This is a genomic window from Moraxella sp. I5G, assembly GCF_055193055.1.
Genome location: NZ_JBUXLH010000008.1, coordinates 1 through 57,671, shown reverse-complemented (window position 1 = coordinate 57,671; position 57,671 = coordinate 1). Strand labels below are relative to the sequence as shown.

43 protein-coding genes and 1 tRNA gene (1 of these 44 running past the window's edge) are annotated in these 57,671 nt (G+C 38.5%); 22 read left to right on the top strand and 22 right to left on the bottom strand.

Annotated elements, in window-relative coordinates; genetic code table 11:
- Nucleotides 1–865 carry the 5' end (the start) of an endopeptidase La gene (gene lon / locus ACZBKJ_RS05805; RefSeq protein ID WP_463200005.1) on the bottom strand. It extends 1,574 nt beyond the left edge of the window, so the window shows 865 of its 2,439 coding nt (coding positions 1–865); it begins with the start codon at nt 863–865; its stop codon lies off the left edge, out of view.
- A gap of 78 nt (nt 866–943) precedes the next feature.
- A complete protein-coding gene (locus tag ACZBKJ_RS05800; RefSeq protein ID WP_463200004.1) occupies nt 944–1,771 on the bottom strand; it encodes a methyltransferase domain-containing protein in 828 nt (275 codons plus the stop codon).
- A gap of 191 nt (nt 1,772–1,962) precedes the next feature.
- On the opposite strand from ACZBKJ_RS05800, the gene ACZBKJ_RS05795 reads away from it, so the two are divergent.
- The 3 genes from ACZBKJ_RS05795 (at nt 1,963) to ACZBKJ_RS05785 (ending at nt 4,507) form a co-directional block, all read left to right on the top strand.
- A complete protein-coding gene (locus tag ACZBKJ_RS05795) occupies nt 1,963–2,904 on the top strand; it encodes a hypothetical protein (protein ID WP_463200002.1) in 942 nt (313 codons plus the stop codon).
- 53 nt (nt 2,905–2,957) lie between these two features.
- The gene (cysS, locus tag ACZBKJ_RS05790; RefSeq protein WP_463200001.1) at nt 2,958–4,373 is read left to right on the top strand and encodes a cysteine--tRNA ligase; all 1,416 of its coding nucleotides are present in this window, start codon (nt 2,958–2,960) and stop codon (nt 4,371–4,373) included.
- Between the two features lie 58 nt (nt 4,374–4,431).
- A tRNA-Gln gene (locus ACZBKJ_RS05785) sits at nt 4,432–4,507 on the top strand.
- 81 nt (nt 4,508–4,588) lie between these two features.
- Here the strand turns inward: ACZBKJ_RS05785 and ACZBKJ_RS05780 are convergent.
- Nucleotides 4,589–5,692 carry a WG repeat-containing protein gene (locus tag ACZBKJ_RS05780; RefSeq protein ID WP_463200000.1) on the bottom strand — a complete coding sequence of 368 codons (1,104 nt, stop codon included), beginning with the start codon at nt 5,690–5,692 and terminating at the stop codon, nt 4,589–4,591.
- A 587-nt stretch (nt 5,693–6,279) separates the two neighbouring features.
- On the opposite strand from ACZBKJ_RS05780, the gene guaB reads away from it, so the two are divergent.
- A complete protein-coding gene (gene guaB / locus ACZBKJ_RS05775; protein ID WP_463199999.1) occupies nt 6,280–7,749 on the top strand; it encodes an IMP dehydrogenase in 1,470 nt (489 codons plus the stop codon).
- Nucleotides 7,750–7,802: 53 nt separating this feature from the next.
- On the opposite strand, the gene ACZBKJ_RS05770 is transcribed toward guaB, so the two are convergent.
- From ACZBKJ_RS05770 to nagZ, 9 genes are all read right to left on the bottom strand, one after another.
- Complete coding sequence (locus ACZBKJ_RS05770; protein ID WP_463199998.1) at nt 7,803–8,591, bottom strand: YdcF family protein; 789 nt, start codon at nt 8,589–8,591, stop codon at nt 7,803–7,805.
- Nucleotides 8,592–8,593: 2 nt separating this feature from the next.
- Entirely contained in the window at nt 8,594–8,884 is a 291-nt protein-coding gene (locus ACZBKJ_RS05765; RefSeq protein WP_463200056.1) for a DUF3144 domain-containing protein, read from the bottom strand.
- A gap of 95 nt (nt 8,885–8,979) precedes the next feature.
- Nucleotides 8,980–10,152 (bottom strand): methionine adenosyltransferase, encoded by a 1,173-nt coding sequence (metK, locus tag ACZBKJ_RS05760; protein ID WP_463199997.1) that lies wholly within the window; start codon nt 10,150–10,152, stop codon nt 8,980–8,982.
- A gap of 252 nt (nt 10,153–10,404) precedes the next feature.
- Nucleotides 10,405–10,752 (bottom strand): AzlD domain-containing protein, encoded by a 348-nt coding sequence (locus tag ACZBKJ_RS05755; RefSeq protein WP_463199996.1) that lies wholly within the window; start codon nt 10,750–10,752, stop codon nt 10,405–10,407.
- 3 nt (nt 10,753–10,755) lie between these two features.
- On the bottom strand, nt 10,756–11,439 hold the full coding sequence (locus ACZBKJ_RS05750; protein ID WP_463199995.1) for an AzlC family ABC transporter permease: 684 nt from the start codon (nt 11,437–11,439) through the stop codon (nt 10,756–10,758).
- 34 nt (nt 11,440–11,473) lie between these two features.
- Nucleotides 11,474–12,514: a type I glyceraldehyde-3-phosphate dehydrogenase gene (locus tag ACZBKJ_RS05745; protein ID WP_463199994.1), complete on the bottom strand. Its 1,041-nt coding sequence runs from the start codon at nt 12,512–12,514 to the stop codon at nt 11,474–11,476.
- An 85-nt stretch (nt 12,515–12,599) separates the two neighbouring features.
- A complete protein-coding gene (locus ACZBKJ_RS05740) occupies nt 12,600–14,408 on the bottom strand; it encodes an AAA family ATPase (protein ID WP_463199993.1) in 1,809 nt (602 codons plus the stop codon).
- Between the two features lie 45 nt (nt 14,409–14,453).
- On the bottom strand, nt 14,454–16,658 hold the full coding sequence (locus ACZBKJ_RS05735) for a site-specific recombinase (RefSeq protein ID WP_463199992.1): 2,205 nt from the start codon (nt 16,656–16,658) through the stop codon (nt 14,454–14,456).
- A gap of 139 nt (nt 16,659–16,797) precedes the next feature.
- Nucleotides 16,798–17,874: a beta-N-acetylhexosaminidase gene (gene nagZ / locus ACZBKJ_RS05730; RefSeq protein ID WP_463199991.1), complete on the bottom strand. Its 1,077-nt coding sequence runs from the start codon at nt 17,872–17,874 to the stop codon at nt 16,798–16,800.
- A 158-nt stretch (nt 17,875–18,032) separates the two neighbouring features.
- Between nagZ and ACZBKJ_RS05725 the strand changes: the two genes are divergently transcribed.
- The 10 genes from ACZBKJ_RS05725 (at nt 18,033) to der (ending at nt 30,068) form a co-directional block, all read left to right on the top strand.
- Nucleotides 18,033–20,216 (top strand): carboxy terminal-processing peptidase, encoded by a 2,184-nt coding sequence (locus ACZBKJ_RS05725; RefSeq protein WP_463199990.1) that lies wholly within the window; start codon nt 18,033–18,035, stop codon nt 20,214–20,216.
- Between the two features lie 140 nt (nt 20,217–20,356).
- Nucleotides 20,357–20,788 (top strand): nucleoside-diphosphate kinase, encoded by a 432-nt coding sequence (gene ndk / locus ACZBKJ_RS05720; RefSeq protein ID WP_463199989.1) that lies wholly within the window; start codon nt 20,357–20,359, stop codon nt 20,786–20,788.
- Nucleotides 20,789–20,909: 121 nt separating this feature from the next.
- Nucleotides 20,910–22,130: a dual-specificity RNA methyltransferase RlmN gene (gene rlmN / locus ACZBKJ_RS05715; RefSeq protein WP_463199988.1), complete on the top strand. Its 1,221-nt coding sequence runs from the start codon at nt 20,910–20,912 to the stop codon at nt 22,128–22,130.
- An 80-nt stretch (nt 22,131–22,210) separates the two neighbouring features.
- The gene (pilW, locus tag ACZBKJ_RS05710) at nt 22,211–23,050 is read left to right on the top strand and encodes a type IV pilus biogenesis/stability protein PilW (RefSeq protein ID WP_463199987.1); all 840 of its coding nucleotides are present in this window, start codon (nt 22,211–22,213) and stop codon (nt 23,048–23,050) included.
- Nucleotides 23,047–23,850, top strand: coding sequence for a RodZ domain-containing protein (locus tag ACZBKJ_RS05705; RefSeq protein ID WP_463199986.1), 804 nt, complete (start codon nt 23,047–23,049; stop codon nt 23,848–23,850). The genes pilW and ACZBKJ_RS05705 overlap by 4 nt, the downstream gene beginning before the upstream one ends.
- 58 nt (nt 23,851–23,908) lie before the next feature.
- Complete coding sequence (ispG, locus tag ACZBKJ_RS05700) at nt 23,909–25,027, top strand: flavodoxin-dependent (E)-4-hydroxy-3-methylbut-2-enyl-diphosphate synthase (RefSeq protein ID WP_463199985.1); 1,119 nt, start codon at nt 23,909–23,911, stop codon at nt 25,025–25,027.
- Nucleotides 25,028–25,213: 186 nt separating this feature from the next.
- Nucleotides 25,214–26,488, top strand: coding sequence for a histidine--tRNA ligase (gene hisS / locus ACZBKJ_RS05695; RefSeq protein WP_463199984.1), 1,275 nt, complete (start codon nt 25,214–25,216; stop codon nt 26,486–26,488).
- 16 nt (nt 26,489–26,504) lie between these two features.
- Nucleotides 26,505–27,344 carry a YfgM family protein gene (locus tag ACZBKJ_RS05690; RefSeq protein ID WP_463199983.1) on the top strand — a complete coding sequence of 280 codons (840 nt, stop codon included), beginning with the start codon at nt 26,505–26,507 and terminating at the stop codon, nt 27,342–27,344.
- Between the two features lie 12 nt (nt 27,345–27,356).
- On the top strand, nt 27,357–28,547 hold the full coding sequence (gene bamB, locus ACZBKJ_RS05685; RefSeq protein ID WP_463199982.1) for an outer membrane protein assembly factor BamB: 1,191 nt from the start codon (nt 27,357–27,359) through the stop codon (nt 28,545–28,547).
- Nucleotides 28,548–28,649: 102 nt separating this feature from the next.
- Nucleotides 28,650–30,068, top strand: coding sequence for a ribosome biogenesis GTPase Der (gene der / locus ACZBKJ_RS05680; RefSeq protein ID WP_463199981.1), 1,419 nt, complete (start codon nt 28,650–28,652; stop codon nt 30,066–30,068).
- Nucleotides 30,069–30,132: 64 nt separating this feature from the next.
- On the opposite strand, the gene ACZBKJ_RS05675 is transcribed toward der, so the two are convergent.
- The 3 genes from ACZBKJ_RS05675 to cysT all read right to left on the bottom strand — a co-directional run bounded on the left by ACZBKJ_RS05675 (nt 30,133) and on the right by cysT (nt 32,649).
- Complete coding sequence (locus ACZBKJ_RS05675; protein WP_463199980.1) at nt 30,133–30,807, bottom strand: sulfate/molybdate ABC transporter ATP-binding protein; 675 nt, start codon at nt 30,805–30,807, stop codon at nt 30,133–30,135.
- Nucleotides 30,808–30,871: 64 nt separating this feature from the next.
- Nucleotides 30,872–31,720 (bottom strand): sulfate ABC transporter permease subunit CysW, encoded by an 849-nt coding sequence (cysW, locus tag ACZBKJ_RS05670; RefSeq protein ID WP_463199979.1) that lies wholly within the window; start codon nt 31,718–31,720, stop codon nt 30,872–30,874.
- Nucleotides 31,721–31,743: 23 nt separating this feature from the next.
- Nucleotides 31,744–32,649, bottom strand: a complete 906-nt coding sequence (gene cysT / locus ACZBKJ_RS05665) for a sulfate ABC transporter permease subunit CysT (RefSeq protein ID WP_463199978.1) — start codon at nt 32,647–32,649, stop codon at nt 31,744–31,746.
- 286 nt (nt 32,650–32,935) lie between these two features.
- On the opposite strand from cysT, the gene ACZBKJ_RS05660 reads away from it, so the two are divergent.
- On the top strand, nt 32,936–34,123 hold the full coding sequence (locus ACZBKJ_RS05660) for a DUF1176 domain-containing protein (protein ID WP_463199977.1): 1,188 nt from the start codon (nt 32,936–32,938) through the stop codon (nt 34,121–34,123).
- A 69-nt stretch (nt 34,124–34,192) separates the two neighbouring features.
- On the opposite strand, the gene ACZBKJ_RS05655 is transcribed toward ACZBKJ_RS05660, so the two are convergent.
- Nucleotides 34,193–35,257, bottom strand: coding sequence for a sulfate ABC transporter substrate-binding protein (locus ACZBKJ_RS05655; protein WP_463199976.1), 1,065 nt, complete (start codon nt 35,255–35,257; stop codon nt 34,193–34,195).
- A gap of 482 nt (nt 35,258–35,739) precedes the next feature.
- On the opposite strand from ACZBKJ_RS05655, the gene ACZBKJ_RS05650 reads away from it, so the two are divergent.
- The 5 genes from ACZBKJ_RS05650 to ACZBKJ_RS05630 are packed head-to-tail and all read left to right on the top strand — an operon-like array spanning nt 35,740 to nt 43,346.
- Nucleotides 35,740–37,215, top strand: a complete 1,476-nt coding sequence (locus ACZBKJ_RS05650) for an SWIM zinc finger family protein (protein ID WP_463199975.1) — start codon at nt 35,740–35,742, stop codon at nt 37,213–37,215.
- The gene (locus tag ACZBKJ_RS05645) at nt 37,203–38,687 is read left to right on the top strand and encodes a DUF5691 domain-containing protein (RefSeq protein WP_463199974.1); all 1,485 of its coding nucleotides are present in this window, start codon (nt 37,203–37,205) and stop codon (nt 38,685–38,687) included. The genes ACZBKJ_RS05650 and ACZBKJ_RS05645 overlap by 13 nt, the downstream gene beginning before the upstream one ends.
- Before the next feature lie 22 nt (nt 38,688–38,709).
- Nucleotides 38,710–39,789, top strand: coding sequence for an ATP-binding protein (locus ACZBKJ_RS05640; protein WP_463199973.1), 1,080 nt, complete (start codon nt 38,710–38,712; stop codon nt 39,787–39,789).
- A 9-nt stretch (nt 39,790–39,798) separates the two neighbouring features.
- Nucleotides 39,799–42,135 carry a DUF5682 family protein gene (locus ACZBKJ_RS05635; RefSeq protein WP_463199972.1) on the top strand — a complete coding sequence of 779 codons (2,337 nt, stop codon included), beginning with the start codon at nt 39,799–39,801 and terminating at the stop codon, nt 42,133–42,135.
- Entirely contained in the window at nt 42,132–43,346 is a 1,215-nt protein-coding gene (locus ACZBKJ_RS05630; RefSeq protein ID WP_463199971.1) for a VWA domain-containing protein, read from the top strand. Before ACZBKJ_RS05635 ends, ACZBKJ_RS05630 begins: the two co-directional genes overlap by 4 nt.
- Nucleotides 43,347–43,596: 250 nt before the next feature.
- On the opposite strand, the gene metF is transcribed toward ACZBKJ_RS05630, so the two are convergent.
- From metF to glmM, 6 genes are all read right to left on the bottom strand, one after another.
- Nucleotides 43,597–44,538 carry a methylenetetrahydrofolate reductase [NAD(P)H] gene (gene metF, locus ACZBKJ_RS05625; protein ID WP_463199970.1) on the bottom strand — a complete coding sequence of 314 codons (942 nt, stop codon included), beginning with the start codon at nt 44,536–44,538 and terminating at the stop codon, nt 43,597–43,599.
- 222 nt (nt 44,539–44,760) lie between these two features.
- On the bottom strand, nt 44,761–45,111 hold the full coding sequence (locus ACZBKJ_RS05620) for an Imm51 family immunity protein (protein ID WP_463199969.1): 351 nt from the start codon (nt 45,109–45,111) through the stop codon (nt 44,761–44,763).
- An 88-nt stretch (nt 45,112–45,199) separates the two neighbouring features.
- Nucleotides 45,200–46,570, bottom strand: coding sequence for an adenosylhomocysteinase (gene ahcY, locus ACZBKJ_RS05615; protein ID WP_463199968.1), 1,371 nt, complete (start codon nt 46,568–46,570; stop codon nt 45,200–45,202).
- A gap of 127 nt (nt 46,571–46,697) precedes the next feature.
- Nucleotides 46,698–48,551 carry a TonB-dependent receptor plug domain-containing protein gene (locus tag ACZBKJ_RS05610; RefSeq protein ID WP_463199967.1) on the bottom strand — a complete coding sequence of 618 codons (1,854 nt, stop codon included), beginning with the start codon at nt 48,549–48,551 and terminating at the stop codon, nt 46,698–46,700.
- 195 nt (nt 48,552–48,746) lie between these two features.
- Nucleotides 48,747–49,400 carry a pyridoxamine 5'-phosphate oxidase gene (pdxH, locus tag ACZBKJ_RS05605; protein ID WP_463199966.1) on the bottom strand — a complete coding sequence of 218 codons (654 nt, stop codon included), beginning with the start codon at nt 49,398–49,400 and terminating at the stop codon, nt 48,747–48,749.
- A gap of 28 nt (nt 49,401–49,428) precedes the next feature.
- Entirely contained in the window at nt 49,429–50,781 is a 1,353-nt protein-coding gene (gene glmM / locus ACZBKJ_RS05600; RefSeq protein ID WP_463199965.1) for a phosphoglucosamine mutase, read from the bottom strand.
- 229 nt (nt 50,782–51,010) lie between these two features.
- On the opposite strand from glmM, the gene ACZBKJ_RS05595 reads away from it, so the two are divergent.
- Both ACZBKJ_RS05595 and ACZBKJ_RS05590 read left to right on the top strand, forming a co-directional pair.
- Nucleotides 51,011–53,965, top strand: coding sequence for an insulinase family protein (locus tag ACZBKJ_RS05595; protein WP_463199964.1), 2,955 nt, complete (start codon nt 51,011–51,013; stop codon nt 53,963–53,965).
- A gap of 320 nt (nt 53,966–54,285) precedes the next feature.
- A partial coding sequence (locus ACZBKJ_RS05590) for a S6 family peptidase (protein WP_463199963.1) occupies nt 54,286–57,671 on the top strand: 3,386 nt, incomplete at its 3' end.

The following is a 57,671-nucleotide window of genomic DNA, read 5'->3' as shown; positions in this document are numbered from 1 at the left end:
ATTTTTTAAATTCAGTTTCAGCTTTTTTACGTACTTCTTGGGGTAGGTCGGCCTCTTTTAATCGTGTTTCTAACTCGCCATCTTCATCATCAGCACCATTATTTAAATCAGATAATTCTGATTTAATGGCTTTCATTTTTTCATTTAAAAAATATTCTCGATGATTGTTTTCCATCTGCTTACGAACACTTTCTTGCAGCTGGTTTTCGATGGATTGTTCAGTTTGATTGTTGATAAAAAATTCTTGCAGCCGCTGACAAATTGCCAGTAAGTCATCACTGTCTAAAATCTCTTGTTTTTGAGACAATGATAAAGCAACACGCGTTGCGATAAAATAGGTGAGTTCTAAAAGATTATCAATGTTTACAGCAACTTGCAAAAGTTCTCGGATATTGCGTAGGTTGGTTTCGCCATATTTTTCAAATAGTGATAATAGCTGGCTTTTTTGCTCGTCAGTTTGCGCGGCGTCTAGGCTGTTTTCTAGGTTTTGTGGGTCAAAAATTGCTGTTAAGGCACCATCTTTATTGTTTGCTTGTTTGATGTCAATCAGTCTTGCCCGCTCAATGCCTTCTATGAGTACTTTTAGGCAATTTTCATCTGATTCATGGGGCATCGTGCTGATAACTCGACACACCGTACCATATTGATATAAATTATTAACATCAATATCTTCATTTAAAGAATCTTCTTGTGATACCACAAACAGTGTTCCGCCAAAGTCTTGTTTGGCAATGTCAATGGCTGTTAGGGATTGGGCGCGCCCAACAAACAAAGCGATTTGCATATAAGGATATACAATCACATCACGCACTGCAAGTAGTGGTAAGCTTGGTAGTTGCAAACTGTCTTTTGGTTTATCATTCATAATATGGCGTACTCAATTTTGGTTATTGTTGTAAATAATTACTGAAGTAATTGGCTTAATGGTGGTGTAAGATTAAAATTACAAGCATTGTTTATCAGATTTATCCGTAATTTTACGAGCAGCCAAATGTAAATAACGACCCATTCGCCAAAAAGGTTCAGTGCGAGCGTATTTTAATTCCATGGCGATGACGTCATCTGGATGGTTTAACCCGCCACGTTTCAGCGGAGCATAATCGGAAAATACCCGTATTCCAGAACGTATTAAGGTTTGATAATTATGGTTGTTCAGCCACTGCTGCACTTCATCAAATGCTACAGGATTATTGGGAGTAAGACTTTTTTTGGTAGCAGGTTTTGGTGTGTCTAGTTGATAAAAATTTCCCATAACCAAGTTGCGATAAATTACGCTACTAGGATTGTAAAAACACAAAGATAAAAGTCCATTTTCTGCCAAAAAGTTATCAAAAAAACCCATAATTTCATCAGGATGGGCAAGCCATTCTAATAAAGCATGACATAAGATAACATCAAATTTTTCGCAAGTTAGCTTTTTGTATAAATCTTGGTAAGGGCAACAAATAAAACGCAAATTTTGTTCAATGTTTGATTCTGGTGAGCTGCTTAAAGATAGAGCATTCTCTTTAGCTTTATTTAGCATATTTTGTGAAATGTCATTTAAAGTAACTTGATGATTTTTTGCTAAATTTAAACTAATTTGCCCCATGCCAGCGCCAACATCTAAAATTTTTAGAGGGCGATTGGGCAAGTGGGTTAGCAGCTCTGATATATCCTGATTTAAAACAGCAAGGCGAATTTGTCCCTTGAGACTGCCGTAAACTTTTTTGGCAAAGTGGTCAGCAATTGGGTCAAAATTACGGTCGTATTGATTGATGAGTTGATTCATTATAATTTAGCAATTGTTTTGGATGGATAATTTTAACGTAATGTTTTAAGTTAATATTTGTAACAAAATAGCGATTATCAGATTTGATATGCTGACTGTTGGGTTGATTATGATATAATTTACCCATTTTGTCCACCAATAAGGTTTATCGATGGGTGCTGACAAACCAATAAATGAATAAGGTAAATCACATGAAAACATCATTAAAATATTTAGCGGGGGTTTCTTTTTTGACTTTGGCTTTGATTGGCTGTGGTAAAAAAGAAAAACCAGAATCTGAACAAATCAAAACTAAAGCGCCAACAGAAGAAGTTGCCACTCCAGAAGTTACTCCAAGACCCTTGATTGATTGTGATAGTCCAAACATCAAAAATAACGTGGTATCTGCTGTTGGCGATGAAATGCTGCAAAATGCTTTATCGCAGGTTAAAGGTAAAAATTTAGAACAGCAGCTAAAATCGCGATTGGCAACAACAGGCATTGAAATTCAAAATGCAGTGTATGAAAATGGCGAATGCCATGCCGATTTGCACGTTGTTTTGTCAGAACAAGATGTTAATTTTATTAATAAGACCTTAGCAAAAGAACGCGTGGCAAGCCTAGAAGAGCAGGCAATTGAAGCAGGCGTGGCGTTGGTTGGTGCCAATCGTTTGGTGTCTAAATTTACCTTTAATGTGGACGGTGAAGCCGTTAGCATTGATACACAAAATCCAATTTTTGCCATTGCCAGTAAAGTTTTGGCAAAAGCTGCCACCGCCATTAATAGTGAAAATCGCACAACGGCACGTCGCGACAATAACAATGCTGGTCACCAAACACACATCGTGCCACCACCAAATGTGCCAATTCGCCAAGCTCCACAGCCTCAACCAATCCCACAGATTCAACAGCAAAGTCGTCCGCCACGTCCTGAAAATGCCATTTTGCAGGATGATGATGTGCCAAAAAATGAACGACAAGCTGATACGGTTCAGCAGGTAGAAAAAACACCAAGTGAAAAACCAGCTACCAAAGCTGATAAACCAGCAGAAACAGCTGCTAAAACTGAAAGTAAGCCTACTGAATCTAAAAAACAACATACACACAATGACAATACCGAGATTACCATTGTGGAAGGCGATGATACGTATTAATTGACCTTCAAAACCATTGTAAAACCCTAAAACAATCACATTAAGGCAAATTTATGACTACATTGCATCTATATGACACGCTGACTGCCCAAAAACGCCCCTTTGTCCCAATGATAGAGGGCAAAGTTGGCATTTATGTCTGTGGTATGACGGTGTATGATTATTGTCATATCGGTCATGCGCGAGTTATGGTTGGGTTTGATGTGATTGTCCGCTGGCTTGGTCAATTGGGTTATGATGTTAATTATGTGCGCAATATTACCGATATTGATGATAAAATTATCAAACGTGCCAACGAAAATGGCGAAAGTATTGGTGAGCTAACAAGTCGCTTTATTAAAGCCATGCATGAAGATGCTGATATTTTAGGCTGTTTGCGTCCTAATCAAGAACCAAAAGCTACCGAATACATCCCCCAAATGCAGACAATGATTGGTAAGCTTTTGGATAAACAGTTAGCTTACCAAGGTGAGAGTGGTGATGTCTATTATGCAGTAGATAAATTTTCTGATTATGGTAAATTATCCAAGCGTCGTCTGGAGCAAATGCAGGCGGGTGCAAGCGAGCGCGTGGATAGCGTTTTAGATAAACATAATCCTTTTGATTTTGTGTTATGGAAAACCGCCAAACCATCAGAACCACACTGGCAGTCACCATTTGGATTGGGTCGCCCAGGCTGGCATATTGAATGTTCGGCAATGAGCACTTGCTGCCTTGGTGAAACCTTTGATATTCATGGTGGTGGTCATGATTTGACTTTTCCTCATCATGAAAATGAAATTGCTCAAAGTGAAGGAGCAACTGGTAAAACCTATGCTAATCATTGGCTGCATGTTGGCTTTGTGAATGTTGATGGCGAAAAAATGAGTAAATCCTTGGGTAATTTTTTTACCATTAAAGATGTGCTCAAAGACTTTCATCCTGAGACGATTCGCTTTTTTATTTTATCCAGCCATTATAGAAATCCAATTAATTTTTCCGACGCAGCTCTTAAAGAAGCTCATAACGCCTTGTCGCGTCTATATCAGGCTTTAAAATCTGCCGAACAATTTGCTGAAATTACCGTTCAAAATACGCTTTGGCAAAATGAATATGGGCAAGCATTTTCTCAAGCTATGAATGATGATTTTAATACTGCCAAAGCCGTAAGTGTTCTGTTTGGTTTGGCTGGTGAAATCAATAAAGCAGCCCGAGATGATAACAAAGAAAAAGTACTGTATTTTGCCTGTTCATTAAAAACCTTGGCGCACTCACTAAACATTACTCAATTGCCGCCACAGAAATTTTTACAAGCCGATGTTAGCGATAATGGACTGTCTGAGCTGCAAATTCTACAAAAAATCGCTGAGCGCAAACAAGCCAAAACCGATAAAAACTTTGCATTGGCTGATAGCATTCGTCAAGAGTTAAAAGCTTTGGGTATCGAGCTAGAAGACAGTCGTACAGGTACAACTTGGCGACGAGTGTAAGTAAAAATTAAAAAATACTTGCATTGTTTTAAAATTTTGCTATAATAGCGCGCCATATAGGGGTATCGCCAAGTTGGTAAGGCATCAGGTTTTGATCCTGACATTCGTTGGTTCGAGTCCAGCTACCCCTGCCATTATATAAAACATAATGTAGCTCCTTTAGTTAGTTGAAAATAAAAAACCAATCCTAGTGATTGGTTTTTTATTTTTTTAAATTATTTTGATTTATGGTAGATTTTTTCAAGCTCATTGATAAGGTCATGGTAATTACTGCTGGACTTTATAACAATTTTGCCTGTTTCATCTATTGCCATAAGTTGATTGTCTTTTTTAAGTATTACTATGATACCTTTATCTTGGCTGTCTTCTGATAAAAATTCAGTTGGTATCAATCGAATACCATCATAGTCTAAAGCAGTAACTGCTTTATTTTTATCATCAATAATGCCATATTTGCCATCTTTTCTGACCAAAAAGTGGTTTTTGCTTAACGCCATAGCTCCGTCGTAAACAATCGGAACAATCACGTCGCCTTTTGTGTTAATAAAACCAGCCTTCGCGTTCATGACTACCATTGCCAAACCAAATTCATTAAAAGTTTCAGCATTTTGATAAACAAAAGGGATTTTGATATTACCATGTTTATCAATATAGCCATTTTTAACCTCGTTAGTTTGAGAGTCAAAAATTTCAGCATGCAATAACCCAAAACGAGAAGGGTTTAAATTGTCGTATTTTGCGGCAATAAGTTCTTTACCTTTACTATCTATTAGCCCATATTTACGACTAGCAGCCCCTGTTTGATTTTGATTGGTTTCATCATCAAGAAAAAAGGTTGCTACGCCTTCTGAAAAATACCCAACAAAACGCTTACTAAATGGCAAAATTTCTCTGCCTTTTATATCAAATAAACCATAGGTCATATCACCATTTTGGTTTTTGGTAACTAAAATAAAGCCATCACTGCGAATATCAACTCTTTCATATTCTGGTTTGATGATGGCTTTACCGCGCCAATCAATCACCCCTTGATGATAAGTGGGGAATTCTTCACCATCATAACGAATGGTTTTGTCTGCCACTTGTTCAACTTGACAGGGTTCTGTTTCTTCCCAGCAAGTGATGCTTTTATAAAACGGCGTTAACATTTCACCCGTGATACTGTCTTGGATGGCGTATTTTTTATCTTTTTGGATAATTTGACTGTGATGAACTTTTGATCTTTTAATCATTTTATCAAATTCAGTTACATTTGCAGTGGCGGGCAAACAAACCAAACATAAAGCTGCAAAAAGCGCAGATAAGCCATAAAATTTCATATTATCTCCTATTTATTGGACATTAATCAAAGACTTATAAACAAAAATATTATAACCAAAATTTATTAGATGTTGTTAAAATATTTCTTTTGATAAAAATTTTTTTCCAAAAAAATCACAAATTATAAAAATAAGTTAAAGTTATTATTTTAGGTGGCATGGCGGGTTTATAGTAAAATTTTTTTTATGACTAATTAAATGTTTGCGCCTTTGACAATCTTTTATTGTAACTGCACAAACTTACACCAAATCCGTTCCTGCTTTGATTGATAGAGTGTGTTAGTTTTGATTGATAGAGTGTGTTAGTTTTGATTGATAGAGTGTGTTAGTTAAGTTTAAAAAGAAGTTTTAAAAACACCAATAAAAAGCAAAAAAATCCATACAATCATAAAAAAGATAAGTTGATAAGATGGTTTTGCTTGCTAATTATGATTGAATAAATTATAATGACCTGCTAATTTCAAACCAATAATGGTCATGATGTTTAGCACTCATAATACCAATTATCTTATAGATTTCAAAGACTAGGCGAAAAAACGTCTGGTCTTTTTTGGTTTTTGGGCAGTGCAAGTTTTCAAGGATATTTTATGCTAAGAATTGCTTATGAAGCCTTAACTTTTGATGATGTACTACTATTACCTGCATATTCTGAAGTTTTGCCAAAAGATACCATTTTAACCACCAGACTCACCAAAGATATTAATTTGAACATTCCTGTAATTTCGTCAGCAATGGACACCGTAACTGAAGCCAAAATGGCAATTGCTATGGCTCAACTGGGCGGTATGGGAATTTTGCATAAAAATATGACCATTGAGCGTCAGGCAAGCCGAGTGCGTCATGTAAAAAAATTTGAATCTGGCACGGTTTCTGACCCTGTGACTGCAACACCTGATGTAACTGTTGGCGAGCTTTTGGCCATCACTAAAAAACACAACATCAGTGGCGTGCCTGTGATTGATGAAAATCGCCACGTAGTAGGTATTGTTACCCATAGAGATTTGCGCTTTGAGACCAATTTGGATTTGCCAGTTGCTAATATTATGACGCCAAAAGAAAAATTGGTAACTGTCAAAGAAGGTGAAAGCACCGAAAATATCAAACGTTTACTACATGAACACCGTATTGAAAAAGTTGTGGTGATTGATGATGAGTTTCGTTTAAAAGGGCTGATTACGGTAAATGACTTTACCAAAGCTGAAAATAACCCTAATTCTTGCAAAGATTCTAAAGGTCGCTTGCGTGTAGGGGCGGCTGTTGGTACGGGTGCAGAAACAGAAGCTCGTGTTGAAGCGTTGTATGATGCAGGTGTTGATGTGATTGTGGTTGATACCGCTCATGGACACAGTAAGGGCGTGATTGACCGTGTCGCATGGGTTAAGAAAAATTATCCTAGTTTGCAAGTGATTGGTGGCAATATTGCTACAGGCGAAGCGGCACTTATGCTTGCAGATGCAGGCGCTGATGCAGTTAAAGTTGGTATTGGACCTGGTTCTATTTGTACTACCCGAATTATTGCAGGAATTGGCGTACCGCAAATTTCTGCGATTGATAACGTAGCAACAGCGTTAAACGAACGCATTCCACTGATTGCCGATGGCGGTATTCGTTTTAGTGGCGATATTGCCAAAGCACTTGCTGCAGGAGCGAGCTGTATTATGGTAGGCAGTCTTTTGGCTGGCACAGAAGAAGCGCCTGGCGATATGGAACTTTATCAAGGTCGTTATTATAAAGCATATCGTGGTATGGGGTCTTTAGGAGCGATGAGTGGACAAAATGGTTCATCTGACCGTTATTTTCAAGACGCAAAAGAAGGTGTAGAAAAACTGGTTCCAGAAGGTATTGAAGGACGTGTACCTTATAAGGGTTCTGTATCAGGGATTATCAGCCAAATGGTTGGAGGACTTCGTTCTAGTATGGGTTATACAGGTTGCAAAACCATTAACGAAATGCGCAGTAAAACCCAGTTTGTTAAAGTAACCTCTGCTGGCATGAAAGAATCTCATGTTCATGACGTGCAAATTACTAAAGAAGCGCCCAATTATCGTCAAAATTGATGATATTTTGATAAAAAATCCGCCTGTTGATTGGGCGGATTTTTTTAGCTGTACTAATATTCATTTAAAATAAAACCACTGATAAACGCAAAATATTCTCTAAGCCAAGAGTGATAACGTGTCTGTAATGGAGTAGGCGCACTTGTTATCGTAAAATTATCAAACCCTTGCTTTTGAGCAATTAGTCGAGTGCGTGGCGCATGAAAATCGCTGGTTACAATAATGATTGGGCTTTGTTTGTTAAGTTGTTTGGTCTGTAAAATTGGCAAGCTGTTTTCTAGGTTTAATTGGGTGCTGGTGCTTTTATCTTCTAATAAAATTTTTTGACCATCAATTTGATAAGTGGTTTTTAAATAATTTGCCATGGCTTGTGCTTCACTGATGGTTTCACCAAAATCAACGCCACCTGTTACCAAAATCCACGCGTTTGGATGATTTTGATGAACAGTAAAAGCAGTATCTAGACGGTTTTTTAATGCCAAAGAAGGTATGCCTTGATTGGCTCTACTGCCTAAAACAATGATAACCGATGGCGTGGTTTGCTGATTTTGATGTGTGATTGTGCTGATTTTTCCAAAAAAGACAAATACGCTGATAAGCCAAAGCCAAAACAGTCCAAAAAACACCTTAATGGATGCACTTAAAAATGGTTTTTGGGCAGCAAATTGCCATAAGTTATCAGCAAATAATCCATAACCAATAAAACCCAGACCAATAAAAAACGGCAAAACAGTGCCCAAATGGATTTTTGATAATAAAAACAAATAAATTGAGTAAATCGCCATAGCAAAACCAATAAAAAGAAGCATATGGCGAAATAAACCGCTGATGTTATCTATCAAAATTAGCCTTTAATACCAGTGTATTTTTCAAAATTTTCAGCGTAATCATCGATGTTATCAGAGAGCATTTTTTGATATTGCTGTGTGCAAAATTCAATAATATCTGCTTTTTCTTTTGCAAAGTCGCTACCCTTAACAAAACCAACGCTAGCAGCCGAAGTTGCAAAACGCGCTGCCGCATAAGTCAATGATGCTGCCACTTGCCCTGAATGCGAATTTGGTGATAAGAGACTGTTGGCAAGAGTGATAAATTGATCAGCTCTTTCAAAAAATGCATGCATGTCTGCAGGCATTTGTGCAACTTGTTCTGAGGGGTCTTGGTTTTGAGTGTTTAAAGCGTCTTTGATGGCTTGATTGAGTGTCTGATTTGACATAATGATTCCTTTGATTATTGACCAAAATTAGCATCGGCTCGCAAAATTTCTGCTTTATCGGTTTTTTCCCAAGTAAATGCAGAATCACTACCATGGCGTCCAAAATGCCCATAACTTGCAGTCATTTGGTACATAGGTTGTAATAAATTTAACATGTGAGTAATGCCATAAGGTCGCAAATCAAAATGTGTGCGAATCAAGCGAATTAATTCATCATTACTGACTTTGCCGGTGTCAAACGTATTAACTGAAATGGATGTTGGTTCAGCAACCCCGATAGCATAACTAACTTGTACTTCAATGCGTTCAGCAAGCCCAGCAGCAACAATGTTTTTGGCAACATAGCGACCGGCATAAGCAGCGCTTCTATCCACTTTGGATGGGTCTTTACCGCTAAATGCGCCACCGCCATGGCGTGCCATGCCACCATAAGTATCTACAATGATTTTTCGCCCGGTCAATCCGGCATCACCAACCGGTCCGCCGATGACAAATTTACCGGTTGGGTTGATGTGATATTTGGTATGGGCATGAAGTAATTCGGTAGGAATGGTTTTTTTGATAATTTCTTCCATGACCGCTTCATGTAAATCTGCTTGCTGAATGTCTGGGTCGTGCTGGGTAGAAACGACCAGTGCATCAATGGCAATAGGGCGATGGTTTTGGTCGTAACGCAAACTAACCTGAGCTTTAGCATCAGGACGTAACCAAGGTAAAATACCTTGTTTTCTAAGACTGGCTTGACGCTCCATTAAGCGATGAGCTAGCTCAATGGGTGCTGGCATCAGCACTTCTGTTTCGGTGGTTGCATAACCAAACATCAAACCTTGGTCACCTGCTCCTTGCTCTTCAGGGTGGCTTCTATCTACGCCCTGTGCAATCTCTGGCGATTGTTTGCCTAACATGTTGATGACGGCACAGCTATTACCATCAAACCCTAAATCTGAATGATTATAACCAATTTTATTCACTGTATCGCGTACAATTGCTTCAACATCTACATTGGCGTGGGTGCTGATTTCTCCAGCTAAAATCACCGCTCCTGTTTTGGTTAAAGTCTCACAGGCAACTCGAGCATTTTTATCTTGGGCTAAAATCGCATCTAAAATCGCATCTGATATCTGGTCTGCCATCTTGTCAGGATGCCCTTCACTGACAGACTCTGAGGTAAATAATGAATAATTCATGATAACAACTTGAAAATAAAGAAAATAATAAAAAAACTTACAAATTTCTGGTCGCTTTTCGTCGTTGGATATTTTCCAATATTAGGCTGGACAGAAAAATAGGCTTTGTAAGGTGGATGCTAAATTTAAAAAACAAAATTTAGAAATATGAAGAGCATTATACGGTAAAACCAACTAAATTACTATGTTTTATCAAAGCCTTTATTTAATAAAATTTGATAAAAAATAAATAAGATGAAAATTAATTATGTTTTAACCAACTATGAGTTTTGCCAGTAAATATCCTATCATACCAATCAGTACCGCAAATCCAGTATTAATGCCTTTTATAGTGGTGATAACAGTTAACACAGCGCCGCATACAGTAGGAAAAATACGTTCACTTGTGGCGTGTTGGATAAAAGGCAAGGTTAAGACGACAGTCATAGCACTAATAATTGCCCCACCAAGTGGCGTAATGGGCGAATCAGGTCGCATAAAAAACCGCATGATTGGCAGTTTATCAGATAACAAAAATGGCAAAACTCGAGATAGTGCGGTTAAAATTACCATCGTAATCACCGCAATTACTAGCAAAATAAATTTGTCTTGGTCAATCATGATTTATCCCTTGAGTCGGTTTTGAAGCAAACTGGCTAAAAACGCACCAACCGCTGCTGCTAAAATTGCCATTTGTGCGTGCCCAAAAAATACACACATCAGTGCAATCAGTCCTGCAAATATAATAATCAGTCGATGGCTGGGGTTTTTATGATAGCTTTGAGCAGTCAAAGAAACAAATAATGCCACAAAAGCAAAATTCATCACTTCATTCATCAAAGGATAAGCTGATAAAATTTTTCCACCAAAAACGCCTGCAACAGTACTTAGCCACCATGATAACCAAGCAGTCAGCGATAATCCCCAAAACCAAGATTTTTGATGGTCAATTTTATCCAAATCCGCTAAAGCGGTCGCAAATACTTCATCAGTAATTAGGGGCGAGGCAGGTAAAATATTTTGATTGGATTTTAGATGACGTTTAATTAGTGGAGCATACAGTAGATGACGACTATCTAATAAAGCACACAGTCCAATCACCGCTCCAATGCTGGCTCCACTAGTCATGGATGCCAAAAGCAAAAATTGACTGGCGCCAGCATAAATAAATACACTCATAAAAATGGCAATCCATGCAGGCATGCCTGCAGATGCACAAGCCAGCCCAAAGGCAATGCCAACAGGAATATAACCTAAAGTGATTGGAATGGCAGACTGACAACCTTTTAAAAACGCATGTGTAGTCATGATAATCCAGTTTTATAACAAATCAAGGATGAAATTACAGGCAATTATTAAGTTTGTTACACATATCTAAAAGACGATTAGCGTAACCAACTTCATTGTCATACCACGCCATGATTTTAAAGGCTGTGCCCGCCTGCATGATGTATTCATCATCCACAACCAAAGAATGAGTATCGCCAATAAAATCACTAGAAACCAGTGGCAATTCATTATAAGCCATAATGCTTTTTAAAGACGTTTGGCTTGCAGTTTTTAATTGTGTTTTTAATTCATCAAGTTTAACATATCGGTTAAACGTTACTGTAATATCAATACAAGCCACATTGATTGTTGGGACACGTATTGAATAGCCATTTATTTTACCATCAAGGTGGGGCATGACTTGTAGGGTGGCGTTGATGCTGCTTGAGGTGGTGGGAATCATATTATGCCCTGCAGCACGAGCTCTTCGTAAATCACGGTGGGCTTGGTCTAGCACCATTTGGTCGGCGGTAGTGGCATGGATTTCGGTCATTAAAACACTATTTAAACCAAAGACATTATCTAAAGTAAATAGTAGCGGTACTAAGGCTTGGGTAGTGCAAGAAACCCCAGAGATGATTGGTAATTTTTTAGATAAAACGTTATCATTAACTCCCATTACCACACAAGCGTCCACATAATCAAATGGCGCCGCTCCAATAATTACTTGTCTTGCGCCAGCTTTAAGATGTAGATTGGCTTTTTTGTAGGAGCGAAAATGCCCCGTACATTCAAGTACGATATTTATCTTAAACGCTTTCCAAGGTAGTTTTTGCGGTTCTGGCTCATTAAGTAAAAATATTTTTGCAATTTGGTTTTTTCTACAGATTTTTAAAACAAACACCCCATCTGTGTTTTCAATATCTGCGCTCATACCTATTTTAGCAAGACTGCCATGAGTGCTATCAAAATTTAATAAATGCAGTAGTGTTTTTGGGTCGGCGACATCGTTGATAGCAACAATTGGTATTTTAGATATATCATCTAAACGCTGTAAATAAGTGCGTAAAACAGTGCGTCCGATTCGTCCAAAGCCATTAAGAGCAATTAACATATATTGTTACCATAAGTTTTAAGTAAGTTGTGATGCTTTGATGATAGGCTATACATAATAATCACATAATTATCATATATCATCATTATGCATAATGTCCTAAGTCAGTAATATTATCCAATATAATCAATGCCAACAAAACTCTTTGTTGGGAGTATCGTTTTTGAAGTTTTTGATAAATAGGATAAGCTTTTGGGGTTTCATGACGTTCAATGATTTCTTTGTAAATAGGAAACATATCTTGATATTGCTGCCCATCAATTAAATGATAATAATTATGATACCCTTCTTCTTGAATTAGCTGTCTTATATGAGAGATGATGGTGTCGAGGGTTAAAGAACGGGTTTTTGCAATGGATTCAAGTGTTAATCCTTGTCCAATTAATTCTTTGGTTTTGTTTATAGTGGAGGTTTTGGATTTTTTATGATGATTGTGATTGTCTATGATATCTGACAAGATTTTGATTTTATTTGATTTTTTACTGGAGTGCTGAAAGTCATTGATATCATCATAGCCAATAAACGATTTTTGCTGTTGCTTAATGGTTTTTGTATCCATTTCTAAAAATGCTTTTTCATGCTGCCTGCCAAGTTCAAGCAATCTTTGGTTTGCCCGAAAGACAAAATTATCCAACCATAAACTTCGTTGATTCAGTCCTAAAAGTTTTAAGCCATCAAGACTACGCAGGCGAGATAATGCCACATAGCCTTGCCCTGTCTCAAAAGTACGCGATAAATCAATCTCAGCAGCATCTAATGTCATACCTTGGGATTTGTGGACAGTGATTGCCCAAGCTAAACACAGCGGTACTTGAGAATAGTATGCTAGCACTTCACCATTATTGTTTTCAGTCACCCATTCTTCGGGTTTGGCAAGAATGGTTTTTCCAGAATTTAAACGTATCACTGGATATTTTGGAGTAGTATCATCTTTTGTATCTATATCATCATCAAAATCATAAGCCATCAGTGGTGCAAAATCTACAATGGTGCCAATAGAACCATTGTAAACGTCAAGTTCGGGGTCATTTTTGACATACATAACTCTTGCTCCCACTTTTAAAGTTAAGCACTCGGGAGCTTTGACGCCTTTTTTTAAAGCATCGGTCAGTTTTGTATCGCCTTGACAAGTCGCTTCATAAGTAAATTCGTCTGCATCAATATCATCAAGCTGGTTTTGATTGATTTTATCAACATTGGCATTGTGTGTATAAAGGCGCGTGCAGGTGTCATCGATGTGATTGTTTTTGGTATTTAACAGGGTTTCAATGGCAAACGTACTCACCTCTTGGGCGCGAATCTGGTTTAAAATTTGATTAAGAGTAATGCCATATTTTTTGATTTCATCTTGGTTGGTTTGGCGGTGCTGCTCATCTAAATAACAAATTTTAAAATCAGCACCAAGCCATGCTTTTGCCATAAACGCATATTTTTCTTTATTGTCATTACCTGTTTTATCAATGGGCGGTAACTGAAAAAAATCGCCGCAAAATATGACTTGTACGCCGCCAAATGGTTGTGAGTTTTTTCTGATGATGCATAAAATCTCATCCAATAAATCCACTTGTTTGGCGTGTAGCATCGAAATTTCATCAACAATCAACACTTGTGTATCAGTGAGTCTTTGCACGAGCAAATGATGTTTTTTTATGCGTTTAAAATCATCATCTTCAAAACGGTCTTTGATACCCATGCCAGCCCATGCGTGAATAGTCATGCCATTCATATGTGTTGCAGCAATACCAGTACTGGCGGTAATGGCAACCTTGATGGAATGTTTGCGTAGATATTTGATGTATTGATTTAAGATATAAGTTTTGCCTGCGCCTGCTTGCCCTGTTAAAAAAATATTTTTTCCTGTTTTTAACATTTCCAGTGCGGTTTTTTGTCTCATCAAAAAATTCCTTTGTTACGATTGTGCTAGCAAAACCAGCTTGTATTATTTAGGCAATTGCGGTGGTTTGTCAGGCTTGGGTAGAGATGTTTTTGCATTATTCTCATTGGTATTTGTTTGAGTGGACTCAGCTTTTTTTAAACTTAGTCTACGCACGGCAGAATGGTGGGGAATCTGAGTTTCTTTGGTAACTTCATCAAAAATAATGCGTCCTTCACTATCCAGTTTATCATATTTAACGGATTGATTTCGTGGAATAAAAAAGTTAAGCGGGCTGGTAATCAGGTGTTTTACGATAATGAAAAAAAGTTCCTGACCTTGGCTGTAACGAACCTCTTTAGAACGCAGCGCCACCATCAAAGACAAAGAAAAGCTCACCAAAAGGTTAATTAAACCAATCAATAAAACCCCAATAAAGGAATAAATTGCCAATCCCCATGTTAAATCTTGCTTGGAAATAAAATACAGTCCATGCACAAAGTTTGCTGATGCAAATGCAATATGACGAATGTCTAATGGCAATCCTAAAATATAACCAACGGTTCCTGTGCTGCCCAAAAAACATCCAAAAATAAAATTCCCCATAATTGCCCCAAGATTTGCTTCAACAAATTGGGAAAACTTGTCTAAAGAATTTTTAGGTAATAAATATGCAAGCAGTTTATGATGTTTAATGCGTTCACCAATTTTATTGTGTATGGCTAAATTGTCATAATATCCAGAGATAAGCCCTGCTAAAAATAGCAGCACGCCTGCAATGGCGGCGTGTGGTAGCGATAACGACCTTAAAGGGTCTAAATCGTGCAACAAATGACCTGCCATATGCGTATCAATCATGGGTTGTCCATAACGTACGCCATAAAAATAAGCCACCATAAAGGCAACAGGCATTGCAATGGAGATATTACCAATAATCGCAATAAACTGCGTTCGCATGATGTCCACGATAAGCTCAGCTAATTTGGTTAGCTGCTTATTTCTACCTTTTTTATCTTCATCGTCTTTAATAGTGGAAGCAATTGCAGCAGCGGTCATAGCAGGCTGTTTGGTGGCGACCGTTCCACCTACCACATGAATGCTAACAAATCCAAGACCATAAATCATGCTATTGACAAATGCTCGTCCAATTGGCGCTAATGTAAGTTCATAAGACAGTGTTTTTAAAGTTGCCATAAACCCAATAAATAACCCTCCAAGTGCCGCCTTTTGGTACATTTTTTGGTAGCCAACTTTGTCAGTACTGATATAGTGTTCACCCACTCGACTGGCGTTTTCGGTAATTTTTTGAGATAGCAGTTTGGTATTGTTTTGGATAAGCCAACCAAAACTGTAGCGTGTTTTGGCGGTACAAACGCTGTTTTGAATTAAACTAATAATGGCTTTATTGCGTATCTTGCCACCTTGCAACAAATCAAGCAATAAACGCATACGCAAAATACTTTGCTCAAGTCGCACTAACATATTAGTCATGCGAATGGAAATGCCTGTTTGATAGATGCGTTTACGAATGTTATCTACAATGGTTTGGCATTGGTCTAACATAACAAGCAGTTGGGAAGGGTCAGCATCTTGCTCAGGTTTGGTGTCAATTAATGTGTCTAAATTATGCAATTTACGGTAATTATCCACAAACTCCAAAACTTCTTGATTTTGAGCAGTAAAAATCGCCGTAATGGTCATAGCAGGGTGAGTGGCAATGATGTTGGGGTGTAGCCCAATACCATTGATGCGATAGGATAAAATTATCAGTGCGTTTAATACACCATTTTTTGCAATGGCAACATACTGCAAATCGCTGTTATCTGCTTGAATTAGCGAAATTAAACTTTCCCAATTTTCCATACTAATCAGCCCAAGCCATTCTTTATCATTGGGCTGGTCAAATAAATAATCAATCAGTTCAATTAGGGCGTCTTTTTCAGATAATAATGGTAAAAAACGATGTCCAATCAATTTACGAATGCTGTAAGCAAAGCCATCATCAGAAGCAATGCCCATATCAGCATAAAATAATATTTGCTTGTAGTTATCCAAAAGTCTGATGATAAAATTAGCAAGCGAGCTTGCCAGATTTGGGTGTTGGTGTAAAATCTCTATCAGTTGCGTGATGTTGGCGTTGATTTGAGCCTCATCATTGCCGCGTACTCTTAAAGCATCAATTAAGCGCTTTAGTGAAGCAGGTTCGGGAATTTCACGCAGCGCAGCAATGTATTGTAAGATATGAAAGAAACTTTGAGAATGATCAGACACGTTTTACCTTATAATAATGACACTTATATTATGAGCCTAACTATTGTAACACAGCCAAAACTGCGTGAAAAACCAAAAGGCTAAATCAAACCAGTTGTTTATCAGAGTTATCTATAGAACCAAACCTATTTTTATTTAGTTAATGACCGTGATAGTTTGTTGGGTCTTTTTCGCTATTTTGTGCTAATGGTAAGTCAAAAAATGCTTGTAAAATATGCTGCCGAGCCTGTGAATAATAATCAAACTGTTCACAGGTTTTTTCCAAACTGCCCAGCCATAAAGGAATGTTACCCTTCATGGTATTAAAACGGTTTTTGGGTAAATCAGGCATGGTTTTAGCGTATTCAACACACAATTGGGCATCTGTACGATTATTGCAAACCAAAGCCATATCGCAACCTGCTTGTATGGCAGCTTGAACGCGCATATCAGCTCCGCCTGCCACATGGGCCGCTTTCATGGAGAGGTCATCACTAAAAATTACCCCATCAAAACCTAGACGACCTCGTAAAATATCCTGAAGCCAAATTTTAGAAAAACCAGCAGGTTTATCATCTACTTGGCAAAAAATTACATGAGCGGGCATGATGGCATCAAGTTTGGGGAGATTTTTAATAAAAGTTATGCCATCACATGCCCAAATTTCATCAAAACTACGATGGTCTACGGCATCAGCAACATGTGAATCAGGAGCAATAGAGCCATGACCTGGAAAATGTTTGCCAGTGGATTTCATACCAGCATGTTTCATGCCATTAATAAAACAATCAGCCAATACATTAATCACATCAGGATGTTGATGAAAGGCTCTATCACCAATAACAAGACTGCAACCATCAATATCCAAAACAGGTGCAAAACTAAAATCAACACCAACTGCAAGCACTTCACATGCCATCAAATAACCAGCATCATAAGCCAACGCTTGAGCGTGTTTTGGATTTTTGTCATATAGTTTTCCTAGTTTTCCCATTGCAGGCAGTGGGGTAAAACCTTGATGAAAACGAGCGACTCGCCCACCTTCTTGGTCAACAGCAATCAATAAATTAGGGTTGATGTTTCGCATTTCATCTGTTAAAGCACGCACTTGAGCAGGCGTGTCTACATTACGAGCAAATAAAATCATGCCACCAATTTCTTTATTTGCCAGAAAAACTTTATCTTCATCGTCCAACACATGACCAGCTACGTCTGCCATGATAATGCCTGTTGCCATAAATATCAGCCTTAAGTTTTAAAAAATTTAATGCGCTATTATGCCACGATTTTTCTTAATTGTGTCTGTTGGCATAAAAATTGCTAACAAAAACAATCATCACGGTAAGATTTTTTTGTGATAATATAGCCATTTTGAAACACAAATTGAGATAAATTATGTCTAAATCCCAATATTTTTTATCGGGGCTAACTACGATTGTTGCCAGCGCAGTATTTATTCAAAGTTACACCACAGTTGCCCAAGCCGCTGACAAGGTAGGTTTTGAGCCAAATATTGAACAAAAAATAACCACTCGTCAAGTTGCACTGTTTCTGGACCGCTTACACTATTTAAAAACGCCTCTAAATAAGGAAATGGGCGCAAAAGTTTTATCATCTTATTATGATGCTCTTGACCCAAATCGTACACTATTTTTGCAATCAGATATTGATGAATTTAATAAAAAATACGCTGACACTTTTGCTGACCGCTTAAAACGGGGTGATTTGTCTGCAGGAATTGAAGTGTATGAACGTTATCGTACTCGTTCTAACGAATATTACAACTACGCCAAAAAATTCTTAGCTGGTGATGTCAATCTAAAAACCAATAAATCCATTATCTTAGACCGTGAAAAAGCTGACCGTTTCATCGATAAAAAAGAGCAATTGGATTATTGGCAAAATCAGATTACTTATGCGTTAATTGGTATTACGCTTAGTAAAGAAGAAGACAGTGCCAAAGATAAAGCGTTTTTGGAAAATCCAGATTTGACCCGTGGACACGATTTGGTCAAGGGTGATGAGCGTAACCCTAAAGAGGTGCTAATTAATCGTTTATCGCGCCAGCAAGGTCAGCTTGAGCGCATTAAAAACGATGAAATCATGGAAACGATTTTAAATACTGCCATGATGACTTATGACCCTCATAGCAATTACTTTGCGCCTGTGCAAGCCAATGAACTGCAAATCCAGTCTAATTTGCAACTAGAAGGCATTGGCGTATCAATTAGACCTGACCGTAAAAATCCTGACTATACTAAAATTGTTTCGTTGGTTGATGGTGGACCTGCCGCCAAAACAGGACAGGTGCGAGCCAACGACCTGATTATTGGAGTCGCCCAAGATGGACAACCAATGGTTGATGTGGTTGGCTGGTCAGTGCACGAAATTGTCTCGGTGATTCGTGGTGCTCGTGGCACCAGTGTTACCATTAGGGTAAAACAGCCCAATACTCCAGACAGCTCTGCACGTAATGTGTTGATTGTGCGTGATGTAATTGAACAAGAAGAATCGGGTGTTCAGCATCGAGTTATTGATGTGCCATATCAAGGCAAGACCAAAAAAGTTGGCGTGATTGAAATTCCTAGTTTTTATCTTAATTTTCAAGCACGTAAAAAAGGTGAAAGTGATTATCGTGCTGTCAGCCAAGACGTTGAGAAAGCTTTAAAAGAATTAAATACCAAAAAATTAGACGGTTTGGTGGTGGATTTACGCAATAATCCCGGCGGCTCTTTAGATGAAGTAACCAAAATGCTGGGTTTGTTTGTCAAAGAAGGTCCATTAGTACAGATTCGTGATAATCAAGGACGCATCCAAGTTTATAAAGATGAAGATGGCGGTAAGCAGTTGTACACAGGAGATATGGTGGTGTTGATTAATTTGGCATCCGCATCCGCATCTGAAATTTTTGCTGCTACTATTCAAGACTATGGACGCGGTTTGGTGGTTGGTAGTACAACCACAGGAAAAGGCTCGGCACAAGTCCAGCGTGATGATTTAGCGCTAGGCTCAGCAACCTTGACTCAGCGTAAATTCTACCGTGTAAATGGTGGTAGCACTCAAAATAAAGGCGTTGTTCCGGATATTGAATTGGTTAATATCTATGAAGGCATGGAAATTGGCGAACGCGAATATAAAAACCCTTTGGAATGGGATACCATTAATTCCACTGATTTTAAAGCAGAAGGTAAATATTCCAAATCGTTAATTGATAGTTTGATTGAAAAATCCAACACTCGTCAAAAACAAAATCCACAGTTTAAATATTTGCAAGAAGTCAATAACATACGTCTTGCCGAAGATGACAAAAAACCAGTGGATGTAAATATTGATAAGCGCCGTTTGAGAACTCAAATGGTGGAAAAGAAAATGCTAATGGCAGAAAATATGCGCCGTCAAGCTGTAGGTGAAAAACCTTATGTGGATTGGACGACTTATCAAGCCAGTATTGATGCACTTAGCGAAGAACGCAGTTTGCTAAAAGAAAATCAGCGCCCAAAACTGCCCGAAGATGAAGCATATGTAATAGAAGCAGCAACATTGATGTTTGATGCTAAAAACACCAATGGTCAAAAATAGCCAAAACTATTTATTGAATAGGGGTTTGGTGAGATATCTTAGATTAAAATTTTACTAGGTAAATCACCAAAAACTTGTTATAATCAACAAAATTTGCCACACAAATTTATTTGTATTTACTTTGTAATTTAGGAGTCTTTATGGCTATTGAGCGCACCCTTTCTATCGTAAAGCCTGACGCAGTTGGCGGCAATCACATTGGTGAAATTTTTGCCCGTTTTGAAAAAAATGGTTTAAAAATCGTTGCTACCAAAATGAAACATCTTTCTAAAGAAGAAGCTGAAGGTTTTTATGCTGAACATAAAGAGCGCGGTTTTTTTGCTGATTTAGTGGCATTTATGACTTCAGGACCTGTTGTGGTATCTGTATTGGAAGGCGAAAACGCTGTATTGGCTCACCGTGAAATTTTGGGTGCGACCAATCCAAAAGAAGCGGCAGCCGGCACAATTCGTGCTGATTTTGCAACCAGCATCGATGAAAACGCTGCACACGGTTCAGACAGTACCAATTCAGCGGCTCGCGAAATTGCTTATTTCTTTGCTGACAATGAAATTTGCCCACGTACTCGCTAATTTTTGACTCAAAAACGACCATTATATGCAACGATAATGGTCGTTTTTTTATGGGTTTTTTCTGACTTTTATAAAAATATTTAGTATAATAACGCGTTTATTTATTTCATTTATTGTATTTATGTCTGATAAAATTCCTGTTGTTTGCTCCGATATTATTGATTTTAATAGTGAACAAAATTCAATCATGGACTCTGATTGTTCCAATCGCACCAATTTATTGGGCTTATCAAAGCAGGAGCTGACAGATTTTTTTGTTGCTTTGGGCGAAAAATCATTTCGAGCAACTCAAGTAATGAAATGGATTTATCAGTTTGGGGTTACTGATTTTAATCAAATGAGTAATTTATCCAAAGCTTTGCAGAAAAAACTAGCTCAGGTAGCACACATCACCCCGCCTGTGGTGAAATTTAAAAAATTTAGTGAAGATGGTACCAGAAAGTGGGTATTTGAAGTAGCGGGCGGTTCTTTGGTGGAAACAGTATTAATTCCAGCAGAAGATGGTAAGCAATTTGGGCGTAAGACTTTATGCGTTTCATCGCAAGTAGGTTGTGCTTTAGACTGTTCATTTTGTAGTACTGGAAAACAAGGTTTTGAGCGAGATTTGACAGCCAGTGAAATTATTGGTCAACTTTGGGTTGCTAACCAGTCCTATATGACCGATGTTCCTATTTTAGAGCGTCAAAATCTGGTAACTAACGTGGTCATGATGGGCATGGGAGAGCCTTTGCTAAATTATCAACCGGTTGTTACTAGTATGTCCTTGATGCTTGATGATAATGCATTTGGTTTGTCCAAACGTCGTGTTACGCTTTCTACATCAGGCATTGTGCCAAAAATGTATGATTTAGCAAAAGATATAGATGTAGCGCTTGCCATCAGTTTGCACGCTCCCAATGATGAGCTGCGTAATGAACTGGTGCCAATTAATAAAAAATATCCTTTGTGTGAACTGATGCAAGCAGCCAAAGCTTATGTTTATGATGAAAATCCTCGCCATAAAAAGCACGTTACCATTGAATATGTGATGTTACAAGGTGTTAATGATAGTGATACACACGCACACCAGCTTGTTACACTATTACAAGACTTGCCCAGTAAAATTAATCTGATTCCTTTTAATCCATTTCCGCATGCGCCTTATTCTCGTTCTAGCAACAACCGTATTCGGGCGTTTGCAGAAATTTTAAATCAAGCAGGGTTTGTATGCACTGTACGTCAAACCCGAGGTGATGATATTGATGCGGCGTGTGGACAATTAGTTGGTCAAGTTACAGACAAAACACAACGTGCAAAAAAATGGCAAGAAAAAGTTGCTAAAAATCAACAATTAAACCCTTAAAGCACAGTGAAAAAGTTGGCAAATTTTCAGATACTTGTTAGAATGAAAGAGTCTATCCTGTAAACTTATTGGGTAATTTTATGAAACGTATAACAACAATTTTAACACTAAGTATCATTGTGGCAGGGTGTGCGGCTACGCCAACAAGCTCAACATCGGTTGGTGGTGCTTATCAAGGGGTTGACCCATCAACTCGAATCACTGATAAAGCTGAACTGGCTCGAGTACGCACAGCACTGGCGGCGCAATACATTAGTGAAAGAAAATTGGACGATGCCCAAAAACAATTAGAAGCTGCTTTTAAAGCTGAGCCACGTTATGCCCCTGCCTATGATATGATGGGCAACCTGTTAAGTGCTGAAGGTAGCCAAATTAATTTGCAAAAAGCAGATGAATATTATCGCCGTGCCATTAGTATTGACCCAGAATTTACCCAAGCACGCAATAATTATGGTGTGTACTTGTCGCGAATGAATCGCCACAAAGAAGCTATAGAACAGTTTAAAATTGCAGGTAGTAAATTAGGCTACGATGGGCGAGCATCATCACTTGAAAATTTAGGTTTGACTTATTTAAAAGTTGGTGATGAAAAATCGGCTGAAGAATCATTTAATCGGGCGCTGGATATTGATTCAGGTACGGTGGTGGCGCGCATGGAACTGATTGATATTTTGATTAATCAAAAACGCACACTACAAGCCAAAGAATACTACGATGGACTCAAGTCATTATGGCAAATGTATGATGAACCAATGCCGGCACGTCTAATGTATCAAGGTATTAGGCTAAGTGTCTTACAAAATAACCCAACTGAACGCCAACGTTTATCTACTTTGTTGTTATCACAATATCCACTCAGTGATGAAGCAAAAAAATTAAAAATTTGGTTACATAACCCTTCTGGAGCACCTTTAAAGTGAGTACAAATTCAAATAATGAATCAAAACCGCAATCAAATAATGGATTTGGTGGAAAATTGCGCAGTGCCAGAACGTCAAGAGGTTACTCTTTGGATGCTGTGGCAAAAGAATTAAATATTTTAAGACGTTACGTTCAAGCATTGGAAGAGGAAAATTTTGCTGCCTTACCACCTTTAGCATATGCTCGAGGTTTTATTGTTAATTATGCAAAATTTTTGGAATTAGACAGTGCTGAATTTGCATTAGCTTTAGAAAACTCTCACCCTGATTCTTTACATCCAAAAGTAACATCATCTCCTTTAACACCAATGGGAACATTGCATCGTGGGCGCACACCCGTTCGATTTAATCCGTGGTTGATTGGTGGTGTGGTTGGCGTACTGGCACTTGGCGTGATTTTATTAAAAATTATTACCAGTGCCACTGATAAAACAGATAGTCGCCCAGCACAAGAATTACAAACGCAAACATTGACACCTATGGAACAGGCTCAGGGTGCAGCTTTAAATGGTTCAGGTTCAGCGATTGATATCAATCAATTAAATGCCGCACCTGCAAAAGTGGGCGTTGGTGTGGTCGATATTTGGTCAAAGGGTGATGTAAGTATTAAAATTTCTGATAAAAATGATAATATTTTAATGCAGGGTGTGCAATCAAAAGGTGGCTACAAATTAGAGGGCGAGACTCCTTTGCAGGTAGAAATTGACAATCCTGCTCAAGTAGATATTAAATTTAACGGCAGCCCTGTTCGTTTGGGCGAGCACATTAAAGATGGGCAAGCTGTTTTAACGTTAGAGTAATAAAAAAAGTTAGAATAATCAATCAATTAAAACAACGAATTAGTAAGTGGAAATTTCTATGTCGCATTACACACCAATTAAACGCCGTCTAACCAAGAAAATCTATGTAGGCAATGTTGCTGTTGGTGGCGATGCGCCGATTAGTGTACAAAGTATGACCAATACCAATACCTGTGATGTTGAGGCAACTTTAGCACAAATTCAGCGATGTGTATCAGCAGGAGCCGATATCATGCGAGTTTCCACACCAACTATGGACAGTGTGGCGGCTTTTGCTAAAATCAAAAAGCGCTCAACCGTACCACTGATTGCGGACGTTCATTTTGACCATAAAATCGCCATTGCAGTTGCTGATGCAGGAGCTGACTGTTTGCGTATTAACCCTGGCAATATTGGTAACGATGCTAAGGTTCAAGAGGTTGTTGCCGCTGCACGATATCATAATGTGCCGATTCGTATCGGAGTGAATGCAGGTTCTTTAGAAAAAGATTTGCAAAAAAAATATAAAGAGCCGACAGGTGAGGCGATGCTTGAATCAGCGCTTCGTCATATTGATATTTTGGAAAAACTAAATTTTCAAAATTATAAAATTTCAGTTAAAGCCAGCAATGTATTTTTAACATTAGATGCATATCGTCTAATTTCTGCTCAGATTGACAACCCCTTACATTTGGGGGTTACTGAAGCGGGTGTGTATCGTACAGGCACGGTAAAATCAGCGATTGCTTTGGGCGGTCTTTTATTGGATGGTATTGGCGATACCATGAGAATTTCTTTAGCTGCCGAACCTGAAGAAGAAATCAAAATTGGTTTTGATATCCTAAAATCACTCAATATTCGCAGTAATGGAGTGAATTTTATTGCTTGCCCTAGCTGCTCACGTCAAGAGTTTGATGTGATTAAGGTAATGAATGACTTAGAGGCTCGTTTAGAAGACATTCGTGAACCTATTGATTTATCAGTCATTGGCTGTAAAGTTAATGGTCCTGGCGAGGCAAAAGAGGCAGATATTGGTGTGGTTGGAGCCAGCCCAAATTCTTTGGTGTATAAAGCAGGGCAAAAAAGCCATTTAATTGATACCAAAGTATTGGCGGATGAAATTGAAAAAATGGTGAGAAATCACGTAGCAGAACTGACTAAAAAACGAGAAAATGAGATTTTACGAGTTGCTCCATAGTTTTTGTTGTGTAAGTTGTTACTAGGTTGCAATGGCTAAAAAGTTTCTAATAAAAACAAGTTTCATGCATGGTTTTTAATCTATTGTTAAAATATAAATGCATTTTAGACGGTAAGTTTAAAAAATAAATTTGAAATATGAAACCATATATCATCATTTAAATGTTAAAAGAACGTAGAGTAATAAATGAATAAAATTCAAGCTGTCAAAGGATTTAACGATATTTTGCCCGAACAAAGTGCAATTTGGCGAACAGTGGAAGCCAAATTGGCAGATGTACTTGACCGTTACGGGTTTAGTCAAATTCGCCTTCCAATTGTGGAAGAAACCCAATTATTTGCTCGTGGTGTTGGTGCGGCAACAGACATTGTAGAAAAAGAAATGTTTATGGTGTCCTATCACGGCAATAAAGGCGATAAAAATGCTGAAGATACTTTGTTTTCTTTACGTCCAGAAGGCACAGCAGGGGCAGTTCGCGCAGTGATTGAACACAATCTTTTGCGTGGCGATACTCCAAAACTATGGTACACTGGTGCGATGTTTCGCTATGAGCGCCCACAAAAAGGGCGGTATCGCCAATTTCACCAACTTGGTGTGGAAAGTTTTGGCAGCGCGTTACCAGATGCTGATGCCGAACTGATAGCGATGACCTATGATATGTGGCAGGCGCTAGGCGTAGATAAAGTGCTAACATTACAATTAAATAGCCTTGGCGAAAGCGACGAAAGGCAAGCCTACAAAAAAGCTTTAGTGGCTTATTTGACTTTGCATTTTGATGGGCTTGATGATGATAGTCAGCGAAGATTGACCACCAATCCATTGCGTATTTTAGATTCTAAAGACCAGCAAACCCAAGATATTTTGCTAGGCGCTCCAAAACTGTCTGATTTTTTGGGTGAAGATTCGCGCCGCCATTTTGAACAAGTACAAAATTATTTACACGCTTTAGGCATTGATTTTGTGATTAATGAAAAACTGGTGCGTGGTTTGGATTATTATAATAAAACGGTTTTTGAATGGACTACAGATAAATTAGGTGCCCAAGCCACTGTTTGTGGGGGCGGGCGCTATGATGGATTGGTGGGCATTATCAAAGGTAAACCAGAACAATCCGAGCCTGCGGTTGGTTTTGCAATGGGCCTTGAGCGTTTACTGCTGCTTATTGAAACGGTCAATCCAATTACCAAAACATCCGATTGTGATGTGTTTGTGGTAGCGCATCCAGATGTTTATACCAATGCCTTACTGTACACCAAACAGCTTCGCACACATTCATCGCTGCGAGTAAAAATGGCAAGTGCAACCAGTTTAAAAGCCCAAATGAAAAAAGCGGACAAATCGGGTGCGGCTTATACAGTGATTATTGGGCATGATGAAGTTGCCAATCAAACTGTGAGTGTTAAACATATGCAAACAGGTGAGCAGTCAGTACGCTGCATCAATGATTTTACGTTTAAGTAATAAATAAGTGATGATAATGACAAAACAATCTTCTAATCCAAATTCTAATCAGTTAGATGGTAATATGAGCGATGCTCAGGCGATGAGCGCATTAAAACAACATGGCCCTAAGATTTTTTGGGCAATTGTTGTGGCATTGGCAAGCTATTTTGGTTGGCAGTATTACCAAAATAACCATGCTAAGATTGATACAGTAGCTGCTGATAGTTTTGCAGATATTAGTGAACGAAATGATGCATTGGTACTTGGATTAAATAACCCTGATTTGGATGAAGCCGCCCAAAACCAACTTAAAAAAGAACAAGACAATTTATTTGCTGATATTGATAAATTGGTTGCCAGTCATGGTAAATCTGCTTATGCTTGGCAAGCACTTATTATTAAGGCGCATATTGCATCAGACACAAAAGATTATAAAACAGCAATTACTGCTTTGCAACAAGCCTTGAATATTGATTTAAAAGATGATGGTTTAAAGGCGATTACCAGTCTACGTTTGGCTCAAGTTATGCTAGCCGATGGCGATAAAGAAGGTGCTTTGGCGATTGTGAATGAAAAAATGCCACCTGCTTTTGAGGCGTCCAAACAAGAATTATTGGGCGATATTTATGTTGCCAAAGATGATGTGGAAAATGCCAAAAAAGCCTATGAAACGGCTTGGAATGTTTTGGCAGAGCGTCAAGAATTGCGTTCATTGTTAAGTGTAAAAATGCAATCTTTGGGTATGAATCCCAAACCTATTACCCAAAAACCATCAGTGGTTGCAGAAGCAAAACCGCAAATAACTGATGGTGAGAATAAAAAAGCAGACGATACCGCCAATAATCAGACTTCTGATACTAGCGCAACCCAATAGAAGGATTTTTGTATGCAATCTTATATGTTAAAAACTGTTTTGGTGAGCGCACTTGCTGTGGTTACTTTGGATTTATCAGGCTGTCAACGATTTAAGACAGTCAAAGCAGAAGAGAAAAAACCAGCAAAATTAGTAAAGATTGATAACGCCATTTCTGTATTAACACCAGTTACCAGTGTGTCACTACCAAAGGGTAATGCACGCATTAAAAAGGGTGAGTACAAAAAAGCAGATACGCCTGATTTACAAATTGCAGTCTTACAAGATGGCTTTATTGCTGCAAATCGCTTTGGTGCTGTAACTGCTTATCAAAATAACGCACCAATTTGGTCGGTTAATGTTGACGGGCTAATTACTAGTGGTGTTGGTGTTGATGACGCACAAACGCTTGCTGTGGTCGGTACACGTGATGGCAAAGTATTTGCTATTGATACCAAAACTCATGAAATTCGCTGGCAAAAAACTCTACCCAGTTCATCAATTACCCCAAGTCTGATTAGTGAAAATCGCGTGATGATTTCTGCTAATGATGGCGTAATTTATGCGCTAGATACTAAGACAGGCGAACAGGTTTGGCAATTTAACACCCAGACTCCTTTAGTAAGTGTGCGTGGTACGGCTCTACCTTTATCTTTAGATAAAAACACCGTTGTTTTTGGTACTGCAGATGGTCGTATTCACGCTATTAACCCTGAACTTGGTAAACCACTTTGGACACGGCGCATTGGGTTTGCTGTGGGTGGTAGTCAGGTAAATCGCATGGGTGATGTTGATGGCAAGCCTTTGGTGGTAGGTCATCATTTATATGCCGCCAGTTACAGCGGGCAATTGCTTGCTTTTGATATGACCACAGGACAGACGATATTTACTGAAAAACTTGCCAGTACAAAGGCACTAGATGCTCTAGGAAGTTTGTTAGTTGGTTCAGATATTCAGGGCAACGTGGTAGCCTTTGACCGAATTACAGGACAACAGCAATGGGTAAATAATCAGCTAAAATATCGTAAATTAACCAATCCTGTTGCTATTGGTTCTTATATCGCCGTTGGTGATGGCATGGGAGTAGTCCATATTTTTGATGATGCAGGTAAAATTGTTGGACGTACCCAAGTAAAAGGTCAGCTTGTCAGTTTACATGCAAAAGACGGACGATTATACACCCAAACCACGGATAATAAAGTAATGATTTGGCAGTTCAAATAGCGTCAAAGTTGTAAAATAAATAAGACGCACTAATTGGTTGCGTCTTGTTTTTATTTAGTTTTTCCAATTATTATTCATTCACAAAAAACATCTGAGTAGAAAATGAGTTTAAAACCCGTTATTGCTTTGATTGGCCGTCCCAATGTTGGTAAATCCACTTTATTTAATCAATTAACCAAATCTCGTCAGGCTTTAGTTGCCGATTTTGCGGGTTTAACTCGCGATCGTCAATATGGTGATGTGGTATTTGAAAACAAATCATTTATTGCTATTGATACTGGCGGTATTGGTGAAGCTGATGATGGTTCAGGCAACATTGATGATTATATGGCAAGCCAGTCTTATACCGCTATTCATGAGGCTGATAGTGTGGTTTTTGTGGTAGATGCACGAGCAGGATTAACTCCCAGTGATGAGGGGATTGCCAAATTTTTACACACTTTAGGCAAGCCTGTTTTTTTGGTTGCCAACAAAACAGATGGCGTACATGATGCCAGTATTAGTGAGTTTTTTGCGATGGGGTTTGGCGAACCATTTGCCACAGCAGCAAGCCATGGCAAAGGCGTTACCAATTTATTGGAAGCCTTAACTGCAAATATGCAAGAAGATACTGAACCAAAAGAAATGGCAGATGGTCTAAAACTTGCTATTATTGGTCGCCCCAATGTTGGTAAATCCACTTTGGTCAATCGTCTTTTGGGTGAGGATAGAGTGGTGGTGTTTGATATGCCGGGCACAACTCGAGATAGCATTTACATCCCATTTGAACGAGAAGGTCGTCAATACACACTGATTGATACGGCAGGGGTGCGTAGACGCGGACGTATTGATGAAAAGGTGGAAAAATTTTCAGTCATTAAAACGCTGCAAGCCATCAAAGATGCTAATGTGGTTGTGGTTGTGGTCGATGCCCATGAAGGGATTGTTGACCAAGATTTACACATGTTAGGTTATGCACTGGATGCGGGGCGAGCAATTGTAATTGCCATTAATAAATGGGATGGTTTGAGTGATGACCAAAAAAGCCAATTAAAAGCGGATATTGAGCGTCGTTTTCATTTTGTGCCATGGGTCAAAATTCATCTAATTTCAGCCCTTTATGGTAATGGTGTTGGCAGTTTATACCCATCAATCCATAAGGCGTATGATGCAGCAATGTTTAAGGTTTCCACCAGCCGTTTAACTCAAATCTTGCAAGATGCGGTAGGAAATCACCAACCGCCTATGGTTGGCGGACGACGCATTAAATTGCGGTATGCTCATTTGGGTGGACATAATCCACCTGTGATTGTCATTCATGGTAATCAGACATCTGCTTTGCCAAAAAGCTATCAGCGCTACTTGGAAAATATTTATCGGGAGGTATTTGCTTTAGAAGGTACGCCATTACACGTGGAGTTTAAGCAAAACGCCAATCCTTATGAAGGTAAAAAAAATCCTGTTATTAAAAATAAAGCTAAAAAAATGCGTGAAAAGAAACGCATTGCTGAGTTTAAAAAACGCGATAAAAAACATAAATAATTAGCCAGTGTTTGCCGTGTTATAATCCTAAAATTTGCCAGCAAACTTGTCTGATGACGTTAAATTATCCTGACAAAATATCAGATGAGCCAACTTGTTCTATTGCGCCATCGTTCATCACAATGATTTTATCAGCGATGGCTGCGGCTTCCTCTTGGTCGTGTGTTACTAAAATGCCAGTAACTCCCGTTTCTTTTTGAATGTTCTTTAAAGATGTTCTAAGCTCTTTGCGAACTTTGGTATCTAGCGCTCCAAACGGTTCATCCAATAGTAAAAGTTTGGGGCGAATTGCTAAGGCTCTTGCTAGCGCTACCCTTTGTCTTTGACCGCCTGATAATTCGTGTGGATAGCGCTGTTTTACGTGCGGCAGCTGCACCATTTCAAGCAATTCATCTACTTTTTGAGTGATTTTTTCTTTGGCTGGTCGCTTTTTCAAAAGTGTGAGTCCAAAAGCAATATTATCAAAAACAGTTTTATGACGAAATAAAGCATAGTTTTGAAAAACAAATCCAATCCCTCGCTGTTGTACAGGAACATTGGTTACATTGATTTTGTCAAAAAAAATTTCACCGCTATCAGCATTTTCGAGTCCTGCAATAATTCGAAGTAATGTAGTTTTACCACAACCTGATGGACCCAAAAGTACCGCCAGTTCTCCTGTATTAATATCAAGGTTAATGTTTTTTAGAACATGAAAATTATTAAATTGTTTATAAATTTGTGAAACGGCGATACTCATGGTTATCCTTGGGTTTGTCAGTTAATTTAATCAGTTGGCTTATATTGTTATGAATTTGAACTGTTTATAGATTTTTTGTTTTATTCATTAAAGTTTGTAAAATTAGCGTAAGTAGTGCTAAAAGCGCCAAAAGACTTGACAAGGCAAATGCGGCTGTAAATGCGTAGTCGTTGTAAGCAATTTCAATCATCAAAGGCATGGTATTGGTTTCGCCGCGAATATGCCCTGACACCACACTCACCGCTCCAAATTCACCCATCGCCCGAGCGTTGGTAAGAATCATGCCATAAAGTAATGCCCATTTGATATTGGGTAGAGTGATGTGCCAAAACATTTGCCAGCCATTAGCTCCTAGTGTTAGTGCAGCTTCTTCCTCGCCACTGCCTTGAGACTGCATAAGTGGAATCAGCTCTCTGGCAATCAATGGAAATGTAACAAACAGGGTCGCCAGCACAATGCCCGTGGTTGCAAAAATAATTTGAGTGTTAAACGTGGTTGCAAAAAATTTTCCTAATACAGTATTTGCACCAAAAAGCAGTACAAACATCAAACCTGCCACCACAGGCGATATAGCAAATGGCAAATCTAAAAGCGTGGTAATTAGTGATTTTCCCCAAAATTCATGTCGTGTTATCAAATACGCCATTGCCACCCCAATAACTGTGTTGATAGGTAGGGTAATGAATGCCGTGGTAAGCGTTAGTTTGATGGCATAAAGAGCATCAGGGTCGGCTAAAGATGCTATATAAACCAATAAACCCTCTTTAAATGCTTCATAAAATACCACCAGTAGTGGCACAATCAGCATAATCGTCATAAAACAAATGGCAATACCAATCAATAACCATTTAACATAAGGCGAATCTTTGGTAGCGGAGTTTTTTTGATAAGAATAAGAAGTAAGATTTTTCATAACATCAAAATCAACCTATAAAACTAGCCTATTTTTACCCCTAGTTTTTTAGAAAATTGCCATTGCAATGTATTGATGGTAAATAACACAACCATAGATAGCAAAAGCATAAATAAAGCTACACATGATGCTCCTGATACATCAAATTGTTCAAGTTTGGATATGATAATTAATGGCAGTATTTCTGACTGCATAGGAATGTTACCTGCAATAAAAATCACTGAGCCATACTCTCCTGTTGCTCGAGCAAACATCATACCTGAGCCAATCAGTATGGATGGAACAAGCTCTGGCAAAATAATTTTATAAAAAATCGTCAGTCGTGAAGCGCCTAAAGTTGCCGCTACTTCTTCAACTTCTATTGAAATTTCACTTAAAACAGGTTGCACCGCCCGCACAATAAATGGAAAACTTACTACGACCAAAGCCAGCCAAATACCAATTGGGGTAAAGGCAATTTTTATTGGTTTGTCAAATAAATATACACCAACATCACTAAAAAATTTTCCAAAAAGACCATTGGGAGCGTATAAAGTCGCTAGAGCAATGCCCATAACTGAAGTTGGCAAAGCAAATGGCAAATCGACCAGTGCATTCATAAAGGATTTGCCAAAAAAATCATAACGTACCAAAACCCAAGCAATCAAGGTTCCAAAAATAAGATTGGTTAATGTTGCCAAGATTGCCATGCCAAGTGATAGTTTAATGGCGAAGAATACTTGTGGCTCAAAAATGGTATCAATAATATCAGTAACCTTCATATCCAAAGAGGTCAAAACCATCATTACAAATGGCAAAATTACCAAAAACGACAAAGAAAATATACTAATTCCCAAACTTAGTCCAAAAAACGGCATGATTCGCCACCGCCTTTTTTTGGGGAAAGCAGTATTTGGCAAAACAGTACTTGATGAAGTGAAATCTGACATTGGTATTAACAAACTTTGCTAAACTATGGCGATACTTTACGATATCTTTGCCAAAAAAAACTATTAGAAAAATAGAATGTTGTTTTTCAGTTTTGGAATTTATATTTAGCCACTTGTATTGAATGATTTTATTAATATAATAGAAAGAAAAAATAATATAAGTTTACAAAATAGTGATGATTTCCATCATTTTTCCACGAACTTATTGTATTAAAAGCGATAAAATAATCAAGTAACAAAAAATATGTAACAAAACATTATCTTGTTTATGAAACGGAGATTATCCATGAAACAGTTAACCAAAATCAGTTTATGCATCTTGATAGCATTTATGTCAATTACCACAGTAAACGCAAAAATACCAAGTAATCCAGAGCCTGTATGGTTTTTCCCTAATTTTAGCGAAGATGAAAAATTATCTGATTGGGATCTTACTTGTGATAATGTGGGAGCTTGCCGTGCAGTTGGTTTTTACGGAGAGGAAAGTTTTGATTATGAAGATGAAAATCAACGTGAAGCTAGTTTAATGATTAAACGTGAAGCGGGTAATCCTAAAGTTATCATCAAAGCCAATCTAAACTTTATTGAAGATCATGATTATGTTGTTGAAGAAACCATCAAACAAATGGAGCAAAAATCGGCAGAAATGTTTATCAATGGCAAATCTTATGGCAAGGTGGCTTTAAACTTTGAAAATGGCAGCAAACTTAATGATATTCAAACCAAAGCTATTTTGGATAACATCAAGCAACCATTAAAAATAGAATTTCGTTTAGATAAAATGCATTCTAACATTTCTACTTATGGACTCAAAGAAGTCTTAATAAAAATGGATGAAATTCAAGGGTTTGCTAATACTCCTTATGCTTTGTGGCAAAAAGGCAATAAATCTGCTCCAACCACGACTTATAGCTATCCTGTGTTGCAAGATAAGCCCATTATTGGCGCAAGCAGTGCAATAGATAGAAATTCTAATGATGGCAAAAAACTCATTGCGTTATTAAAAAATGATTTAAAAGTTCAAGCTGAAAAATCTGAAATTGATTACCAAGATGATTGCATGATTTTGGATGATGATTCAGAGATTGATGAATATGATAAAGAACGCATCCAAACGTTTGATGTAGTTCAACTAAGCAAAGATAAAAAATTGGTTTCAGGTTTGTGTTGGACGGCTGCCTACAATATGGGTTATGGCATGTGGGTTGTGGACAATAAATTTAATAAAGTTCACCAGAACGTTGGGCTTGACTTATCCTACCAAGAAGGCAATCAATTATTTCTTGCCATAAAAGGTCGTGGCTTGGGTGATTGTTGGAGTCTTGATGAATGGACTTGGGATGGTGAAAAATTTGTACAGTCTTTTTCTGGTAGTACAGGTATGTGCCGCGGTTTTGCAGGTGGAGCATGGCTGACTCCATCAACAGTAATTGATGTAGCAAGTGTTAAAGATGATATAAGTCGGTTTGATTAATCTTGTATAAATTAATCTTGTATAAAATAAAAACCCCCTTAAGCAAATATTGTTTAAGGGGTTTTTAAATTATGAACCATCAGATTTTAAAATGTGTTGATTATCCATAACCAATTTGTCATAGACGCCACCTTCACTAAAATAGGTTTGCATAATATCTGACCAGTCCCCAAAAACTTCGTTTGGGAAAAATGTTTGCATTTTCGGAAATTTGTCAGCATGCTTTTGTAAAATTTGCTCATTACTGGGGCGTAAAAAATATTTTACCGCCAATTCCTGTGCTTCATCGCTGTATAAATGCTCTAGATAGGCTTGAGCGATGGGGTTGGTGGCTTTTTTATGACTGACACTTTCAACAACCGCCACAGGATTTTCAGCATTGATGGTGTAACTAGGATAAATAATATCAACATTGCCAAATTTTTTTTGAATAATGTTGGCCTCGTTTTCAAAGGTAAGCAATACATCACCAAGTTCACGTTGGGCGAAGGTAGTGGTTGCTGCTCGTCCTCCATTTTCAAAAACTGTAACGTTATTTAATAGTGAGCGAACAAAAGCATCTGTTTTTTCTTTATTTTGATGAAAAGTCAGTAAACCATAGCCATATGCTCCCAAAAATGCATAGCGACCGTTTCCTGAAGTTTTTGGATTGGCAAGAATAATTTTTGTTCCCGATTTGGCAAGGTCATCCCAATCTTTGATAGCTTTGGGATTATTTTTTCTGACAATAAATACAATGGTGCTTGTAAAGGGGATGGCATGATTAGGCAGCATTTGTTGCCAGTTTTTATTGACAAGCCCGCTATCGGCTAAAATTTGCACATCAGAACCTTGGTTCATAGTAACAACATCAGCTTGTAAGCCATTTTTTACAGATAATGCTTGTTTGCTGGAACTTCCATGTGACTGTTTGATGGTGATATGGGCATTTGGATTAATAGTTTTATAATAATTGATAAATAAGGGATTATAATCTTTGTAAAAATCTCGCGCAACATCATAAGAAACATTTAAAATTTCAATATCACTTTTTGAATCGGCGGTTGAATTGTGATTGGTTTGATTGCTACAAGCGCTCAAAATCATTGTGCTGGCAAGCAGTGTATTTGCCACGATAAATTTTTTGACGGTCATAATTTTCCTAATTATTTTAATTAATCATTTTGTTGGTTGCGAAGTGTTTTAAATGTTGCTTTAATGTTTTATAAATCGTTGTTTTAGATTTGCAATAGTAGGTTTAAACTTTAATATATTCAATGGATTAGATTGACAACTAAATTGGCGCAAAAATTTATAAAAAAAACAGCAAATAAGCAAATTAAAAACTAATAAAATAAACTTATCAAAATTATACTCAATACTTACAAAAACAATCAATAAGATGCATTAGTCATTTATAGAATATTTTATAGAAGATAGGGAAAATAATAAAATTTTTATAATGGCACTAATTGTAAAGCGGTTGATTTATACAACAAATGAATTAAAAAAGCTTGTTTTGTATCAAATTATCCAATTTATATCCAATAAATTTAACAATAAATCAATTAGTTATTTGATTGTTATGGGCAGCTGCTGTATGATATAATTACCAAAAAATAAGATTGGGATTATCAATGTCCTTAACGCTGCAAATCGTAGAAAAACTAGCTCCAGACCAAGCATCTTTAACTGCCGCCAAAAAGCTATTATCAAATACTAAATGGCAAAATCAAGGGATGAATCAGGAAACAACCACCGTTTGGGGGGAGTGTTTGGGTTCAGGCTCAAAACCTTATTATGTGGTTGCTGACACAACTGACCATGGTTATAAATGCACTTGCCCATCAAGAAAATTTCCCTGTAAGCACACACTGGCTTTGATGTGGCGTTTTGCTGAAAATCTGGAGCGTTTTACAGAAGAGGCTACGCCAACTTGGGTTAGTGATTGGTTGGGTCGGCGACGTAAAACCTCAAATCAAAATACGCCTGAACCTCAAAACGATAATAAAAATGCAAAATCCATCGCTGAGGCGCAGCTTGATGATGAAGTAAAGGCGCTTGACCCAAAAAAAATAGAAGCCGCCAAAAAACGTGCTGAAAAATTAAAACAAACCACCGATTCTGCGATTAGTGCTGGGCTTTTTGAATTAAAGCAGTGGCTGATAGACCAATTAAGACAGGGAATTGGTGCATTTTTGGATGATATGAACCATCGCTGTCGACATATTGCAGCACGTCTTGTAGATTATAAGGCAACCGTGATTGCATCTCGTTTGGATGATATGCCTGCTTTGATTTTAAGCTACCCCAAAGACGTGCGCGCTAAAGCGGTAATTGCTGAATTTACTAGATTGTATTTATTGTGTCAGGCGTGGCAAAAAAATTCAAACGATGCTGATGTTAGACAGGCAATCAGCCAAGGCGACACAAAAACAAAAATCAGCGAAAACCCAGATGCATTACGCTACCAAGGTTTGTGGCGGGTTATTGGTGAATTTAGCGAAAATAAAAAAGATGGATTGATTAGTCAAGCCACCTATCTGGTGCGTATGAATAAAAAAGGTGAATCAATCAATGCGCCTAATTTTGCATTGATTTTAGATTATCATCATGCTTCTGTTGGCACGGTATCAACCCCTAGCCAGTTGGGCGACTATTTGAAAGGTCAGCTGTGTTTTTATCCAAGCAAAGCGCCTTTGCGTGCGTTTTTTGAACATTTTCAAACCAAATCAGATAATTTACAACAATTATATTTTGTACAGAATTTGGACAATAAAAATCAACCTTCCCAACCCCAAAGTTTTGATGTATCAGAATTTGAATACGCGGGACAAGATTTATCATTACCTACCTGTTATTTTGAGTTTTTAGCTCATAAACCCTATGCTTATGAAATGCCTTTTATGTTAAAAGGCGGTCTGATTGTCAAACAAAACACCCGTTTTTGGTATCAAAACAATTCCACATATTTGCCATTAGCTAATAAAGACATACCGCTTGGGGTATTGATTGATGTGATTGATTACGCGTTTATTTTGTGGCAGGCCGATAGAGCAAGGCTTTTAAGTGTAGTAAAACAAACAGGGGAAGTAATTTCGTGTCTGATATAAATAATCCAATACTATCCATCAAACAAATTGAACATATTTACGCTAAGTTGATGATGTCCAATGATTTGCAGATACTTGGCGATTTACCCAGCGAATTATCAATTTTAGTTGCAAATGCTGCAAAAGATGACCAAACTTTAATGGCCTTAACTTTGGTGAGTCAATATCATCATTTAATGTATGACGACAAACCAAATGCTGATGAAAAAATCATAAGTAAAGTTGATTTTCCAAAATCTAATTTGCCTTTTGTACCAGTTAATTATTATAAAATTTTAGAAAAAATCATTAACAAGTTAGAATCTTTTTTTTATTTTCCTGAAGCTGAACACGAAGCTTTTATTCGATGGTTTCTTTATTTTTTAGAACAAAAAGGCTATACATTACCAACGAATTTTTGGGAAAAACTTGAAATTAAAGAAAGCGAAAGTTTACTGCACATCAACCAAGGTATTTATACCAAATGGCAACTGTATTTAAAAGGAATGGCGCTAAAAAACACCCAATCAAGCCAAAATTATGATGAACTGACCGCTGAAAATTGGGATGAATGGTATCCATCAGAGCGTTTGCAAATTTTAAGACAAATGCGTCGAAAAAATCCTGAAAAAGCTCGAGCTTTGATTTTAGAGTGTGCACCAAGTATGCCAGCCGATAAACGGCTAAAAGTAATTCAAATTTTCAATATTGGGCTTTGCGATGATGACATTGATGTTTTGCAAAAACTGTCCAAAGCTCGCTCATCATCAGCAACGAAAATGGCAAAGCGGTTATTGATGAGACTTGGTGCAATAAACGAAGACTCAGTACTTGAAGAGTTCATGCAAGAATTTAAATGGGGTAAAAGAAATCGTTTATTAACATCTACAATTGGCAGAAAAAATTATACAAAACTTAATAATCTCATTCAAAATTTAGAAAATATCAGCATTCATCAATGGGCCAAAAAGCTTGAAATTACCATGAGTGAATTTTTACAAGGTTGGAATTTTGAGAAAAATTACGATTTTACTGAAAGTTTGTTCAAAAATGCAGCTGAAAGTCTAGATTCTGATGACTTAATAATCTTAGCAAAAAATTGGACTCAAGAGCTTCGTAAGAACTTTAGTGTAAATTATTGGTATATCATCAAACCTTGCCTTCCTAAAGAAGCATTAGAAGACATTGCATACGATGCATTAACGAAAATGGAAAACTTTTTTGATTTATTGCATTTTTTTGATAAAAAAATTCACATTAGCTTTGATGAATTATGTCAATTACCCGCGTTTAAAAAATTAAGTAGCTACGGTATACAACATCTGGATTATTGGGATGTTTGGAGAAATTTTTATGCCTTAGCGCTACTGGTTGATGATGATATTGCCAAACAATGTTTGCAATATCTAAATGAACAAGGCGTAAGCTACCATGAAGACGCTTTGGTGCTGCTGCATTTGAATGCATTATTACCCAATTCTGTCAAAAATTGATTTAAAAAATAAGGAAAAAATCATGACTCAAATCCTTCGTTTGCCTGCTGAAGAGACTTATCGTCACGAAATTGATGCTTTAAAAGCTGAAGATGTGGGCGAAAAACCCACAAATTGGCAGTTATCCCCGCAAGCAGTAGTAAAATATTTAATGGGCGGTAAAACCAAAGATGGTACGGTAATTAGTGAAAAATACGTTGGTAATCGTCGCCTGATTCAAACCGCCGTTGCAACCCTTGCTACTGATAGAGCGCTCTTATTGCTTGGCGTGCCAGGCACTGCTAAATCTTGGGTATCAGAACATTTGGCGGCTGCAATTTCAGGTGACAGCACCCGAGTGATTCAGTGTACAGCAGGAACCGATGAAAACCAAATTCGTTATGGTTGGAATTACGCTCAACTGCTCGCTAAAGGACCAAGTAAAGACGCACTTGTTCCAACCCCCTTATTTCGAGCGATGCAGGAGGGTACATTGTGCAGACTTGAAGAATTAACACGTATGGGTTCTGACGTTCAAGATACACTAATTACCGTTTTATCTGAAAAGATGTTGCCCATCAGTGAGTTAAATGATGCTGTTTTTGCCAAACGAGGGTTTAATGTCATTGCTACTGCCAACAACCGTGATAAAGGCGTAAATGAGCTATCATCGGCTTTAAAACGCCGTTTTAATGTTGTGGTACTGCCATTGCCGGATGATATGAAAGAAGAAATTAGCATCGTATCTAAACGCGTGGCAGAAATGGGTCAATCGCTGCATCTTCCTGTGCCTGGTAATGCCGGCGAAGAGATTGAAAAAGTAATTACTATTTTTCGTGAGCTACGCGGCGGCGAAACTTTGGATGGTAAAATTGCTTTAAAAACTCCAACGGGCAATTTATCGACGGCAGAAGCGATTTCAGTGATGGTTAATAGCTTGAGCCAATCGCATTGGTTTGATGATGGTAAATTATCAGCTGATACCATTAGTCAAAGTTTGATGGGGGCAATTATCAAAGACCCGGTGCAAGATAAAACGGTATTGGAAGAGTATTTGGAAACTGTACTCAAAAAACGCAAAGGTTATGCTGAATTTTATCATACAATGAATGACTTGTTATAAGGGGCAAGCGTGAAACACATTCATTATTTTGGCATACGTCATCACGGTCCAGGCTCCAGTCAAAGACTGGTTCAAGCATTAGATGTTTTACAGCCAAAACGTGTACTGATAGAAGGCCCTAGCGATTGCAGTGAGCTTTTGCCACTATTGGCTCATCAGCAGATGAAACCACCTGTGGCGCTGGTTTCTTATGCTTCAGATAATCCAGAATGTCATTTTTATTACCCATTTGCGACTTTTTCACCAGAATATCAGGCATGTTTATGGGCGGTAAACCATGGGGTAGAAGTAGCGTTTATTGATGTGCCAATGGCGATTAAGCTTGCTAATCAAATCCAAAAAAATGAAGAAGCCAATGAGTCGCTTACAGAAATGGACGAACCATCCACAAAAAGCGAAGAGCCAGAAAATCAAACACTAAAAATCAGTCAAGACCCGATTGGCGCATTGGCGCAGTTGGCAGGTTATGAGGATGGTGAAAGCTGGTGGAATGATTTGGTAGAGCAGTCTTTGGATGAGGATACGGCAGTTTTTGTGGCGGTTGCTAAGGCGATGAATGCGTTACGTCAATCATTGCATGATGAACAAATGATTGATTCAGAAGATGAAATTCGAGAAGCTTATATGCGTCAAGAAATTCATCGTTTAACCAAAGATGATACCGATGATGTTGTAACGGCGGTTGTTTGTGGAGCGTGGCATATTCCTGCTTTGGATTTGGATTTTGCACTGCTAGACAGCAACCAAAAGCCCATTAAATATAGCTCAAAGCAAGATACCGCCTTAATCAAAACTTTGCCTAAAAAATTAGCAGCATCTAAAATCAAAAGTACTTGGATTCCTTGGACTTCAGCCAGGCTTTCCAATCAGCATTATGGGGCGGGCGTACCATCACCAATGTGGTATGAACACCTTTGGCAAAATCGCAACTCTAAACAGCAGGCTCAAGTATCTTGGCTGGCAAAAGTTACCAATGCACTTCGCCAAAAAGGTCATATCGTTTCTACTGCATCTGTGATTGAGGCAGTAAGGTTGGCTCAATCATTAGCCGCAGTTAGAGTGCGTGCTTCAGTGAGTTTTGAGGAGCTTACTGAGGCGGTAGTAGCGTGCTTGTGTTTTGGGGAGCGTGTTTTATGGCAAGAATTGGCAGAAGATTTATTATTGGGTCATAAGGTTGGGGTGATTCCTGATAATACACCGTTAACACCGCTGCTTGAAGACTTACAACGTCAGCAAAAACAAACTAAATTATCACCAGAAGCCTTAGTTAAAGAAATTTCATTGGATTTACGTAGTGAAATTGGGCTTAAAAAATCGCATTTGCTACACCGTTTAAATATTTTGGGCGTACCATGGGGTGAGCTTTTGGATTTTGGTAACAGTCGTGGCACCTTTCGTGAAAAATGGCAACTTCAATGGCAGCCTGAATTTGCCGTTACGCTGATGGAAAATCTAGTATATGGCAATACAATTTATGAGGCTTGTCATCAAAGAACCATTCAATCACTAAAACAAATCACTGATTTAGCGGATTTAACAGAAAAAATTCAAACGGCATTGCAGGCGGGTTTGGATAAAGCAGGCGCTAAAGGCATTGAGTATCTAAGTCTAAATGCTGCCCATTCTGATAATGCATTGGCAATGATAAAAAGCATCGCCCCTTTGGTGCATTTACAGCGTTATGGCACAGCAAGAAAAATGGCACTGGATAAAATTGGTGATTTGGTGTTTGAATTGACCATTAAAGCTGCCATTGCGTTGCCTTATGCCATCAAAAATATCAGCAACGATGAAGCAAGTATATATCAGCAACATATCGAATCAGCACACAAAGCACTAAATTTGACGGCAGATGAATCCTTGATTCAAAGATGGTGGCAGGCATTTGATGAAATTATCAACTCGTTTGGCACTGGCAGCCAGTATCATTTTACGATACTGGGTCAGATTGTGCGTCTTAGTTATCAAGCTGAGCGTATCGATGCTGAGCAGCTCAATAAAATTTTACAAAAAACCTTATCGCCTGCGATTCAAGCTGAAAATGCCGCTAAATTTTTTGAAGGATTTTTTGCTGAATCGGTGGAATATTTGATTTATGATAAGATGTTATTAAATGCGATTCAGGTATGGATTCTAGGACTGCAAGAACAAGAATTTATCGAGTTTTTACCATTATTTCGTCGAGTGTTTAGTGTCTTAGATAGTGGTCAAAGAAAACGTCTGTTAGATACAATTTTTGGACAAAATACCCAAGATAAAATCTTGTTTTATCGTGAAGATTTATCAGCAATTTGGCAACAGCATGCACAAATACTGACCAATTTATTGCCACAGGATACACCATGACTGATTACAAAGCACAAACCGAGCAGGAAGAAAAATATCGCCGCTGGCAGCTGATTTTGGGAATAACAGATGAGCAAGGTCTAAAAGCACATAAGTTATCTGAAAGAGATTTGCGTTTATCTCAAACATTGTCGGCACTGTATGATGGTGGTGGGGAAGGTAAAAAAGGACGTGGCGGGTTGGGACGTTCTGCGCCAAAAGTTGCTAAATGGCTTGGTGATATTCGTGAATTTTTTCCAAGCTCGGTGGTGCAAGTCATTCAAAAAGATGCGTTTCATCGTTTGGGTTTAAAGCAAATGCTTTTAGAGCCTGAATTTTTGGCAGCGATGGAAGCTGATGTGCATTTGGTAGCGGATTTGGTAAGTTTGCGTTCTGTGATGCCTGAAAAAACGTTGGATACTGCTCGCGTTGTTATTAAAAGTGTGGTTGATGAATTGATGAAGCGCTTAGAGCAAAAAACCAGTGAGGCAATACGTGGAGCGGTCAATAAATCAAAACGTACTTATCGCCCAAGATTTAATGATATAGATTGGGGGCGAACCATTACTGCAAATTTACGCCACTACCAAAGTGATTATCAAACCGTCATTCCTGAAAAATTAATTGGTTTTATGCGACAACAAAGACGTTTGACGGATTTGGATGAGGTGATTTTATGTGTAGACCAATCAGGCAGTATGGCGTCTTCGGTGGTTTATAGCGCGATTTTTGCAGCAGTAATGGCAAGCATTCCTGCGGTTAAAACTAAATTGGTGTGTTTTGATACGGCAATTTTAGACTTAACCAATGATTTAGCTGACCCTGTTAGCGTATTGTTTGGTGTACAATTAGGTGGTGGTACAGACATCAATCAGGCGGTCGCTTATTGTGCTGAGCGCATTGAGCGTCCAAGTAAAACTCATTTGATTTTGATTACTGATTTGTATGAAGGTGGCGATGAAAAACAATTAATCAGCCGTGTTGCAACCCTTGCTAAGCAAGGGGTAAATGTCATTACACTGTTGGCGTTATCCGATGATGGTAGACCGTCTTATGATGACCAATTGGCAAAAGTATTTGCAGATATGAATTTGCCTGTTTTTGCTTGCACACCAGACCAATTTCCCGATTTGATGGCAACGGCGTTAAAACGAGAAGATATTTTGGCTTGGGCAGCTGACCAAAAAATTAAGGCTGTTCGTAGCGATAATCAGGCAAAACAAACAATTTAATCTTGATTTGCCAAAAGCCTCTTTTTGACTAATGACCCGCCTACTTTTTAGTACGGCGGGTTTTTTAGCGGTTAAAATGATAAACTACCTCAGCAAAACGATGATATCAGCAGCTATGATTGCATAGTAAATACGTCAAAAACTACTCACTGGTTTTGGTCTAATGGATAACCCCAAAATGTCTTTATGCGTAACAAGATTTAGCCGTTTTTGTTTTGCGATGCGCTTATCTGCTGTTTTTGTGATGTTGTTAATTAAGACCCAATGCTTCAACCAATTCTTTATTTGGCGATACTGTATTCATGCTATAAAAATGTAAACTAGGTACGTCTTCAGCAATTAATTTTTCACATAGTTTGATGACTGTTTCAAAGCCAAATTGGCGAATGGATTTAGTGTCATCGCCATAATCGGCAAGCTGTTTGCGAATGTATCTTGGAATGTCTGCCCCTGCGCTATCAGCAAAACGGATTAGGTTACTGGCTTTTGTAATGGGCATGATGCCTGCGATGATGGGAAAGTTTTCTTGATGGATGCCCAATTTAGCAAGCTCATCGCGCAAGAATAGATAGCTGTCTAGGTTATAAAAAAACTGCGTAATGGCTTCATTAGCCCCAGCGTGGTATTTTTCAGCCAAGTTTTTGATATCATCTTTAAAAGATTTTGCCTGTGGGTGCATTTCAGGGTAAGCGGCAACCTTGATGGTAAAGTGTTCACCTGAATGCTCACGAATGTATTTGACTAAATCCAGAGCAAAAGGCAGTTCCCCATAACCCACCTGACCTGATGGTAAATCGCCACGCAAAGCAACAACACGATTAACCCCAAGCGATTTATAGTAGTCCAACAGTTCACCAATTTCTTTTTTGCTGTCACCAATACATGACATGTGTGGCACGATTGGCGTGGTGGATTTTTTACTAAGCGTTTCTACAATTTTTAACGTGCGTTCTCGCGTAGAACCGCCAGCGCCATAAGTTACGCTAAAATATTGGGGGTTTAGACTGTTTAATGTGTCAAACGTTTGTAAAAGTTTATGCTGTCCGTCATCGGTTTTTGTGGGAAAAAATTCAAAGGAAAACAGCGCTTTATCTTTGGGTTTATTGAACACCTTAGGCGTTTGCAATTGATTTTTAAGTCCATTAAGCAGATTTTGTATTTGTTCTATATTGTGTAAAGCAGAATTATTCATAAAAATCCAATATTATCAAAAAGTTATATTATTTTAAAGTGTATTTTCTACATTCATACAGCTATTCGGTTAAGCGGTCGTATGACTTGCTTTTTGATGTTCTTCGGCGCTAAAGGGCGGAGAATCTAGCCACGAACCCATGCCACCAAAAACTTGTGTATGAGTTAAACTTTAGTTAACTTTTGTTTATTGCTGAATGCATTTAAATCGTCCGTTTGCAACTTAGTCAAGTTCGGCACGTGAAAAAATATCTAAAATCAAAGGTTTATCGTCAAGCGCTTTTTTAAAGGCGATGATAAATTCTTGTAAGGCAGGTGCGTCTTCTTTACGAGTGTATGCGCAAAACATACTACTTTCGCTATCAAAATTGATTTTTTCTGCTAGATGAAACTTTTTTTCTGCCAAAAATACCACCGCTAATGACTGCCAATCATAACCGCCACCTTCAAAACCTTCTTCAGCTCGACTGTCAAAGATATCTTGTTGGAATGAACCTACTTCAGTCATGATAACAGAAACACTGTTTTCACCATCAATCCAAGAAAAAGGCGCGATATCAAGCACATTATTCATAAAATAATCCTAATTTACCTATATTTAAATCGCTTCATATATCAAGCCTAAATCGTCAATGAATTAGGCTTGATTTTAGTGTTTGCAATCAGTATTTGTAACTGTCGTTTTTATAAGGACCTTCAATGGCGACATTTAAATAATCAGCTTGCTCTTGGGTCAGTTGAGTAAGCACGCCACCAAAACCGACCACCATGGCTGCCGCAACCTCTTCATCAAGTTTTTTGGGCAAAACTTTAACATAGATGTTTTGAGATTTTTTATCGTTGGGTAAATCTGCAAATTTTTCAGCAAATAAATGCATTTGTGCCAAGACTTGGTTGGCAAAAGAACCGTCCATTACTCGTGATGGATGACCTGTGGCATTGCCTAAATTTACCAGACGACCTTCAGATAATAAAATTAAATAATCTTTGTCATCGTCAGAACGATACACTTGATGAACTTGTGGTTTGACTTCTTCCCAGCGGTATTTGCGTAGGTGATTGGTATCAATTTCAGTATCAAAATGTCCAATATTACAAACCACCGCTCCTGCCTTTAGGTTATCCAACATAACCGCATCACAAACATGGTAATTACCCGTCGTGGTTACCAGTAAATCGGTATTTTGCAGTAATTGTAGGTTTAAATCTTCTGCTTTACCTGTTTGCACTCCATTTTTATAGGCAGATACCACTTCAAAACCATCCATGCACGCCTGCATCGCACAAATAGGGTCAATTTCAGTAACACGTACAATCATGCCTTCTTGGCGTAAAGATTGAGCAGAACCTTTACCAACATCGCCATAGCCAATAACCAAAGCACGTCTACCAGATAGTAACATGTCTGTAGCGCGTTTAATGGCGTCATTTAAAGAGTGGCGACAACCGTATTTGTTATCATTTTTGGATTTGGTAACAGAGTCATTGACATTAATGGCAGGTACTTTTAAAGTGCCAGCTTCTAGCATTTCAATCAGTCTTGCTACACCTGTGGTGGTTTCTTCAGAAATACCATGAATGTTTTCAAGCAGTTGTGGGTATTTTTCATGAATTAAAGCGGTCAAATCTCCGCCATCATCCAAAATCAAATTGGCATCCCAAAGTTTGCCATCTTTATGAATTTGCTGGTTTAGACACCAAACATATTCTTCTTCAGTTTCGCCTTTCCAAGCAAATACAGCAATTCCGCGTTTAGCGATTGCAGCAGCAGCATGGTCTTGAGTGGAAAAAATATTGCATGATGTCCAGCGAACTTCAGCGCCTAATTCAACCAAAGTTTCAATTAAAACTGCTGTTTGAATGGTCATATGAATGCAGCCTAAAATTTTAGCACCTTTTAATGGCTGCTTGTCTTTATAACGCTGACGAAGCCCCATTAACGCAGGCATCTCAGCTTCGGCAAGACTGATTTCTTTACGTCCAAAATCAGCAAGATGAATATCGGCAACTTTATAATCAGTAAATTCGCTCATGGTTTTTCCTATATTAGTGTACATATGTTTAATGGTGTACTTGATAAACATCAAATACACCATTAGGTTTTGTGTCATTGTAGCATAAAAATAACGTGATAAAAATTATCCCACGCTCAACATTTATTTAGTAACTAAACGTCACCCCAACATTTGCTTGGTGGCCATCGTTAATATACCAGTTTACAGCAGGGTAGGTATTGTAAACCAATTTTTGAGTTTTGTTACCAACGTTTTGAATGTTGGTAAATAGTTTGATGTTGGGGGTTGCCTGCCAATGAGCATTCAAATCCACTGTGGTGTAGTTTGGAATATTGCTTAATAATGTTCCAGAACTGCTGTAATGTTTAGCTTTTGAGCGCGCAATCGCCGAAACGCTCAGTCCGTAAACGCCATCATCATAACCTACAGTAAGCGTTCCTGTATTTTTTGGACGGTAGGATAACTCAAGTCCTGTAGTTTTGTTTTTGGTCTTAACATGGGCATAACTTGCTGCAACAAAAAAGGCGTCTTTTTTCCACGATAGGGTTGCTTCACCACCTTGAAATGTTGCTTTGTCAATGTTTTTATAACCCGCCCAATTAGGATTTTCAATCAGTTTATCAACTTTAGTATGATAGGCTGATAAACCAGCCTTGGCATAATTACCAATCTTTTGGTCCAGCCCAATCTCATAAGATAAGCTTTCTTCTGGTTTTAGTTTATCATTGCCGCCCCAAGAAGTGTACAATTCATTTAGGCTTGGAGCTCTAAAGGCTGTTCCAATATTGCTGTACACGCTTGTGCTTGGTGTAACATGATAGCGACCTGCAATTTGTCCAACGGTATGTGTACCAAAACGACTGTTATCCTCTAAACGCAGACCTGCTTGAGTATTGATTTTATCTGTATTATATTGGTGCTGAATATAGTAACCAGTGCCGGTTACCTTTTGTTTGTTGTTTGTGATGGTATTACTGTCATATTCAGCTTTATTATGGCTAACACCAAATAAAATATTTTGATTTGGGGCAAAACTCCAACGAGCGTTAACATCCCCTTCATCACTTTGGGTGTTGTAATGGTTATTATAGCCATCAACAGGAGTTTGTTTATCTTTGATGTTGGAATAACGAGCAGATACGGTTAAATTGTTAAGCACATCGTAAGAGCCCAGTACATTAATTAAACGGTTTTCAAATTGACGTTGAGCGGTGTTAGGCAGTGCGCCATTGGTTGTGCCACTATAAATATTAACCCCTTCATTTTGGCTGATAGCAGCACTGGCAGAAAACCGCTGTTGATTCGTACCAATTTTGGCATGATAACCTTTTTGGTCGTAACTGGCTTTGTCATGTTTGTTTTGATTGTCAAAAATACGCGTGCCATCGCTCTCTAAACGCTGACCACCAAGACTGGCGTAAAACCCATTATCGCTGACAAGATTGCCATGAACGCTGGCTTTATAAGTATTATTTTCACCCCACAAACCTGTTACATTTACCCCAGTTTTTTCAGGTGCTTTAGAAATCATTTGCACCACGCCACCAATGGCATCTGAGCCATATTGAACCGATGCTGGACCTTTTAAAATCTCTACTTTATCAATATTGGTTAAATCGTAAAACCCTGAAAAAACAGGTGAAAGATTATTTTGATTGTTTAATCGCGCTCCGTCTGATAAAAATAATGTATGTATATTTTTTGTACCACGTAAAGACACTTCAGGTACCTGACCAACACCACCATATTGTTTGACTGAAATACTGGCATCTTTTTGAACGACGTCTGAAAGATTGGATACTGGGTTTTGTTCAATGGTTTGTTTATTAATGACAGTGGTGCGAGCGGCAACATGATTTTGGTTGGTAGGTACGCGTGTTACTGTAATTACCATATCATCTAAAACCACATGGGGCTGATGGTCATGAGCAAATGTCATAGGGGCAGCATACATCCCTAAAACCAGTGCAATTGAGTTACGTAGAGTAATATTTGACATAAAAAGTTCCAAAAATACAACAATTTGAGATTAAAGTGTTCCATTATAGCTAAAAAATTTTTTATTTTTTTATAAATTTAATGAAATATTTTCATGATAATATGAATTATTTTTAAGTTGATTTATTTATAAAGTAAAAAACCATCGCCTTTAAGGCGGTGGTTTTACGAAGATTGCAATTACAAACAGTGCGGTTTATGGCAATAAACGCACTCTTTGCCAAGAATTTTGTTGTTTGGTGTATAAAATACGGTCATGCATGCGATTGGCTCGCCCTTGCCAAAATTCAATGCTGTCCACAATTAATTTATACCCACCCCAATAGTCAGGTAAATCAACAGTTTCAATATTTTCCTTGCTTAGGCTGGCAAATTTACTGTCCATAATTTCACGGCTTTGAACAACGCCACTTTGAGGATTGCTAACCCAAGCAGCAAGCTGACTGTCTTTTGGGCGGCTGTGAAAATATGTTTTGGATTGTTCAATGGATAATTTTTCGACACGACCCGAAGCTCGTATTTGTCGCTCCAAATCATCCCAAAAAAACAAGGCTTCAGCAAATGGATTTTCAGACAAATCCTGTCCTTTTTGGCTGTGATAATTACTATAAAAAATCATCATAATTTCGCCATTTTGTTCGCTGATTTCACGCATTAGCAGCGTTCTAACGCTTGGGCGCATATCACGCCCACACGTTGCCAAGCTAAAGGCGTAAGCCTCACCAATTTGTTCATCAACTGCCTCTTTAATCCATTTTTCTAGCAATGGATAGGGGGTGTTTGGAATGTTACTTTCAATCAGCTCGTCTTTTTCATATGATTGTCGATTGGCGCTAAAATCAATTGCCATGACTGCCTCCAATGTATTAATGGGTAATTTATGCTAAAACAGTGGTTATTTTTTCAGCAAGCTGCTCGGCTAAATTTTTGGCAAGCTCACCATCTTGAACTTCTACCATCACACGAATGACAGGTTCAGTACCTGATTTGCGAATTAAGATTCTGCCTGTATTGCCCAGCTGATTTTGAGCGTCATCAAACGCTTTTACCAGCTCACTATTTTCATATGGGTCACTAATTTTGGGTAATCGTACATTAATTAGGGTTTGTGGAAACGGTGTGTAACCTGACAAAAGTTCAGATAATGATTTGCCTGATTGTACTAAAATAGACAACACTTGTAAACCTGCTACAATGGCATCGCCAGTGCGAGATTTATCTAGGCATAAAATATGCCCTGATGATTCACCACCAATGCTAAATCCATGTTTTTCAAGCTGCTGCATGACATAACGGTCACCAACTTTAGCACGGATAAAATCGATGTCTTGATTTTTCATGGCAAGTTCTAGTGCCATATTGGACATTAATGTTCCAACAACTCCTTTGGGTTTTTTTGTTTGTCCATGAGCTAAAATGTATAAAATACCATCACCATCAACAACATTGCCTAACTCATCCACCATAATAATCCGATCGCCATCACCATCTAAAGCGATGCCTAGATTGGCTTTATGTTCCAAGACTAATTTTTGTAAATTTTCTGGATGAGTAGAGCCGCAGTTATGGTTAATATTAATACCATCAGGTTTATTAGCGTAGGTGATGACGTTAGCGCCCAATTCCCGTAAAACTCTAGGGGCAACACTATAACCTGCGCCATTAGCACAGTCTACAACAATGGTTAAACCTTTTAAATCATACTGATAAGGAAAACTGCCTTTGCAGTATTCAATATAACGACCTTTAGCATCATCAATCCGATAACTTTTTCCCAGTTGGCCGGCATTAATGTCAGTCAATCGGGCGAACGTATCGCCAACCAATTCATCTAATTTTTGATTGATGGCAGTTTGCAATTCATCAGGGATTTTTTTGCCTTCGGTAGAAAAAAATTTGATGCCGTTATCCTGATAGGGGTTGTGTGAAGCTGAAATAACCACACCCAAATCAGCATGAAAACTGCGTGTTAAATGAGCAATGGCAGGCGTGGGTAAGGGTCCAAGTAAATGCACATCAACGCCTGATGCGTTAAAACCTGCTTGTAAAGCAGATTCAATCACATAACCCGATAGCCGAGTATCCTTACCAATCACCACGCTATATCGTCTGTTAAGATTTTGGCTGGCTAAAACTTTACCAACTGCAAACCCTAAACGCAGTAAAAAATCAGGAGTAATCGGAAAAGTACCAAATTGTCCACGAATGCCGTCAGTGCCAAAATAACTCATGTCTCTACCTTTTTTAAATTAAAGAATCTTATTATTTATTTAAATGCGTTTTTAAATACACCCGTTCAGTATAACGCTAAGATTTTAACTGTACAAGGGTAAATTTAGTGCCTTTTGTTGTGTTTTTGCGATTGTGTTTTTTTGAAGTTGTGTGAATTTCTAAGCAAAGGCTTGTTTAAAAATTGCTTTCTTGCCACAATATAATGTTTTTTATTTTTGGAAAAAATACATGACAATATTACATCCAGCTTTTAAATTGATTCATCGTCATCAAATTGACGCATTGGGCATCACCGTACTTATTAGTGAACATATAAAAACCAAAGCCAAACATTATCATTTGGCGTGCAACAACAGCGAAAATGCTTTTTTGATTGGTTTTGCCACTCAGCCAATGACTTCACGTGGCGAGGCTCATATTTTGGAACACACGGTATTATGTGGTTCGCAAAAATATCCTGTTCGCGACCCGTTTTTTAGCATGATTAAGCGTTCATTAAATACTTTTATGAATGCGATGACCGCGGCAGATTGGACAGTTTATCCATTTGCCACCCAAAATAAAAATGATTTTTTTAATTTATTATCTGTTTATACCGATGCGGTATTTTTTCCCAATATTAATGAACTGGATTTTGCACAAGAGGGCATTCGTGTTGAATTAAATGAGAAAGATGAGCCTGAATACCATGGTGTGGTATTTAATGAAATGAAAGGAGCGATGAGCGGTGAAATTGACCAGCTTTATTATGCGCTTATGCCTCATGTTTTTAAAAAAACAACATATCATTACAATTCAGGCGGCGACCCAAAACAAATTCCCAAATTAACCCATCAAGATTTGGTTGATTTTCATAAAGCCCATTATCATCCTAGTAACGCCATTATTATGAGTTTTGGGAACATTCCTGTCGCTCAGATTCAAGAAAAATTACATGAAGAAGCGCTGGTGCGTTTTGATGATGTTCAGTATCCAGCATTGGGCAAAAAATTTGCATCCATGAAAGAGCCAAGTTTAACCAAACCTTTACAAGTATTTGATACATATACCAGTGATGATAATGGTAAACAAAAAACTCATCAGGTTTTGGCATGGCTTTTACCAACCATTACTGACCCAAAACAGCGTTTGGCAATGCGCTTGATGGAAGGTGTTTTAACTGAACACGCAGGCTCACCACTGCGAGCGTATTTGGATAGTCATGAACTTGGTACGTCGGCAAACCCACTTTTAGGACTTGATGACAGTCATTTTCAAATGGTCTTTTATGCTGGACTTCGTGGCTCTGAAAAAAATCATGCCGATGATATTGAACAAGGTATTTTGGCATTATTAACCCAAGTGGCAAATAACCCCATCAGTGAAGAAACCATTCAAACCATTTTACATCAAATGGAACTCGACCAGCGCCATATTGGTGGCGATAGCATGCCATATGGTTTAACTTTAATGCTTGAGGCATTTAGCACAGCACTCCACGGCGGCGATGTGATGGATGTTTGGCAAATTGATGAGCATTTGACATGGCTAAGAAAACAAGCTCAACAACCAAACTGGGTGCAGTCACTTATCAAAACCTATTTGATTGACAATCCACATCGTGTTCGCCTGACTTTAAGCCCTGATAAGGATAAAGCTCAAAGATTGGTGGACGAAGAACAAGCCCAATTACGTGAACTTGCTGAAAAATTAAGTGAGGAAGACAAACAAATTTTACGCCAAAAAGCTAAGGATTTAGCAATTCGTCAGGCAACCCCTGATGATGTTAATCTGTTGCCAAAGGTCGGACTTGAAGACATTCCTAGCGAAGTGGCATTTACACAAGGGCAAATTACCCCAATCACCATTCAAGGTGAACAACGTAATTTATATGAATATCATGCAGGTACTAATGGCTTGTATTATTATCAAGTATTGATTAATTTAGACAAAAAATACGATGAAATTTTAACCAATCCTTTGCTGCCAACGTATCTTACTTTGTTGTCAGAGCTGGGTACAAACCAATACGATGCGCGCGCATTCCAGGCTTATCAGGCGGCTCACTCATCAGGAGTGACTGCTCGCATTTCTCAAAGAACTGATTTATCAGATAAAGATAAGATGAGCAGTTATTTTATTTTGGCAACTCGAGCTTTAAATCGCAAATTAGAAGCCATTGATATTATTGGCGAAGTGTTAAATGACAGTGTTTTTAACGAAGTTGAGCGTATGCGTGAATTGTTGTCGCAAAAACAAGCCAGTTGGCAATCGCATCTGGCATCGCAAGGGCACGCTTATGCGATGCAAACGGCTAGTCGTGGTATGAGTAAACTTTCAGCGATTGAATACGCGTTTTCTGGACTGCCTGCACTGACAAGTTTAAAAGTTTTTTTAAGCCAAGCCGATGATGCAATGTGGCAAACACTGACTAAACGCTTAACAGATTTGCATCAAAAAATCATAAATCTACCCAAAGATGTAATTTTGGTTTGTGAAAAAGAAGTTGCGCCAAAGCTGATTGAGAAGATTGAAAAAACTTTTGATTATCAAACATCCAATTACGCTTTATCAAAAGCAGATAAACTGCCTTTTGATGATTTAACTGCATTATTAACAAACAATCATTCAGATACAGCATGGCTTATTGCAACAAATGTTTATCATAACGCCAGCGCGTACCCTGCGGTAACCGCCAATCATCCCGATGCACCAGCACTGATGGTTTTGGCACCATTTTTGAGAAATGGCTATCTGCACAGCAATATTCGTGAAAAAGGTGGGGCTTATGGTGGTGGAGCAAGTTTTGATAGTAATGTTGCAGCATTTAAGTTTTTTAGTTATCGCGACCCTAATTGCCAAGCAACGTTTGAGCATTTTAAAAACAGCATTGATTGGCTGTTAGAAAACAACCATGATGATGAAAAATTAACAGAAGCTATTATGGGCATCATTTCGGGTATGGATAAACCAGGTTCGCCTGCTGGTGAAGCGGTTAAATCATGTTTTGCTAATTTACATGGGCGCACCAAAGCATGGCAACAAAGCTTACGTGAACAGATTTTGTCAGTCACCATTGACGATTTAAAACGAGTAGCAAACTTGTATTTAAAGGATAAAACTCCTGCTAGAGCAGTAATTGCACCAATTGAGCAAGAACAAGCGATTGCAGAACTTGGATTTGATATTAAAAAATTGACTTAATTGCATCATCCTTTGTGATCATTACCTGTTTAAAAACCCCTGTCAAAATTGGCAGGGGTTTGTTGTTACATTTGTGATATAAAATAAACAAATCGTAAAATATTTCCCATTAAAATCTAAAATTACTGCAATCATCGGAAACCTTTAAAAACAAAATCTAGGGGGTATAAATTTTGCATTTTGGGCTTAACTCAAAACTGATAGTATTTTGGCTATAAATAGATAAAACTAAGATTCTTGGTGATTTTATTTATAGCGAAGATTTTATTTATTTGGGTTTTTATCGTCTAAATGTTATTTTAATAGTTGATTGTAAAGATATGAAACGCCCACTTTTTAAACCCAAGTCATCCTTTAAACCCAAGTTTTTTGTTTTTAAACCAAAATTACTCACTTTGCTGATTTCAAGCATTTTAAGTTCTTCTGCCTTCGCCGGACAAGTTTATTCCGGCGTGGATTATCAATATTTCCGTGATTTTGCTGAGAATAAAGGCAAATTTACTCCCGGTGCGCAAAATATTGCGGTAGTGAATAAAAAAGGCGAATCTATCGGCACCATGATGCAAAATGTGCCGATGATGGATTTTTCGGTGGTCAGTCGTAATGGTGTGGCGGCGCTTGTAGGCGATCAATATATCGTCAGTGTGGCACATAACGTAGGTTATCGAAATGTTGATTTCGGCATGGAAGGCAGTAACCCCGATCAGCACCGATTCGGTTATAACATCGTTAAACGAAATAATTATAAAAACGACCGTACTCACCCTTACATGACGGACTACCATAATCCTCGATTAGCCAAATTCGTCACAGAAGCTGCGCCGATAGAAATGGTGTCAAATATGCAGGGTAGCACCTATGGCGATTTAGAAAAGTATCCAATGCGGGTGCGAATTGGTAGCGGTTGGCAATTTTTGCGTGATGATAATGACAATGGCAATCATATTGCCATGGCGTATAACTACCTTACGGCAGGCAATACCTTTATGCAAGGTTGGGCGAACAATGGTGAGGTCAGTTTAAGCGGCGATGTGCGTCATCCGAATCAATATGGCCCGTTACCGATTTCAGGTTCTAGCGGTGACAGTGGTTCACCGATGTTTATTTATGATAAAACGGCAGGAAAATGGCTGATAAACGGCGTATTGCGTAGCGGACACCCTTATCAAGGAAAAGAAAATACCTATCAAATTGCACGTAAGAATTATTTGGATGAGATCATTGCCGGTGATTTGCTGACGGTATTTGACTTTACAGCAGCTTCTTATGACTGGACGGCAGACGATAACGGCAGCGGTAAATTAACCAAAGGTAGCAGAGTTGTCACAAACACTCCACTTGCCAATTACAGCCTGCCTTCTTCCGGCAGAGATGAATTTTTTGGATATGGTGGCCCAAACCCTTATATGCCGGCACTTCATCACGGTAAGAATATTTACTTTGGGAATATGGAAAACGGCACAGTAACCCTGAAAAATAATATTGATCAGGGGGCTGGCGGGCTGACCTTTGAAGGGGATTTTGTGGTACAGCCTACCACCGATGAAACTTGGAAAGGTGCTGGTGTTTCAGTAAGTGAAGGCAGTACGGTGACGTGGAAAGTCAAAAATCCGGCAGGCGATCGTTTGTCTAAAATTGGGCAAGGCACGTTATTGGTCAACGGTAAAGGCGAAAACCTAGGCGATATCAGCGTGGGGGACGGCGTTGTCGTTTTAAATCAACAAGCGGACGAGCAAGGCAAAAAACAAGCCTTTAATCAATTAGGTATTGTGAGCGGTCGCCCTACGGTGAAATTGGAAAGTGCCGACCAAGTTAATCCAAACAATATTTATTTCGGCTTCCGTGGCGGTCGTTTAGATCTTAACGGACATTCACTTACCTTTAATCGCATTCAAAATACCGATGAAGGCGCACAAATTGTCAACCATAACAAAGACACGGCAGCAACCGTCACGCTTCTTGGCAATGCACAAATTGATAATGAAAGCAAAATTAACCAATCCAAAGCGGCGGCATTTAACGGTTGGTTTGGTGAAACCAATACCGGGCTTCATAATGGTCGATTAGATGTGGTTTATCGACCTACGCACGCAGACAGCGTTTTTCTATTGTCAGGCGGAACCAACTTAAACGGCAATATTACGCAAGAAAACGGTATGTTGGTCTTTAGTGGTCGCCCAACGCCTCATGCCTATAACCACCAAAACCGACCGGCATTAATTGGCCGTCCGCAAGGGGAAGTAGTGATTGACGATGACTGGCTAAGTCGTACCTTTAAAGCGGAAAAATTCATCATTAAGGGCGGAAGTGCGGTCGTTTCTAGAAACGTTTCTGTGATAAACGGCGATTGGCAATTAAGCAATAACGCTAATGCCACATTAGGTGTTACCGACAAACAGGCGAATTTCATTTGTGCCCGTTCTGACTGGACGGGGTTAACCAAATGCGCGAGCCAAACCTTATCTGATAAAGTCTTTGCGAGCATTGAACGCAGCAAAATCAATGGTAATTTTACCCTGAATGACAATGCCAAATTATCGGTGCTGGGACTTGCTGATGTTACGGGCAATGTGGCATTACAAGGGCAAAGCCAATATCGCTTAGCGCATAACGCCACTCAAACTGGCACACTTGTGCTGAATAACCAAACTGTGGCAACGGTTGAAAATGCTACGTTGGCGGGCGATGCGACGCTTTCTGATCAGGCAAAATTAAATTTCGTTAACGCCCGTTTTGATCATCAAATTCAAGGAAGTAAAGATACCTTGGTTTCCTTGTCAGACAATGCAAACTGGACGTTACCAAGCAGCACAACAATTGGCAATTTAACCCTTAATAACAGCCAAATTACGCTTAATCCGGATTTTGCGACTCAAACGAATAATCAAACATTTAATCAACTCACCGTACTAGGCGATTTAAGCGGAAACGGCACTTTTAATTACCGCACTTATTTGCAGGAAAACAAAGGCGATCATGTGGCAGTGCATGGTTTGGCAACAGGGAATTTTGTATTAAATGTACGCAACACCGGTGCTGAACCACAAACCTTGCAACAACTCAGCCTGTTGACCCTTAAAAACACTGCTCAGACTGACAACGTCAATGTTGCTTTGGCGAATGGCACAGTGGATGTAGGGACCTACCGCTATGAGTTGAAAAATGATAATCACGATTACCGCTTATACAACCCAAGAAAAGAGCAAGAACTTGCGGATCAGGCACGTTTAGCAGAAGAAAAACGCAAGGCGGAAGAAGCCGCACGTTTAGCAGAAGAAAAACGCAAAGCCGACGAAGCTCAAATTGCTGAAGCTAAGGCAAAAGCTGAAGAATTACGTTTAGCAGAAGAGCAGCAAAAAGAAGAATTGCGTCTCGCCGAAGAAAAACGTAAAGCGGAAGAGGCAGCTCGTCTCGCCGAAGAAAAACGCAAAGCGGACGAAGCCGCTCGCTTAGCAGAGGAAAAACGTAAAGCGGAAGAGGCAGCTCGTCTCGCCGAAGAAAAACGTAAAGCCGATGAAGTTGCTCGCTTAGCAGAGGAAGCCCGAATCGCTGAAGCTCAAGAAGCCGCACGTCTCGCTGAAGAAAAACGCAAAGCCGAAGAAGCTCAAATTGCTGAAGCTAAGGCAAAAGCTGAAGAATTACGTTTAGCAGAAGAACAGCAAAAAGAAGAATTGCGTCTAGCCGAAGAAAAACGTAAAGCTGATGA

Excerpts from the sequence above, each read along its gene's own strand:
- ACZBKJ_RS05800 (WP_463200004.1), bottom strand. The coding sequence starts at position 1,771 with ATGAATCAACTCATCAATCAATACGACCGTAATTTTGACCCAATTGCT.
- ACZBKJ_RS05795 (WP_463200002.1), top strand. The coding sequence starts at position 1,963 with ATGAAAACATCATTAAAATATTTAGCGGGGGTTTCTTTTTTGACTTTG.
- cysS (WP_463200001.1), top strand. The coding sequence starts at position 2,958 with ATGACTACATTGCATCTATATGACACGCTGACTGCCCAAAAACGCCCC.
- ACZBKJ_RS05780 (WP_463200000.1), bottom strand. The coding sequence starts at position 5,692 with ATGAAATTTTATGGCTTATCTGCGCTTTTTGCAGCTTTATGTTTGGTT.
- guaB (WP_463199999.1), top strand. The coding sequence starts at position 6,280 with ATGCTAAGAATTGCTTATGAAGCCTTAACTTTTGATGATGTACTACTA.
- ACZBKJ_RS05765 (WP_463200056.1), bottom strand. The coding sequence starts at position 8,884 with ATGCCTGCAGACATGCATGCATTTTTTGAAAGAGCTGATCAATTTATC.
- metK (WP_463199997.1), bottom strand. The coding sequence starts at position 10,152 with ATGAATTATTCATTATTTACCTCAGAGTCTGTCAGTGAAGGGCATCCT.
- ACZBKJ_RS05755 (WP_463199996.1), bottom strand. The coding sequence starts at position 10,752 with ATGATTGACCAAGACAAATTTATTTTGCTAGTAATTGCGGTGATTACG.
- ACZBKJ_RS05750 (WP_463199995.1), bottom strand. The coding sequence starts at position 11,439 with ATGACTACACATGCGTTTTTAAAAGGTTGTCAGTCTGCCATTCCAATC.
- ACZBKJ_RS05745 (WP_463199994.1), bottom strand. The coding sequence starts at position 12,514 with ATGTTAATTGCTCTTAATGGCTTTGGACGAATCGGACGCACTGTTTTA.
- ACZBKJ_RS05740 (WP_463199993.1), bottom strand. The coding sequence starts at position 14,408 with ATGAGACAAAAAACCGCACTGGAAATGTTAAAAACAGGAAAAAATATT.
- nagZ (WP_463199991.1), bottom strand. The coding sequence starts at position 17,874 with ATGGCAACAGGCATTATCATGGCAGACGTAGCTGGTCATGTGTTGGAC.
- ACZBKJ_RS05725 (WP_463199990.1), top strand. The coding sequence starts at position 18,033 with ATGTCTAAATCCCAATATTTTTTATCGGGGCTAACTACGATTGTTGCC.
- ndk (WP_463199989.1), top strand. The coding sequence starts at position 20,357 with ATGGCTATTGAGCGCACCCTTTCTATCGTAAAGCCTGACGCAGTTGGC.
- rlmN (WP_463199988.1), top strand. The coding sequence starts at position 20,910 with ATGTCTGATAAAATTCCTGTTGTTTGCTCCGATATTATTGATTTTAAT.
- pilW (WP_463199987.1), top strand. The coding sequence starts at position 22,211 with ATGAAACGTATAACAACAATTTTAACACTAAGTATCATTGTGGCAGGG.
- ispG (WP_463199985.1), top strand. The coding sequence starts at position 23,909 with ATGTCGCATTACACACCAATTAAACGCCGTCTAACCAAGAAAATCTAT.
- hisS (WP_463199984.1), top strand. The coding sequence starts at position 25,214 with ATGAATAAAATTCAAGCTGTCAAAGGATTTAACGATATTTTGCCCGAA.
- ACZBKJ_RS05690 (WP_463199983.1), top strand. The coding sequence starts at position 26,505 with ATGACAAAACAATCTTCTAATCCAAATTCTAATCAGTTAGATGGTAAT.
- bamB (WP_463199982.1), top strand. The coding sequence starts at position 27,357 with ATGCAATCTTATATGTTAAAAACTGTTTTGGTGAGCGCACTTGCTGTG.
- der (WP_463199981.1), top strand. The coding sequence starts at position 28,650 with ATGAGTTTAAAACCCGTTATTGCTTTGATTGGCCGTCCCAATGTTGGT.
- ACZBKJ_RS05675 (WP_463199980.1), bottom strand. The coding sequence starts at position 30,807 with ATGAGTATCGCCGTTTCACAAATTTATAAACAATTTAATAATTTTCAT.
- cysW (WP_463199979.1), bottom strand. The coding sequence starts at position 31,720 with ATGAAAAATCTTACTTCTTATTCTTATCAAAAAAACTCCGCTACCAAA.
- cysT (WP_463199978.1), bottom strand. The coding sequence starts at position 32,649 with ATGTCAGATTTCACTTCATCAAGTACTGTTTTGCCAAATACTGCTTTC.
- ACZBKJ_RS05660 (WP_463199977.1), top strand. The coding sequence starts at position 32,936 with ATGAAACAGTTAACCAAAATCAGTTTATGCATCTTGATAGCATTTATG.
- ACZBKJ_RS05655 (WP_463199976.1), bottom strand. The coding sequence starts at position 35,257 with ATGACCGTCAAAAAATTTATCGTGGCAAATACACTGCTTGCCAGCACA.
- ACZBKJ_RS05650 (WP_463199975.1), top strand. The coding sequence starts at position 35,740 with ATGTCCTTAACGCTGCAAATCGTAGAAAAACTAGCTCCAGACCAAGCA.
- ACZBKJ_RS05640 (WP_463199973.1), top strand. The coding sequence starts at position 38,710 with ATGACTCAAATCCTTCGTTTGCCTGCTGAAGAGACTTATCGTCACGAA.
- ACZBKJ_RS05630 (WP_463199971.1), top strand. The coding sequence starts at position 42,132 with ATGACTGATTACAAAGCACAAACCGAGCAGGAAGAAAAATATCGCCGC.
- metF (WP_463199970.1), bottom strand. The coding sequence starts at position 44,538 with ATGAATAATTCTGCTTTACACAATATAGAACAAATACAAAATCTGCTT.
- ACZBKJ_RS05620 (WP_463199969.1), bottom strand. The coding sequence starts at position 45,111 with ATGAATAATGTGCTTGATATCGCGCCTTTTTCTTGGATTGATGGTGAA.
- ahcY (WP_463199968.1), bottom strand. The coding sequence starts at position 46,570 with ATGAGCGAATTTACTGATTATAAAGTTGCCGATATTCATCTTGCTGAT.
- ACZBKJ_RS05610 (WP_463199967.1), bottom strand. The coding sequence starts at position 48,551 with ATGTCAAATATTACTCTACGTAACTCAATTGCACTGGTTTTAGGGATG.
- pdxH (WP_463199966.1), bottom strand. The coding sequence starts at position 49,400 with ATGGCAATTGATTTTAGCGCCAATCGACAATCATATGAAAAAGACGAG.
- glmM (WP_463199965.1), bottom strand. The coding sequence starts at position 50,781 with ATGAGTTATTTTGGCACTGACGGCATTCGTGGACAATTTGGTACTTTT.
- ACZBKJ_RS05595 (WP_463199964.1), top strand. The coding sequence starts at position 51,011 with ATGACAATATTACATCCAGCTTTTAAATTGATTCATCGTCATCAAATT.